Source organism: Nocardia sp. NPDC019323 (genome assembly GCF_044389845.1).
Classification (GTDB): domain Bacteria; phylum Actinomycetota; class Actinomycetes; order Mycobacteriales; family Mycobacteriaceae; genus Nocardia; species Nocardia implantans.
In genome coordinates this window covers 272987-330657 of sequence record NZ_JBIRYN010000006.1, presented here as the reverse complement: position 1 = coordinate 330657, position 57671 = coordinate 272987, and the positions used below count along the sequence as shown (strand labels likewise).

Here is a 57671-nt window from a genome sequence, read left to right as displayed (position 1 = left end):
ACGACGCGGCCGTGGCCAGGGCACACGAGGCCGACCCCGCGCTCGACGGCGACGCGCTGCGCGAACTGGGCCGAGCGGCGGGCGTCGACGCGCTGCTCGCCGGCGACTTGTTCGACCCGCCGTGGTCCGCGCAGGAGAGCGCCAGCGCGCGCAGCGCGCACGGCCGGGACTGGGACGCCGCCCAGCGCCATGAGCGCTCGGCCGGTGAATACCGTCCCGGCACCGCAGCGGCCGCGCGCGACGCCCAGGAACTCGTGCGCAGGCACGCGGCCCACACCAGGGAGATCGGCCGCATCGACGCGGTGTGGGATGAGCTGGTACGCAAGCTCGGCGGCCTCGATCAGAACGTGCTCGATCGAGGCGCACCGGCGCAGGGTCGGCCGGATGTGCGCGAGCTCGCGCGCTGGCGGAGCGGACTCGGCGACGACGAGCCGGCCACGTTCGACGCACAGCTGCGGGTCCTCGGCGAACTCGCCGCCGACCGCGGGCGCGCGGTGGCGGCGCTGGACGAGGTCGCCGTCGAGCTGGCGGCGCGGGTCGGGCACGACCTGATGGACCGGCAGGTTCGCGAGGCCGGTGGCAGCTGGATCACCGACCGCGTGGCGTGGCTGCCGGGACGGCCGCCGAAGGTGTTCGTCGCGGAGACCGGCGACCGGTTCACCCGGGTGACCGGCGAGGAGGCGCCCGGCACGTCGCTGCGCCACACCCTGGCGGTGGAGGACGTCGTCGCCGACCGGGTCTGGGTGGACGTCGACGACTCCGGCGCGGTGTGGTTGCGGCGCGAGCAGACCTCCCCGTCCGCGGTCTGGTCCGAGGCCGACGGCCACTGGATGCGTGAGCGGAACGAGGAGCGGTCCGGCGCGGAGCGCGGCGTCACGGCCGACGAACCGGCGGGGACGAACCGGCCGGCCGATCGGCTCGACCGCGTGATGCGCGAGCTGGACGGCGACAACCTGCGCGTCTACCAGAACATGCGCGGCGAGCGGGTGCGCGGCGACGGCAATTCCCTCGGCCGGTGGGCCATGAGTACCGTCGACCGGCTCGGCGTCGATATCCGGTTCACCTTCGACGACCCGCCTGCCGCTCGTGACGGCAGGCAGCTGTTGCGGTCCGGCAGCGGCTACGTTCCCTCCGCCGACAGCATTGTGCTGCACCTGAATTCCTCGACGCCCGAGCTCGCCGAAGCGTGGGTGCACGCCGCCGCCATGGCGGAGCAGACGCGAACGGGCGGCGGGCCGCTGGAGCGGCTCACGCTGTCGCGCGACGAATACGTCGGCGTCATGCTCGACCGCCAGGCCGAAGCGCACGCGAGGGCTTTCGAATTCACCCGGGTGCGCGACGAACGCGCGAAGTACCAGAGCGAGCGGGATCGTCCCGCCGACGAGCCGCGCGCCGTCGGGCACGACGACCGGCTGCGCGAGGTGTTCGACGCGGCCCGCGACAAGGCACGCAGGGTGGCCGCGCGGGCGTATCGCGGCAACTCCTCGGTGCGGCCGTCGATGCTCGACGCCGCGGCGTTCCGCGCGGCGGTGCGCGAGGTGCGCGCCGCGCTGGTCGAGCGCGGACCGCTGATCGACGGCGTCGACTACGCCACCCATTACGCCGCGGAATGGGACCGGGCCAACGGATTCACCGCAGCCGATCCGGACCACACTCCCGAACCGCACAGGGCGGACTCGCCCGAGTTGCGGCGGATGCGCACCGGTGACTTCGCCGTCGAGATCGAAACCCTCCGCGTGCTGCGGGAATCGGGTCGGTTCGTGCCCGTCGGCCCGGCCGAGACCGCCTACACCCAGGCCTACGACCGCGCCTATCGGAAGGCGTCGCACGCCGGCGACGGCGTGCCGCCCGAGCGCCGCGCGCTGGACGCCGGGCTGGCGGCGCTGCGCAAGTACGTCGACAAGGTGGGGTTGCCCGAGGCCGAGATCGTAATGGAAGTCGCCCGTTGCGCCGCGGACAACCACGGCCGCTATCAGCCGTGGCCGATGGCCGAGGCCCCGGCGCGCTCCGCGCGGGACGCCACCGCCGACTTCGACGACCTCGGCGCGGCGCGCCGCGCGATCGCCGCCCGGCTCGACCAGGAGCCCACCGGTGTCCGCCTGACCGAGCGCATCGCGCTGGTCACCGACCAGTGGGGCAAGCCGAGGCTGGTCGTCGTGGCGAAACACGGCGGGCACGTCGACGCGCTGCGCGAGTTGGCCGTCCGGAACACCGCCTACGCCGACGTGCTGTGGAGCGGAACGCACAGCCTCGAATACCAGCTGGTGTCCCCGGGCGAGGAGGACGGGAGCACCCGCTGGCTGCCCGCGGGCATCGCCGAGGGGCCGTATCGGGCACCGGACCGTCACGAGACGATGGAACAGTTCCTGGCGCACTATCTGCGCTATCGCCAAGCCGGCCGGACCCGTCTCGGCTTCGAAGCGTGGCTGCGCCAGCTCGGCCCGGAGATGTTCCACACCAAGCAGGACCAGCGGTCGGCGGACGCGCACGAGGCTTACGAGGGCCGGGAGAACAAGGGCACGCTGCGGCACGACGCGCTGAAGCACTTCCGCGCCGAGCCGGAGGTCGGTGAACCCCATCCCGCGGTGGTCGCGCACCGGCTGGCCACCAGGAAGGTGCCGCTGCCCGAGCCGGGCAGCGGGCCCGAATTGTCTTGGCCGCGCACCACTTTGGAGGCGGTACGGATCGCGGACTACTCGTTCGGCGTCATCCTCGAGGCCGACGGTAACGGTGGGTGGCGCGTGCCCGCACCGAGCGGCGACGGCGGCCTGCAAGACGCTCTGGCCATGCTGTTCCACGGCATGTCCGACAGCAGTGACAAGAAGCTGGCCAAGCGGATCGCCCGGCTGCTCGACGACGGCGGCTCCGATCTGATCCGGCGCGAACCCCGCGGCGCGCTGCGGCGCATGGCGGATCGGCTGTCGTTCGGGTCGCGCGACGGCCGTGACGATGCCGCGCCGGCGATCGATGCGCGCGAAACCGACCACAGTCCGCCGCAGTTCGATCCGCCGCGTCCGCCCGACCCCGATGCGGGCCGCCGCGCCGAGGCCGACCGGCGGCGGGCGGTGCTGGACCGGCTGGCCGCCGCGAACCACGAGGCGGTGCGCGAACGCGACGCCGCACGCGCTGCGGACGATCCGGAGCGGCTCGCCAGAACCGAGGAGCGCGTCGATCGGCTGGACCGGGCCATGGCGACCGCCCTGGAACGCGACGCCCTGCTGCGCGCCGACGCCAGGCCGATCACCGATCGCGTCGGCGTCCTCGTGGGCGAGCCGCCGATGGTGCTGGTGGTGAATCTCGGCGGGGCCGATCCCGTTCGCGAGCTGGCCGACGTCGCCGCACGGTATCCGGAGGTAGCGGACGCGCTCGCCCACGGCGCGCGGCCCCGCGAGCTGCGGGTGGACCCGGGCGGGACCATCCGGGTCGTGCCGATCACTCCGCGCGCCGACGCGACTGCCGGAGAGTCGGGGCGGACCGCGACCGGGCGGCGACCCGGTGGACAGGGCGAGCCCGGCGAACCCGAAACCGCGCATCTCGGCTCCGGTGACGCCGAAACCGAGCCCGGTCCCGGCGACCGTGCTGCTGACGCCACGAAGCTCGGTCCGAGCGCCGCCGAGGGCGATACCGCCCAGCCCTCGTCGGGCGATGGCGGTGCCGAAAAGCCGCCGGCCGCAGGACCTTCCGCGGATGATCCCGGTGACGAGCCCGGCCCGCCATCGGACTGGTACTTCCGGATGCGGATCGAGCAGGCCGACTGGGAGGCGGACACGGCCGCCGATCACGCCGCATGGTTGCGCGAGCTGGCCGACGCCGACCCGGACGATCGGTGGGCGCGACTGCGCGCCGAACAGGCGGAATGGAACGCGCGCATGGCCGCCGACCGTGCGGCGTGGCTGCGTTTGGAGCAGGCGGAGAACGAGGCATGGTCCGCCGCCCTCGAAGCGGACCGATCACGACGCGCGGCCGACGCCGATCCGGACGATTCATGGGCGGAGTTCCGCGCGCAGCAGGCGGAATGGAACGCCCGGATGGCCGAGGACCGGGCGCGGTGGTTGCGCAGGCTCTACGCGCCGATCGGAGCCGAGCCACACGCCGACGCGGCCACCCCGGACTCGGGGTCGTCGGCACGGCCCGACCCCGCGCCGCCGTCCGCTGCCACCTCGCAGGCGGGCACACCGCCGTTGAGTGCGGAGCCGCCGTCCGCCGCCACTCCGGAGGGGGGCACACCACGGTCAGGTGGGCAGCCGTCACCCGCTGCCACTCCGGGGGCGCGCCCACCACGGTTCGGCGCGGACGAATCGCCCGCCAACGGAGCCGACGCCGATCCACGCGCTCGGATGTCACCCGAGACCAGGGCGGAATACCAACGGCGCACAGAGGAACTCGAGCGGGCACGGACTCGCCGGGACGACCTGCGCGCGCGGCGCGACGAGCTGGCGGGGCGGCTGCCGATCGACGACGCCGACGACTGGGCGGCCCTGCGCCCCGGACCTGACGGCCTGGACCGCACGCTGGAGGACCTGCGCGGGCGGACCATGCCGGTCGACGAGATGCGCGAACGTCTCGCCCGGATCGATGAGCTGGAACAGATCGCACGTGATTTCGCCGACGCCGACGCGGAAACCACGCGTCTCGAAGCGGAACTCGCGGATCTCGATCTGTCCACCACCCCGGTGGGCGAATACGACCGGCTGGTCCAGCAGCGCCAGACACTGACCCGCGAACGCGAGTTCTGGCGGGCCAAACGTGATGGCCGGGCCGCGCGCTGCGAATCGTGGAACGACAGCGTCGTCCTTGACGAGTCGGCGTTGCGCGGGGATCAGCTGGAGACCACCGTCCTGCGGCTGTACGAGGCCGCGAACGTCCGGACGGTCGACGACATCGGCGGCCCCGACGAAGCGCCGCACACCGACCGGCTCACGCCGGAGCCGCTGGAACTCGACCATCGCAGGCGGACGATCGAGAAGCTCGCCGCGGCCGCCGAGCTGGTCAACCGGCTCGACGAGCGGATCCGGCAGGTGGATCAGCGGCTCGACCAATTGCGCGGGGCAGGGGTCGGTGCGCAACGGTCCCGGCCGCAGGATGTGATCGACGCGCTGGAAGGACTGGCCCAGCAGCGGGCCGACGCGCTGCACGCGGTGCGGCCGCTGCGGCACGAGCGCGACGACCTCGCCGCCCGCCTGGGCCTGCTGGACCAGGACGGACGAGTCGAGCAGGCGGCCTGTGAACCGCAGCGGCTGGACCGGACCGTGGCCGACCTGCGCGCGGGGGTGCCAGACGGGCTCGCCGACGGCACGCTCTCCGACGAGGATGCCACCGCTCGCCGCCGGGACATCGACGCGCTCGAGGCCGTGGCGCGCCAGGTGAACGACGCGCACAACGAGATCGGCCGCATCCAGGACGACATGGCCAGGGTGGCGGGCGCGTACCGCGACCTCGTCGAACGCATGGGCGGCCGGATGGTGACCGACCGGGTCGGGATCATCGAGGGCGAGCGACCGCGCGTCATCGTATTCGGTCCCCGGCCCGACCCGGCCGCGCCGCGCGCCGATCACGACGCCGCTCTGACCGACGCCCTGCGCCGCAGTTCCGAAGTGGCGCAGGCGATCGTGCGTCCGGAGACCACGGTCGACTACCGGCACGTGCTCGCCGACCGCGAGGACAACGTGCGGACCCAGGACATGGATCCGCCCGAGATCGAACGGTTGAGCACCGGGTGGATCGGCGGCCGTCGCCTGGACATCACGTCCTGGCGCGACGCCGACGGCGTCTGGCACCGCGTCGACCCGACCCGTCCGGACTGGGAATTCGGGCGCGACCGCGGCGAACTGCCGAAGAAGTACTCGCCGAAGGAACTGCCGGACGGCGTGAGCGGATGGGCGATGGAGGACGTCGTCAACGACATCACCCTCCCGACCGACGACGTCCCGCCGGGCATGATCCCGGAAAGCACCCTTCCGGTGCATATGCCGCAGGCCCCTTCGCGGTACGACACCTCGGGCGTCGACGAGAACGACGTGTTCACCCAGCATTGGGGCGGCGATTCGTACAACGTCGTGCGCCTGCTGCTGATGGCGGCGCAGGTGCCGAAGCATCCGGCGGTGAAGGCGTGGATCCAGCGTCATCCGGAGATCGGCGAATGGGTGCGGGCGCGGCCGTGGCTGCGGCATGTGCCGCCGTTCGGCACGGTGTTCCGCAACTACGAATGGTTCGCCCCGCCGCAACGCAACATCCAGCCGATGCACCGGCCCTGGGACACGGCCGATCATGTGCCGCCGGGTGACCGGGTCGACATCCCCGAGGGCTTGCAGCGCGAGTGGGACCGCGACGTCGCCGCATGGCAGCGGGTCCAGGACTGGGCCGACGCGGAATACGAGCGGTTCCTGGCCGACGACACCGATCTCGACCGCGTCGCCGACGGCATCGACCGGCACCGGCGCGCCGAGCGGGAAACCCGGGCGCGCGAGGTGGTGGACGCTGCCGCGCGGCTGGTCCGGCGGCAACCCGGCATCGATCCGCTCGGCGACGTCGACGCCCAGCTCGGGCGCATCCACGGCGACATCGACCGAATCGCAGGCGAACTCGCGGACCGGTTCGCCACCGACGACCCCGGCGCGATCCGCGACACGATGGAGGACATCCGCGAACTGCTCGCGACCGGCGGCGATCCCGACCAGATCGTGGCCGCCCTCGCCGAGCACATGCGCGACGACGTTCCCGCTTTCACACGCGCGGACCTGGCGCGCATCAAGAACCACCTGATGGTCGACGAGCACCGAGTACGCGACCACAGCGACCCGCACGGCCGGTACGTGCACACGCGGATGGATCGCCTCGCCGATGTCGCCGAAGCGTGGCATCGCCTGATGAACGGTGCTCCGCTCCCGCAGGACTTCGTGCTGCTGAACGACATGCTGGCCGAGGCTCGATTCCTGGACGACAATCCGGGCGCGAGCTGGCAGCAGGCCAACGCGCACGCCATCGCGCTGGGCTACCACTGGGATGCCGACCGCCCGCCGCTGACCGATTGGCGCGCGGACATCCCGTACGCTCCCGCTCCGCTTCCACCGAACCCGGGCTATTTGCCGCCCGCGCCGGGTGCGATGCCGTCGCGGCCCCATGATCCCGCTGGAGGTCCCGGAGGCGGCGATCGGCCCACCGGCAGCGAGCTGTCGCGTCCGCGAGAAGAAGACTCGCGGGCGCCGAAGACCGACGGTGGCGCGCAGAAGCCCCCGGAAGGCCCACCCGCCCCCGCACGTCCGGCCGAGCCCGACGACTCGGGCGGCGGCGAACGGGAACAGTCCGCGGCGCGCTCTCGTCAGCAGGCCGACCCGGACCATTCCCCGTCCTCCGCCGCGCGGGACGACGCGCACCGAGCCCTTGCCGAACTCGATGAACTGCACCGCCGAATCGACCAGCAGCTCGACGACCTGTTGCGCCGCGCGGGTGCGGACCTCGACCGGATCGAGCAGCGCGCGCTCGACCGCCTGGCCGAAATCGAAGCCGGGCTCGCCGAACGGTTCGATCAGCCGGCCGCTCGGCCGGACGAGGGCGTTCCGCCCGCCCACGAGGTCACCCCGCCCACGGCTCGCCCCGGCGCGGATCACCCGGCGGATGCGGCACTGAGGCGCATCCGAGCGGAATTCGACGACGCGGCCCGCCGCACCGACGAACGATTCGACGAACTGCTTCGCGACACCTTCACCCAACTCGACGGCATCGCCGCCGACCTCGACCGGCGTTTCGACGCCGCCGTAGCCAGGCTCGACCGGCTCGCCGCCGGAGACGGCGACGCGGTACACCCGGCTCCGGAGTCCCAGGCGCTGGACGAACTGCACGGACGCCTGATGGCCGAGCTGGAGGAAATCCATCGCCGCGCCTTGGACCGACTCGCCGACCTCGAACGCGAGCTGGACGCAGTCGCCACCGGCCCCGTCCGGCCGGAAACACCGCCCCTGCCCAGGGCATCCACCTCGCCGGGCGCAGACCCGAATCCGCGTGATCACCAGACCACACGAGCGACGCCCACACCGGGCGAGTCCACCACTCGGTCCGCCGAACATGCTGCGGCGAAACGGGAGCTGGCCGACGCGCAGGCCGATCTCGCGGCCGCTCGCCGCGGCCTGCCGGTGAACGACGAAGATCTGACGCGGGCCGGCTTGGACGAAGCGCTCGAGAATCTGCGCGGGCGCACGTCGCGGGTGGAAGAGCAGGGCCCGTGGCAGGACCGGGTCGCGGAGTTGGAGCGTGCCGCGCGGCGAGTGTTCGACGCCGAAGACGAACTGGCGCGGACCGAAGTCGCCCGTGCGCAGGCCCCTCGGGTCGCCGAAGGCGCTTCGACGCTGGAAACACCCGGCCGCCGGAACGCTTCGCGTGGAAACGAAGCCGACGAACCGGCGGGGGCCGAAGTCGCCCGTGCGCAGGCCCCCCGAGTTGCCGAGACCGGTTCGATGTCGGAAGATCCGGGCGCGCTTCCGGTTTCGACGGGAGCCGAGACAGACGAGCCGGTGTGTGCCGACGCCGACCTCGAACGCGCGGGCACGCAGCTACCGGACGGGGCCGATCGCGCAGGCGCGGGCGGCGAGCCGCCATCCGGGCCGCCGACCCCGCCCGCGAACGCCGAGCCACCCGCCGACGGCCCCTCGGACAGTGCTCGTCGCATGGGCAACCCGGTCCGCGACGTGCTCGAATTCCTTCGCGAACAGCGTGATTGGCCGAACCAGCGCGACGCCGAACCGCTCACCGAGGCCGAGACCGAGCACGTTCGCCTGCTCGCCGAGGCACTCGGTCTCGACGAGAGGTTCACCGCGCTACGCGATCCGCTGGCCGCCTTGGCCGAGCTCGCCGAAATCGCCAGGGCACGCGGCTTCCTCGACGACTCCGACGCCCCGCGCATGCGTTACCCGGACGATTTCGGACCGCTGACCAGCGCGGAACGCTACGGTGACGAGCAGTTCTGGCTGGCCGAGGCACCCGAAGACGACCTGCGCGCGGTCCAGGACGATCTGCGCCGCGCGGGCCTGCCGATCGAGGAACCACGGCCACCGCAATTGCCCGCCGCTCCCACGAGCCCGGATGCCCAGCCACCCGCCGACCCGGCCCGCTCGGCCGCCGCTGACCCGATCCGCCCGGCTGCGGCTGACCCGATCCGTCCGGCTGCGGCTGACCCGATCCGTCCGGCTGCGGCTGACCCGGCGCGTCCGGCTGCGGCTGACCCGATCCGTCCGGCTGCGGCTGACCCGGCCCGCCTGTCCGCGCAGCGGGACACGGCGGCCCGTGCACTGTCCGACGCACACGCCGAACTCGCTGATGCGCGGCGTGGCCTGCCGGTGAACGACGAGGATCTGACGCGGACCGCGTTGGACGATGCGCTCGACGGCCTGCGTGACCGCACGTTGCGAGTGGACGAGCAGCAGCCGTGGCAGGACCGGATCACGCGTCTCGAGGATGCGGCGCGACGTGTGTTCGCCGCCGAGGACGAACTCGCGCGGGCCGAAGACGCGGTGCGCGAGGCTGATCATGCGGCCCGGCCTCGCCCAGAGGCCGCCGAGCGTCCGACCGCGCAGCGGGATGCGGCGGCACGGGAACTGGCGGCCGCCCGGGCCGATCTGGCGGTGGCCCGCCGCGGGTTGCCGGTCGACGACGCGGATCTGACGCCGGACGCGCTGGACGATGCGCTCGACGGTCTGCGCGGGCGCACGTTGCGGGTGGAAGAGCAGCGCCCATGGCAGGAGCGGGTCGCGGAGCTGGAGCGTGCCGCCCGCCGCGTGTTCGATGCGGAAGCGCGAGTCGCCCGGGTGGACGATGCCCTCGCGCGGCCCGCCGAGCCGCACCCGGATGCGAGTCCGGTGCGTGCCGGAGACGCGCACGCCCCCGAGTCGCCCTCCCGTGCCCCGCGCCCGGAACCGATCGATCGGACTCGCGACCGGCTCGCACGCCGATTCGGCCTCGACGAGGACGATCTGTCCCCGGAACACCTCGGCGCGACCATCACCGACCTGCGCTACCGAAACCTGTTGCGCGCGGGCCTGGTCGAGGCGCTGGCGGCGGCCACCGAGCGGGCGCACGGCACGCACCATCCGGACCTGCGCGCGCAGGTGCGGGAGACCCGTGACGCTTGGGCACGGCGGCTCCGCATCGATCCCGCCGATCTGGATCGCGATCCGGCCGGGACAGTCGCGCAGGCCCGCGCCGCGGTGCGCCGCGACGCGCAAGCCATCGCCGACCTCGCCGACGCCGTCCGAGCCGCGCGCGGGCAGACCGGCGCCGAACCGCTCCAGCCGGGCGAGACCCGCCGGTACACCCTCGAGGTCGATGGCGAGCGGGTGCCCGCGCGGCTGGTGGCCGACGAGAACGGCGGTTGGCGGGTCGAGACGCCCGAACGTCTCGGCGCGCCCGAACCGGCGGACGCCAGTGTGCGGGCACCGCGGCAACCGGAGCGGCCGAAGTCGCGGCTGCGCCGCCTGTGGGAGGCGTTGACGGGGGGATACGTCGGCGAGAGCCCGAAATACCCCTCCGGCTCCGGCATCGACAGCGCGGGTCAGTCGTTGCTCGCCCACGAAGCGGGGCTGCCGCTCACCAAGCACTACGACCCGACTCCCGCGCCCGGCGACGAATACGAGGTGATGCAGACCAAGTTCAGTCCGGTCCGCATCCTCAAGGAAGCCGTCACCATGTGGCGGAAGCGGGAGCTCGTTCCGTTCCTGAAGCGCCTGACCTCCCGGGTGGCGAGCCCGGCCGCCGAGTACGGCATACCGGTCGCCCGCGACGGCGCGGAGTACCGATACTGGCTGGAGGAGGCCGATCCCGAGCTGGTGCGCCGGGAACTCGGGGTGGAACTCGAGGAGCTGAAGCGACAGGCCGAGCATGCCGCCCGAGCGATCCCCGCGCCGGAGCCGCCCGACGGCGAGAGGCCCGACGCCACGCCGCGCCCGTCCGAGCGCCCCGGCGAGGAACTGCAGGCGAGCACCGGTGAACTCGCGGACTGGCTGCACGAATTGTCCGAGGCGACGGTCCGGCGGCACGAATTGGCCGACGCCTTGACGGCCGCGGCCGACGCGCTCGGCGTCGACCTCGGTGAGCCGACCCCGGAGAACGTTCGCCGTGCCGTCGATCTGCTGCGGTATCAGCAGGTCCGCCGGATCGGCGCGCTCACCGGTCTCGCCGAGGCGTCCCGCCGGTACAACGCCGAGCACGAGCGGATCCCCTACAGCGACGAGGTCGGCTTCTTCGACGCCAACCCGATGAACCGCTTCCTCGGTGAGGTGGTGCGCGCCTTCGGCGGCAACCCCACCCTGCTGGACTGGCAGGGCGTGAACAACGGCGGCGAGCCGAGCCGCGAGTGGGGCGACCTCTACGACACCGATCAGCCGGGACAGGATCAGGGCCTGCGCGCGTTCTTCGAGAACGCGCTGCGCCGCGACCAGATCAAGGACGAACGCTCGGTCTGGGCGCAGCTGCTCGGCGCCGATCTGCACGCGCTGGACGCGAATCGGCTCGCGAACGCACTCGCCGAGGAGATGGACCGGATCCGCGAGCACGCCCGCGGCCTGACGACCTTCCACGCCGACGCCGAGGAGTTCTTGCGGGCCGACGCCGCGGCCGACGAGCTCACCGGCCTGATCGGTGACATGGCCGGGCGGGACTGGGTGCTCGCGCGGGGCGGTGCGCTGCTGGAGGACGGCGCCGGGCTCGGCCTGGTCCCCGGCGAGCCCGGTGGGCCGATGCGGTTGGTGGTCGTGGACGGAAGGCTGGGCCACGATCGCGTCATCGCCGACGCGCTCGCGGAGTACCCGAGGCTCGCGCAGGCCGTCAACGAAGGCATCGTCGAGGTCCACTACCTGGTCACCGACGTGCACCCGGACCGGATCGCGCTCGTCGACGGCGGTGCAACGCGGGTTCGGCACTTCAGCGGCGAGGTCGAGGGACGCGGCCTCGACGTCACCGTTGTGAACGACGGCGACGGTTGGCGCGTCGTGCCGGACGCCCCCGCCGACGCGCTTCCCGCCGCGGAAGCGTCGGAGCCGTTGTCACGGCGCGAGATCGACGCCGCCATCGGCGAACTGGCCGAGCGCCTCGGCATCGCCGAAGCGGAGCTGGACTTCCCGGACCTGCTCGCCGAACGGCTCGCGGCGCTGCGCGACGAGAACGCCATTCGCGCCGGCCAGATCGAGGCGATCATCGACTACGCGCGCACCGCATGGGACATCGACACCTACCACGAGGTCGGCGACGCCCGGCATGTGCTGGCCCACCGGCTCGGCCTGGACGCGGCGGACATGACACCGCAGCGGCTCGCCGAGGCCATGGCCGACCCGGATATCCGCAATGCCCTGCGGCAGCAGCGGGCCGAGGCGCTAATCAAATACGCGAAGCTGTTGCGTGGCATCGACCAAGCCGCGATCGATGCGGCCAACGACCGCCTGGTCCGGCGTCTGGACGCCTTGCCGGGAACGGTGCGCATCACCGGCCTCGGGCAGCTGGGCGAAGTGATCGCCAACCTGTCGCATCGGCCGAACCTGCACCCCGACCTGGTCGGCGCGCTCACCGACTATGCCGACGCTCTCGCCGCGGTCGATGTGTTCGACCCGCGTGCCCACGGCGACCAAGCGCTCGATCCCCGCGTGTCGGATGTCGAGTTCCCCGTGCACGACAAGGCCGTTCGCCACCTGCTGGAAGTCATCGGCGATGCCGTCCACCTCACCGAGGCGCCTGGTCGGCTCGGCATGCTGGACGGCGCGACCAGCATTCCGCCCGGTCCCGACCGCGGGGCCAGCCGGGACTTCGCGCGTCTGGTCGGCGTCGACCTGACCGACGCAGGCCCGGAACGGTGGGCCGAGGTCTACGAGGTCTACCGCGACGGCAAACTCGACCAGCACGAGCGGCTGACCCCCGCCCAGCTCGCCCGGGTGCAGGCCGAGCTGCGCGCCGAGGTGGTCGGGCGCGCCGACGACATCGCTGCCCTGACCGACCTCATCCAGCGCGCCGCCCGCGCCGATGCGGAACGCCAGTCCGCACAGCGTACGGCGGCGGCTCGCGAACTGGCCGCCGCCCGAGCCGCCCTCGCTGACGCTCGCCGCGGTCTTCCGGTGAACGACGAGGACCTGACGCGGGATGCGTTGGATGATGCGCTCGATGGTCTGCGTGGGCGGACGATGCGGGTGGATGAGCAAGGGCCGTGGCAGGACCGTGTCGCGGAGTTGGAGCGCGCGGCACTGCGCGTGTTCGACGCCGATTCGGAACTGGCTCGCCTGGACGCCGCGCTCGATCAGGGCAACCGGGCTGCCGAGGCGCGCTCGAGCGATCAGGCGCCGCAGAGGGATGCACGAGACGAGCGGACGCGGCTTTCCGCACAGCGTGACGCGGCGGCACAGAGGTCGACGGAGGCCAGAGCCCAGCTCGCGCAGGCCCGCCGTGGACTGCCCGTGGACGACGCGGACCTGACGCCGGAGGCCATGGACGATGCGCTCGAGCGCCTGCGCTCGCGGACGATGCGAGTGGACGAGCAGCAGCAGTGGCAGCACCGGATCACCGACCTCGAGCAGGCCGCCCGCCGTGTATTCGACGCCGCCGCGGAAGTGGCCCGACTCGACGACGCCTTGGCGCGAACCATCCAGCCCGCCGAGCCGCGGACGAATTCGCCAGCAGAACCGCTTCCGGGTGCAGTCGAGAACTTTGTCCGTGTCGAGGCCGATGCGGAGCGGACCCGCTTGTCCGCGCGGCGTGATGCGGCGGAGCGGGAGTTGGCGGACGCGCAGGCTGATCTCGCGGGTGCCCGCCGTGGATTGCCGGTGAATGACGAGGATCTGACGCGGGATGCGTTGGATGATGCGCTCGATGGTCTGCGTGGGCGCACGTTGCGGGTGGATGAGCAGGAGCCATGGCAGGACCGGGTTGCGGAGTTGGAGCGTGCGGCCCGGCGTGTGTTGGATGCCGAGGACGAGCTCGCGCGGGCGGAAGACGCTGTGCGCCAGTTCCGTTCGGAGCGATCCGCGCACCGTTCTCCCCAGGCGGGCGGGTCCGGTTCGCCGACGGTCCGCGGTGGGGGTGAGCCGTCGCGCCGGGAGCGTGACGGCGGCCAGGATTCGTCGAACGGCGGAACTCGCGTACCTCGCGACGGTGACGAGGAGCCGTCGGGCGATGCCCGGTCGAACCGCGACGGTGGTTCGGAGCCGCCCGAGGGCTCGTCGGGCTCGGCTCCGGCGCGTCCCCGTTGGTTGCCGCCGGACTGGGCGCTGCGCTCGCATATTCCGCATCCGCCGAAGGACTACGAGTCCGAGATGCCGGGTCCGTTCCTGAACGAAGTGGAGCCGTGGCCCGTCCCGATGCCGCAGCCGCAAACGCCGACGCCGACGCAGCCGCCGACGCAGCCGCCGACGCAGCCGGTCACGCCCACGCCACCGGTGTCGCCGACACCACCGGTGTCCCCGGCACCACCGTTCATGCCGATACTCCCGGTCCCGCCGACGTCCCCGGTGCCGCCGGTCTCGCCGACGCCCCCGGTGCCCCCGGTCCCGCCGACGTCCCCGGTGCCGCCGGTCTCGCCGACGTTCCCGGTCCCGCCGTTCCCGCCGACGCTGCCGGTCCCGCCGACGCCTACGGACCGGCCGACGCCTTCGGAGCCGCCGACGCCTTCGGAACCGCCCACGCAGTCTCCGTACCCGCCCACGCCTTCGGAACCCCCTACACAATCTCCGTACCCGCCGTCGCCTCCTACCCGGCCCGGCCCGCCGACACCTGGCGAGCCGACGCCTCCGTACCCGCCGACCCCGCCCGGACCACTACCCCCATACCCGTCGGCCCCACCCTCGTACCCGTCGATGCCGACTCCGGGACCGTCGACACCCTCGTATCCGGGACCGTCCACACCGCCGTATCCGCCCACGTCACCGAGTTGGCCGGACAACACGACCGGGCCGGGCCACCCCGACGGCACTGTCCCCCCTGGCATGCCCATGCCTCCGATGCCGCCCGGCATGCCGATGGGACCAGCGACGAACGGCAGACGGACCGATGGCCGCGGACCGCGGGGCAACGGGCACCGCGCCCAGGACTCCGGACGCGGTATCTTCGTCCGCCCGTTCGCGGGCTTCGGTGTGCCCGCCGAGTTCGACCCGGGCACCGGCGCGCTGCGCGCCAACCCGTCCGAGGCGGCCACGCCCAGCGGCGTCTACGGTGAGCTCGGTGGAGTCTCGGTGGTGTTCTATCGGCACGACGGCAGGCTGGCCCTGCGTGTCGGTGATCGCACGGTCGAACTCGACGGGCCCGTCGGGGTCGAATGGGGCACGGTGGGGTGGCGCACCACCCGGTTCGCGGTGTCCGTCGGCGGTGCCGTCTTCTGCGAGCTGACCTATCGCTCGCTGCCGGAGGAAATGGACATCGGTGCGCTGATCCGAGCCGTGGTCGACGACCCCGCGCGCCGCGCCGCGATCTTCGCCGGATGACCGCAAGCCGACGATGCGACAAGGTAACCATCGACGTGAGGAGCAATCATGCGGATCGACCATCCGACCGATGACGAACTGCGGGAGAATTTCGACGAGATGCTCCGCTCCGTGCTGACCGGCGGCGGCATCCGCACGGAGACCGGCCTCGACATGAAGACCGAGGACGCCCTGTGGGCGATCGCCCGAGCGTATCCCGAGGTGCCGGACGCGCTGGTCGACGCGGCCCGCTCGGCGTTCGCGGGCCAGCTCGACGGCTCCAACGCCCGCGAGCGCAAGGAGGCGCTGGCCCGCAAGATCGAGGAGATCAATCGTCGCCGGTCGGCCCGGTGAGCGCCGATGTCACGACCTAAGGTGGGCACATGACCGAGTGGCGCGCGTTGACCGACGGCGAGATCGTCGACCTGGCCACAGCCTTGCGGTCGCTCGACGATCCCCAGCCGATGGACGCGATACCGCGGCTGGCCGAGACGTTCGGCTGGAAAGTACTGACCGCTCACCCGGACCGGGCGATGCTGGACGCCGGTTTCGGGATGGCCAGCGGCAAGATCCACGGCCGGGACGGCCTGATCGTGGACATCAAACTGCGCGTCACCGATTTCGCCCCGGACGACGCGGACGGAAGGGCCCGGTCGAGAGACGCGTTCGCGGCGATGGTCGCGGCGCTCACCGGCGCGCTCGGCGAACCGACCGCCAGGGTCCCCGGCGCCACCGCCGAGGTCCGGTGGGCGGGTCCGGAAACCACGCTGGTGGTGGCGGACCTGGGCCGCTCGGTCCAGCTGTCCCGCACCGCCAATTCCTGGCTCGAACTGCACGATCAGGCCATCGAGCTGGAGGGGCAGGAGCAGAGTTGACCGGGTGGGGAGACTTCGCCGCCGGTTTGGCCGCGGAACTGGCCGCGCTGCGCGCCGGTTCCATTGTGAAGCTGGTGGAGTCCGATGCCGGACCGCGACGGCGATACGCCCAGTTCCTCCAGCTCGACGATGCGCTGTCGGCCGAACTGGTCGACGACGAGTGGCTCGACCCCGCCTTGCAAGCCGGCGCCGAGCGACGCGCGCTGATCGCCGGATCGGGTTGGCACGAACGCGATGCGAGCCACAGCAATTGGTGGATCGAGCTCGCTTGGCCGAGTCCGACCACCGAATACCGGCGGCTGGCCGACATGGTCGTCACCGGGTTGCGCGACGGGTTCGGCATCGCCGCCCCCACCGCCTTGGCCTATGCGGCGTGGAACGAACGTTCGGCGAACCGCAAGCTGGACCTGCCGCTGCTGGGCCTGCGGCAGGAACCGTGACGAGCGCCGCGTGCGAACCGGCGCCGTGCGAATGAACGACAACAGGCATCGTGGCGTGCACGCCCGCTCCGATGCGGTGGACGAGGGGATTTCCACGACGTGACCAGATCAGGCGGCCCGGCCACCGGCGACGAACGAGGTGTCGCCGAGACACCGACCGGCAGCGCGGCGCACGGGGCCGAAGCGGCAGCTCAGCAGCCAGCGCAGGAGCCCGATGTCGGCTTCACCTTGTCCGAAGCGGCGCCGGTCGAGGATGTCGCCGAGCGCGCCAAGACGCTCATGCACCAGGTCGCCCGCGAGCTCGCCGCGGGCGGCCCGGCGGGCTGGCAGCGGGTCGACGCGGTGTTCGCGCTGACGGTGGCCGCGGAGATCGCGCTGGCCGTCTACTCCGACGATCAGGAGCGCACCGCACGGGTGACTCCCGATCCCGAGGTCGTGGCGCTGGTCCGGGAGCATCGGCAGCTGGCGGCGGGGCTCGAGGACGGACCGTGGTGGCGTTTGCTCTTCACGCTGACCAGCGATGGCCGGATGGAGGTCGACTACGACTACGGCGACGAGCCGTTCCCGGACGACCAGCTGTTCCCGCCGGAGGTCTACCTCGCGGATCTGGCGGCTTTTCCCCGGGATTCGCTGCCGGTCTGGCTCGGCGCCTACCTCGGACACGGTGATCGTCAGGCGCGGCCGCCGCGGGTGGCGGCGGCACAGGCGCGGGCGGACCGAGAGGCGGGCGTGCGCGCCGTCGCGTCCGAGGACGAGTTGCCGCCGTTCCCGCTCATGGCCGCCCGCTGGGCCGTGCTCGCCGCGGCGTTCGTCGCGGCCGAATCACCCTGGGGACCACGGTTGTTGCCCTCCGTGAGCTGGTTCGAGGGAGCCAAGCGAAGCGGTTGTTCGCTGTACGCGCTGCCGGGCGGGCGTGCCGTGCTCTCCGGCGGGGTGTGGAACGCCCCGGAACTGGCCGCGGCCTACAACGACGGCGTCCGGCTGCCCGACCTGTACGCGGGCGCGCCGGAATGGGTGGCGGGGCAGGTGCTGAACCACCGCTGCACCAGCGGTCTGCTGACGTTCTGCTACTGGTGGGAGAACGGCCGCTGGTACCGCGGTGAGTCACCGGCGCCGGCCCGGTTCGCCGAGGCGATGCCGGGCGTGTGGAGTTCGGAGACCGTCGTGGACATCGTCGGCGGCCTGCTCGGCGACGACGCGAACGAGCGGCGCGCGGCCGTCGGCGCGCTGGTGTCCGCGGCGGAAACCGGTGGCGTCACGCGGGACGCGCTCGCCGGTGTCTTCGACGACGAACGATTCGACGTGGACGGCGCCTTCTTCCAGCTCACCATGGCCGGGGTGACCATGACCGCGCCGGAGCCGATGTCGCGGGCGGACGCGCTCGCCCGGGTGGAGCGGTTCCTCCGGGACAGCGGCGCCGACCTCGCGAACTATCCGCTGGACGACCTGCGCGCCGACCGGATCAGCGTCGGCTGGATGGTGTACCTCCCGGTCGAGCCGGGTGAGATCGCGATCGGCCGGGCGATCTACTACGTCGCCGACGACGGTGTGCTGGAACGGTCTTCGTCCTCGGTGGCGCCGTCGGTCTACCAAGCGGAGTTCGAGCGGCGGTTCCGGGACCGGCACGGCCCGGTCGGCGCGTCCTGACCTCCGCTTTCCTGCTGTGCCGCAGCGTAATCCGGCTGGCTCAGGGCGTGGCGGGAGCCACCGGGATTCGGGGCTGTACATGCGTAGGCAACCCGACTCACCATAGAATCGTTGGTGCGTCGTAAGACAATATTCGGCTTGCCGTAAGAACCGGCTGCCAGATTGACCTGTGGCGCACAGCCTTCGCGGCACGCCAGCGATGAGGAGGGTCGTCAGCGTATGAGTTGCCGGGCGCAGGAGCGTGATCCCGTACGCGGGGGCGAACGGGTCACCGCGCCGTGGCGCGCTCATCGTCGACGCCCACGTCGGGGAGGTATGCAGTTGTGCGGGTCGGAGTCATGGGCTCCGGGATCGGACTGCGGCATCGTATCTCGCCTGGCCGCATGTGCTCACTCGGCGCTCTTCCCAGCGGTGACAACACCGGCGGGGAGCTTCCGAATCGGAGGGACGGAAGGAGCGTGGCATGTCTGAGCAGCCGAATCCATGGAGCGGCCTGTCGCGCGAGGCGCAGAACGGCACCTTGGAGCTGCGCCCGGGAGCGCTCGAAGCTCTGATCAACGCGGCGAACGGCGTCCGCGTCCGCATCGCGTCGGTCAAGAAGGAACTGTCGAAGATCGATTCCCTTCCGCCGTTCGCCGATCTGTTGCTCTCGGCCGAGGCGCTCGCCTCCCGCTTCTCGGAAAAGGGAAAAGAGCTGGGCAGCATTCTGGACGACCACATCACCATCCTCGATGATCTGACCGATACTTTCTTCGCGGCGGCCAGGCACTACCGGGGTACCGAGGAGGACAACCGGGTCGATTTCGCCACGCTCGAGCGCCGAGTGAGTGAACACAAAGGGATCACCGAAAATCTCTCGAAGCGTTGGGATCCGGCCGGTTTGACCACGGCGGGCGACGGCAGCGGCAACACTTACGCGCATCCGGACTGGAACGAGGTCGGCAAACGCAAGCCCGAGGAAAACCACGGATTGCCGGCCGGTCTGGCCGACCCCGGCGAGGTGAAATTCGAGCCCCGGGGTGTGCATGCGGATGACCCGGAGAACTTCACCTATTCCCAGTACCAGACGATCATTTCCTCGATCACCGGCGGCAGTCCGAGTATGCCGATCAAGGTCGCGCAAGCCGCGTCGGATTGGCGGTGGCTGGCCGGGGAATTGAAGGAAACGTTCGACATCCTCACCAATCAGATGACGACCAGCAGGGCGAGCTGGACCAGTCCGAACAACAATGGGGGCGCCGACCGGGCCCGCCAAGCGATCACCGCCTATGGCGCCGGAACCGATCAGCTGAATACGAATATGAAGCTCATCGGCGACAGCCTGGAATACGTGTCGGAATGGCTGTACACCACCGGAGTGCTGCTCCAGCAGGGTGACGACTATCCGCCCGCACGAACTACGGGCGAGACCGACGAGGCCTACCGGCAGCGGAAGGAAGAAGCCGCGGTTCGCAATTACGTGCGAGCGATGCAAGCGGCGTATGTTCCCGGCGTAGAGGAGACCGACAAGGTCATCGCGGTGCTGCCGGATCCGATTCCGCCGACCACCGGCCAGGTGCCGGGACCAGGGCCTGGCCCCGGCGGTCCCGGACCGGGCGCCGCGCCGGGGCCGGGAACCAGCCCTGCGCAATTACGGGCGATGCAGAACGCCCAGCGGCAGGCCGAACAGCAGCGCAAAGCGTTGGAAGACGCACAGCGTCAGGCGCAACTGGACGCCCAGCGTCGCGCCGCTGAACAGCAGCAACAGCAACAGCGCCAGCAGCAACAGCAGCAACAGCAGGCCGCGCAGCAAGCCGCCCAGCAGGCCGCGCAGCAGCTGGCGCAACAGGCGCAGCAGGCCGCTCAGCAGATCGCGCAACAGGCGCAGCAGATCGGTCAGCAGGCGGCAAGCGCCGCGCAACAGGCGGCCCAGCAAGCCGCGCAGCAGGCCGCGCTGGCCGGCTTGCCCGGGATGCCGAATCTGTCCGACGCGACGAAGAAACTCGAGTCGGCGCTGGCGAAGGGCGCGGGCGGCCCCGGTGGTTCGGGCGGTCCCGGCGCACCGAAATCGGCGGCGAACCAGAACTTGGAGAAGGCGTCGAAGTTGTTCCCGCGGGCAGCGTCGAACGCCGTCACCGCGACCGCCACCGGGCGCGCCGGTCTCGCGGCGGGCCAGGGCATGATGGGCGGCCCCGGCATGCCGATGGGCGGCCCCGGCGCCGCCCAGGGCGGACAGCAGAAGGAGCACAAGCGCGCCGACTATCTCGATTCCACCGAGCATCTGGAAGAGGCGCTGGGTGAGGCGCCCGTGGTAGCGAAACCGGTTGTCGAGCAATGAACGACACGTGGGAGTTCTCCGGTCTCGAATTCGCCGCGGCCTGGCACGCGGCGAAGGAGAGCCTGCCCGACCCGTTCTTCTACCTCAGCGGCACGACCTACTACGACGACGCGCGCAGGCAGAAAGACGAAGCGTGGCAGCGCATCCGAACCCGATGGGGCCGTGCGCTGGAGGAGTTGATGGACGTGCTCATGGTTCCCGACATCCGGCTGGTGATCCGTGGGATCGACGGCAGGGACGCGCGGAATCCGAAGGGTAAGATCCGCATGCTCGCCAGCCGGAAGGGCGACCGGGCGTTCCTGGTGACCCAGAAACCGGGAGCGGAACGGCCGACGGGGGGATTCACCGTCGCCGAACACGACGCGCTGTCGCTCGGCCACGCCGTGGCGGCCGCGCTGCCGAAGGTCGATGCCGGGCGCGGGCGCGCCTTCGATCTCATCGAGCCCGACGGCGACGGCCTCGACCACTCCTATGGCCGATCCCTGGTGCACGACGTCGAAGACCGCGCGGCGAGCCGCAGCGAGTCCTTCGATCGCGCGCCCGCCGCCACGGTGGGCACCATCGTGGTGGAGCAGGGGCATTCGCGCTTCGGTCCGCGCGGTATCGCCCGAGTGGATCTGGCCTGGCGCGATCTGGTCGACGACGGGCGCTATGCGATCGTGCCGGGCAATCCGCCGACGGTCGTCGCGGCGGACGTGCGGCGGCTGACCGAATTGATCAACGCGCGGATCGCCGAAGTCGTCCAAACCATCAAAGACGAGCGGATGTGATCGACGTATGCGCGATGCCATTTCGACCGGAGGAGGTATCGGATGACCACGCCGGGCCCGATCGAAGAATTCCCGACGGAATTCGTGGCCACTTCGCTCACCGGCTCGATTTCCGTGCGCACCACCGAAACGGGTCTGCCGCTGGGGATCAAGGTCGACGCCGATCAATTGCGCCGCGACCCGGAAGCACTGGCGGGCGAGGTGCTGCGATTGTGCAGACAGGCGGCGAACCGCGCGGGTCTGGCGCGGCGGGCGCAATTGCGGCAACTGGGATTCACCGCGGAGATGCTGGCGCTGACCGGACTGCCCACCGAACAGCAGGTGGCGACGCAGGAGCTCATCGACGAGCAGGAGTACGACACCGAACCGCAGAGCTGGCTGCGATCGGTCTGAGCGGCAGTGGAATTCGTGAGGTCGGCATGGTCGAAACAATGGACGAGCTCATCGCTCGGGTGCGCAATCAGCTCTACCGGCTCACCGATCTCCATGACGCCGTGAACGGGATCCGGGTAGCCGAGACATCGCCCGACGGCGCGGTGACCGCGGAAGTGGACGGTAACGCCGCGTTGGTCGGACTGAGCTTTTCCGCCGCGTTGTCGAAACTTTCGCCGGAGGAGTTCGAGAAAACGGTCGTCGATACCGCGCGAGCGGCCGCGCACAAGGCTTTTGCGCAACGCGGCGCGCTTATCACCGCATTCAATGAGGAGGCCACCGGGTAGTCACCGGATGTTAACCACTATGGGATCGCGATAAGCGGTCCGCGCTGGGTAGAGTTGAATACGAAACGTCGGGGGATGTTTCGGGATTGGACGATGATCATGAGTCACATTGAAGTAGTCCCGGATGCGCTGCGTGTGTACGGAAGCGAATCGGCGGCCATGGCCGCCGGAGTGGGAGCGATCGCCGCGACCGACCAAGCCGCGACGGTCGCCGCGGTGGTCCCGGTGTTCGGCCTGATCGGCCAGGAGTTCCTCGTCTCGTACGCCTTCGCCCAGGCCAATCACCTGTCGTCGGTGGCGCAGCTCGCCGCCGTGCACGCGGGCACCGCGCTGACGGCACATCAGGCCGCCGCCACCTACGAGGGCACGGACACCGCCTCGGGCGCGGCCATCGGAGCGATCCGCGCGCGGTCATGACCACGCCGGGAGCCGTTCCGCCGCCTGGCGCCGATCCGCTGGATCCCACGGTCCTGGAATTGCTGCGGGGCAGCGCTCTCGCGCCCATGCTCGACCTGCCGGTGAACGATGTCCTGCGCAGCATGGGATTACCGAATCTGCCGGAGCTGCCCGCCTTCGTGCACCTGCCGGAGCTGCCGCCGCTGCCGACGATCGATCTGGGCGCGCTCATGCGCCCGCTGACCGATCTCGCCTCCGCGTTCGGCACCGGTCAGCTCGCCGCGCCCGCGCCGGCGCAGGCCGGTGCTCCCGCCGCGGGGCAGGCTCCCCCGGTGGACCCGACTCAGTTGTTGCAGAACGTGTCCACCGTGATGCAGACGGTGATGCAGGTCGGTTCCTCCCTGGTGCAGACCCTGATGTCGGTATGGCAGGGCATGGCCGCGATGGAGGCCGCGAAGAAGGCCGGCGAGGCGCAGACCGACGCGGGTGAGCTGGCGGCGCAGAGCACGCAGGAGAAGGCGGTGCTCGGCAACGCGGCGGGCAGCGTCTTCACCGGCGCCGGCTTGATGGCGGCGGTGCTGGCGAAGTTCTCCACCACCATGGCCTTCGCGCCCCTGCTGGCGGCCTCGCCGGGGGGACAGGGCTTCCTGGTCGCCTCCGCGATCGAGGCGACCACCGAGGCGCTGGCGATCACGGCCAAGACGAAAGCCGAGCTGGTCGGTCACAGCGCGAGCATGACGCAGGCAGGTCAGAAGGTCCCGATCACGAACGCGCCTACGGGCGTGAAGTCGGCCGAACAGCTCACCCAGTTGATGAGCATGATCACGCCGCTGATCAGCACGGCCGGTCAGGTGGCGCAGTCGCTCGGACAGTTGGCGGCGGCCAATCCTTCGCTGCTGGCGCCGAAATCGATCAGCGCGCCCGGCGCGCACGAAGCCGAGGACGCACCCGGGGAGGGCAAGGAAGGCGAGCACGCCGGTGGCGCGGGCGGTGCCGGTGGCATCGGCGGTGGCTTCCCCGGCGCGATCGCCGCGGCCGCCGCACCGCTGAACCCGTGGCCGGGGACCCGCGTGGCCGGTGGATCGCTCGGCAACATCGGCGCCGCCACCGCCGCCGGTACCGGAGCGGGAACGTCGTCCGCCACCGTCGCGGGAACCACCGCGGCGGGGACCGGAACCGGGACGGGATATGTGCCGATGGGCGGTGCGGGCATGGCAAGCGCGGGCCTGGCCCGCGACGGCGAATCGACCACCGACGCGCTGCGCGGCCAGATGGTCACCGGCCAGCACGGCGACGAAGTGGTCGGCCGGATCGAAGGGGTCTCGCTGCCGGTGGTCGGCGCGGCCGACACGACATCGGAACCACCGCCGGACAAGGAACTCACGCTCTGACGCGAGTGCCGAGCAGTACACAGGAGGGTCTTATGAGTGACGGGCGGGGTCAGATGTACGACAGCGTGCGTTTCGACTCGGTCACGGCGGCCAAGGCGTCATCCGGGCTGGACGCGCTGGCCGACCGGTTGGCGTCGGATCTGCGCGCCACCGAGGAGGCGCTGACCGTCGTGCCCGCCGGGGCCGACGAGGTCTCCGGCCGAGCCGCGCGGACCGCGAACGACGTCGCGTCGTCGTATCTGGCCGGCGCGCAGGCGGGCGTGCACGAACTGCGCAAGCTGGCGGCCACCTTGCGGCTGCAGTCGAACCGGTTCGACGGCATGGAATCGGCGAATACGGCGGATTTCGACACCACGGGCGGCCGGTCGGCCTGACCGTCGTCGCGCAACCGAAAGGTCCTCCGCAGCAATGATCGAACCACCGCAGCCAGGTTTCACCGGCGTGGTGTGGACCGCGCGCCCACCCGAGCGGCTCGCGCGCGATCTCACCACCGGGCCGGGCGCCGTGCCGATGGCCGAAGCCGTCGCCGCGTGGTCGCGCCTGGCCGCGTCGTTCGGCGCCGCTGTGGCCGAGTACGAGAAGGTTCTCGCGGACGTGCGCGGAGCCTGGCAGTCGGGGCGCAGCGACGAGGTGCTGCGACAGATCTCGACGCTGCGGGACTGGCTGGTCGACGCCGCCGCCGCTGCGGCGGCCAACGCCGCGCGATTCCAGGCCCAGGTCACCGCTTACGAGATCGCCCGGTTGGCCATGCCCGATACCGCCGACCTGGAAAACCTGCAGCAGCTACAGCGGATGCTGGAGTCGATGGGCGGGATGCTCGGTGGGCCGATCCGCGCGATCGCCGCCGAGACGGATGCCGACCAGGACGCGGCGAAGGCCGTGGCCTCGCGGGTCATGCGGAACTACGAGCTGGCCACCGAGCCGCTGGCCCTGCCGTGGCAGCACCAGGAGCCGCCCGTGGTGGCGCCGGAGCAGGCGCTGGCCGCCGAACAGGCCGAGGCGGCACAGTCGGCCGCGGTGCCGCGCGGTGCCGCGCCGATCGGTGCGCTGCCGATCGGGACGGCGCCCATCCCGGCGATGCCGCGAGTGCGCACCGCCTATCAGGCGCCGGTGTACGCGCAGTCGGCCACAGCCGCCGACGTCGTTCCGCGCACGACGCAGGCCACCACGGTGAACACGGGCGGCCAACCGGCTCCGCTCGTTCCAGGGGCATTGGGGCAGGCCGGGTCCGCACCGGATGCGGCGCGATTCCCGCGCGCCAGCCTGCCGACGGAGACCAGCGATCAGATCGGTTTCGAGGGCGGCATCCAGGCCGCGCCCGCGGTGCTCGGCGGCGCCGAACCCGCGGCTGTCGCGCAGACGGAGACCAGTCCAGAGCCGGGAGGTGCGCCGTGACGTCACTGACGAACGACGCGCTGCTCGTCGTCGCCGAGCGGCTCGGTGTGCAGACCTTGCCGCTGGTGCTTTCGGTGGCGCCGCAACAGGACTCGATCGAGGAATATCGCGCCGCACGGGAGCGCGCGCTGTCCGGCCTGGTCGGCGCGGGCCTGCTCGACGCAGAAGGCGAAGTCGAATCCGGCCTGGCCGCAGCTCTGTTGGTGCTGGCGCAGCCGGATCGCGAGCTCGTCGCCCGTGTCTACGCCGAGGACGGCGCCCGCCGCTTCTGCCTGGCGCGCCGGGGCGAGCAGCACGCGCTCGCCGTGCGCTCGGGCGACAGCTTCGAGGTGCGATCCCTCTGGGCCGACGGCTCGGACGCGTCACTGGCTCGCCCACTGCTGGCCGCGCTCGGACCGTGCGAACCCGCGCAGATCACCGGATTCAGCGCACCCGCTGGCGAACTGGCCGACCGGATGGACGCGGCCGAAGGCTCCGGTGATTTCGCCGACGCGGTGTACGCCCTCGGCGTCGGTGAGCGTGACGCCGCCGTGCTCGGACTCGCCTTCGGCTCCTGCCGTGCCTACGCCGAGATCGTGGCCTACGCCCATCAGGACGGGCTGACCAGCAGGGCGCCCGGCGCGGTGGTGGTGTACGACACCGGCCGCGGCCGCATCGTCGTCGCCCCCATGGTCGCGCCGGATCAGCAGATCTGGTCGACGGTCACGACGGGCACCGACCACCGGGTGACTCAGGCGGTCGCCACATTGCTGGAAGGGCTGCCCGGGGGGAGGTGGCTGCCTCAGTAGCTGTCGAGTCGCAAGAAAACTCGGTTGCCACATTGCTCGGTGAGATCGTCCGGATCTCCGCACCAACAACACTTCTGACGGAAGGACCACACGAAATGGCTTACACAACTCTCGGCGACGGCTCGGGGAACACCTACGGTGTCGAAGAGGGCGGCATCGACAGCGTTGTCAGCCGCATGGAGGACTCGATCTCGACGCTGCGCACCTCGATCAACCAGATCGACGAGTCGGTGCAGGCCGTCGCGCGCGGCTGGCAGGGTGACGCCCACCGCGAGTTCAACACCGCCGCCGCCGAATGGCACGACGAGGTCACCGCGCTCAACGGCAAGCTCGACCGGCTCTCGCAGGCCGTGACCTCCGGCAAGAACACCATCGTCGGCTCCGACCAGGCGGGTCTGGCCTGACCGCTGGACGGTGCTGCCGTCCGGCCGGATCCCAATCTCTCAGCAGAAGGAAGACAACAATGACCATCAAGTACAACTCCCCGGCCATCACCGAGATGGTCAGTGACCTCAACCAGTACGGCTCCAACATGAAGGCGCAGATCGACGAGCTCAACGGCGCCGCGGCGTCGTTCCGGGAGAACCTGCAGGGTGAGCAGGCGGTCGCGAACTTCAACAAGGCGCACAACGACCTGACCACCGAGCTGGAGGACACGCTGCAGAAGCTGGACAACCTCGGCGTCAAGGTCGAGAACGCGCTGAACCGCGCGATCGAGGCCGACGGCAAGGTCGGCGACGGTTTCGCCTCCTTCTGAGCGCGCGAAGCGCCGAACGGCGGCCGGCTGGAACGGTAAGGGTTCCAGCCGGCCGCTTCGTGCGGTCAGCGGGCCGCGAGCGACTCGCCGATGTAGTGCATCTCGTCCGGTGTGGTGACCATCAGTACGGTCGCGCTGCGCGCGGCGGTGCGCACCGTGATCCGGTTCGGCGCCTGCGGATCCTGCACCAGCGTGACGTCGGCGTCGACCGACCTGCCGGGATCGTCCGGCCGCCGCACGTGCACGATCGTCGCGCCGCCCGCGTGCGCGATCGGCGGGAGACCGTCGAACACCAGCACCGTCGTGCTCGGATAGGGAGCGGCGGGCGTCGGCGGGGGAGCGGGCGGGTGGTAGCTGGCGCCCGCGGCCCGCGGAGCGATCGAGAGGACCTGCGGCGCACCGAGATTCGCCACCATGGTGTGCCATGCCTCGGGCCGGGCGGTGTGCACGATGGCATGGGCGCCCAGCGCGGTGGCGCGCAGGATCACCTGCTGAGCCAGATCCAGATTGCCGATCACTTCCAGGTGCCTGGTGCCCTCGCCGATCAGCGGCACCGCGATGCCCTGCCCGCGCTCGTCGGCGCCGATGAGCTGGCCGCAGCCCGCTGTCGGCACCGCGAACTCGGCCAGCGCGGCCAGGGTGCCGCGATAGGCGATGTCGCTGCCCCAGCGGCCCGCGTAGCCGATGGGCAGGGTGTCCAACAGGATTCGCAGCTGGTTGCCGATCAGCTCGCGCAAACCGGGCAGCGGTGGTTCCTCGGGCGGCGCGACGGTGTCGAAGCGGACGACGGCGTTGAGCACCACGGTGTCGGCGAAATCGGTGTGCCGGTCGTGGCGGCCCGTTCCCGGCCGCAGGCGCAACGTCACCGTGGTGGACAAGCTGGGCACCGCCCAGATGCCGGCCAGTCCGCGCGGGCCGATCATGTCGGCCGCGATCTGGTACTGGGTGAGGTAACGGCCTTGGTACTCCAGCGTTTTCGGTGACTCGGCGAGCTGGTCGACATCGAAGCCGTGGGTGAGTTGACGCACCGCGGCGTTCATCTCGGTGGCGGTCAGCACGGAAACGGCGATGTCGTGCGCGGCCAGCCGGTTGGCGACCCGGCGGGTGGCGATGATCGCGGTGCGCAGCGCGCCGCTGCCACCGCCGCCGCGCTTGTCCACCGCCTCGGCGTTGGCCAGCGGATCCATCCGCAGCACCAGCCAGCAGGTGCGGTGCGCGATGGCGGGCAGCGGGCCGAGGATGCGGTCGTAGAGTTGCGCGGCCACGCCGGTGCCCGCGGTGCGCGCGCCGGTGCTCACCACGTCGATGCCCGCCAGGGTCAGATCGAATTGATCGAGGCAGCGGGCGATCTCGGGCAGCGGAAGCAGTTGATCGGTGCTGAGCGAGCCACGATCCAGCAGCGTCAGCGTGTCCGGCGGCGGATCGATCCTGAGCATGGTGAGCAGCAGGTCGCCGTCCCAGCGCACCCCGTAGGCGCCGCCCTCGGCCAGCGGCACGTCGAGCGCGGGCGCCTGCGACAGGCGTTCGGCCGGGCGCAATCCCGGGCGCCTGCGTGCGATCGCGCTACCGATGCGCTCGGCCGGCGTGTGTCCACCGACCGGCACCAGACCGGCCAGCGCGACCACCGCGCCCGCGGCGATCGCGCCACGGATCGAATCGCCGACGGCGAGAACGATCCACGCGACGGCGGCGGCCGATATCGACACTGGCACGACCACGCGCAGCGGAAAAATGCGAAACAACCAGAATTCCGGATCGCGCAGTGTGTCGTAGTCCGATCGGCGTTGATTTCTCGGCGGCGCATCCATTATTTCACTATTGGTTGCCTCGCCGTTCATCGTTTCGTTCACCGTTGTTCGTCCCCGCTTCGTTTCGTGACGGCCGCCGTCGATCGGGTCGTGATTCCATCGGTTCAGGGCCGTCGGTGAATTACGGTACCGTGTCGAAGAGAATGGTGATCGATAGCTCGATGGAGACCATGTGCCGGCACAGCTGACCACCCGCGCCCAGGTCAACGGATACCGATTCCTGTTGCGCAGGCTCGATCACGCGCTGGTCCGCCGCGACGTGCGCATGTTGCACGATCCGATGCGTTCGCAGATCCGCTCCTTGCTCGTCGGCGCGGTGCTCGGTGTGCTCGTGGTGGCGGGCGCCGCGATCCTGGCCTTCCTGCGTCCGCAGGGCGCGATCGGCGACGCCGTGATCGTCTCGGGAAAGCAGAGCGGCGCGTTGTACGTGGTGGTGCAGGGCCAGGACGGCGGCAAGACGCTGCATCCGGTGCTGAATCTGGCGTCGGCGCGGTTGATCACGGGCGCCGACGCGGAGCCGCACGCGGTGAAGGACGACAAGCTCAACGATCTGCCGCGCGGGCCGCTGCTCGGCATTCCGGGAGCGCCGAGCGCGCTGCCCGGCTCCGCGCAGGGCAGCAAGTCGGAGTGGTCGCTGTGCGAGACCATCGCGCTGTCCGAAGGCGGTAGCGCCGCCTCGTCCTCCGGCGGCACGACGACGGTGATCGCGGGCCACCCCGCGCTCGCGGACCGGATCCGGACCGCGAATCACGACGAGGCCCTGCTCGTGCGGCGCGACAACAAGACCTACCTGGTCTACGACGGCAAGCGCGCCGAGGTGGACCCGGCCAACTCGGTGATGGCCAGGGCGCTGGACCTGCGCGCCCAGCGGCCGCGTCCGGTCGGCACCGGTCTGCTCGGCGCGACGACGCAGGTGCCGGCGCTGACGCCGCCGCAGATCCCACGGGCTGGCGAGCGCGGGCCGGGCCCGCTGTCGGAGATCCCGGTGGGCGGCGTCATCTCGGTGTCCGGCGTGGGCCCCGACGGCGGTTCCGCGCTGTATGTCGTGCTCGCCGACGGTTTGCAGCCGATATCGCCGTTCACCGCGCAGGTGATCAGGTACGCCGACTCGCACGGCATGCGCGAGATCGCGACCATGCCGCCCGACGTGCTGGACCGGGTTCCGGTGGTCCGGCAATTGCCGGTCGACGACTTCCCGGTGCGCACCCCGCGAATCCTGCCCGCCGAGGACGCGCCCGTGGCCTGCGTGGCCTGGGCGAAGTCGCCGGGCGCCGCTCCAGGGCCGAGCGAGGACAACGCGGGCGACGGCCCCGGTGAGCGAGCCGCGGTCAGCCTGCTGGTCGGCACTCGCCTGCCGATCGCGGAGTCCGCGAAACCCGTCGAGGTGTCCACCTCCGACGGCGTCGGCGACCGGGTCGACGCGGCCTACATCCCCCCGGGCTCAGGGGAATTCGTGCAGGTTACCGGGATGGAGCCGGGCAGCCCGCGCCGCGACAGCCTGTTCTACGTCGCCGACACCGGCGTCCGCTACGGCATTCCGGACGCGGCCACCGCGAACGTGCTCGGACTCGGCGGCTCTGCGCGCCTCGCGCCGTGGGCGATCATCGGCCAGCTGGTCCCCGGTCCCACGCTGTCGGCGCGCGAAGCGCTGGTCAGCCACGATTCGCTGCCCACGAAATGAGCCGCGGCGGACCGGTCGCGCGGTCCGCCCTCGGACTCAGTCCGTCCAGCCGACGTTCAGCGAGGTGAGCAAGCCGGCCAAGGCCAGCTCCATGTCCGACGCCTCGATGCGGCGCAGCACCGCCTCATCGATGTCGGTCAGGTCCAGCGATTCGTCGTTGGCCAGGCGGTATTCGCGCTCCTCCTCGGCCGCCTCGATCACGTTGCGGACGAACCGTCCGTTGCCCGCGAGATCGACGCCGCGGCGCGGCTGACCGCTCTGGTCGGTGCTCTGCATCGCGTACAGGCGTTCGCAGGCCCGGACCAGCTGCTCGAGCGCTCCTTCGGACAGGTCGGAATCGCGTTTGCGGGCGATCACCTGGCCGATCTGCCCCAGCTCGTCGGGCGTGTAGGACGGGAATTGCAAGCGCTTCGAAAAACGGGAGGCCAGGCCGTCGTTGGCGGCGAGCAACCGATCGATCTCGCCGTCGTAGCCGGCGATGATCACCACGAGGCGATCACGGTCGTTCTCCATGCGCGCCAGCAGCGTGTCCACCGCTTCACGGCCGAACGCGTCGCCGCCTTGCAGGCCGGTCTGGATCAGCGTGTACGCCTCGTCGATGAACAGCACACCGTCCATCGCGGTGTCGATCAGCTTCTCGGTCTTGATCGCGGTGCCGCCAAGATTCTGGCTGACGAAGTCGACGCGCTTGGCCTCGACCACCTTGTCGGTCTTCAACAGGCCGACGCCGCAATAGATCTTCGCGACCACTCTGGCGATGGTGGTCTTACCGGTGCCGGGCGGCCCGGTGAAGGCCAGATGCTGGCCGCGCGGCTGGCTCGCCAAGCCCTTCTCGGCCCGGATCTTCGCCAGCTGCGCCGACGACTGCAGCTTCGCCACCTGGGTTTTCACCGAGGCGAGACCGATCTGCGAGTCCAGTTCGGCACGAGCCTCGACCAGGATCTTCTTCGCCCGGTCCTGGCTCTCGGCCTGCGCCATCTGCTCCATCGACGGCGAGGACGCCGGGTCCCACTTGTCGGTCCGCGCGTCGATCACCTCGCGGCTGGTGACGGTGATCCGATAGGTGCGGTCGCGCATCGCGGCCGCGTTCGCCTCGAAATCCGGCGCCTGCGAGTACACCTTCTCGAACAGGGCTTGGGCTTCGCCCTCGTTGCCCGACTCCCGCAGGCACAAGCCGCGACAGAACATCGCGGTCGACCGGGCCGCCGGGATCGGGCCCGCCTCGGCCTGCTGCATCCGCCGGATGGCCTCGCCGAACAAGCCGAGCTGGGCACACGCGGTGCCGACCATCACGTGCGCGCCCGCCGCCAGGTACGGATCCTCCCACTCCGCCGATCCCGCCAGCACCGCCATCACATCGGGCCAGCGCTGAGTGTTGTAGTGCAGCACGCCACGGACATACGCGCAGATGCGGTCGTCGATCTCGCCCTCGGGGTTGCTCAGTTGCCCGCGGCGGAACGTGTCGAGCTCGTCGAGCACTCGCTCGGCCTCGTCGTACTCCTTGTCGGCGATCAGATGCGCCGCCCAGGCCAGCGTGATCTCGGTGTGGTTGGCCAGCGGATAGTCGATGTACAGACCGGGAAGGAACCGGCCCGCGAGTTCGCGCGGACGCAACCCGAGCCTGCGCTGCTCGCGGTAGAGCGTGCTCGCGCTGGTCTTGTACAGGTTGAACAGAACGTCCTTGGTGAGCTCGCCCGCGGCGGCGCGGCCGAGCCACGCGTCGCACATCGTGGGATCCCACTCCGTGGCGCGCTGAAAAGCCAGTTTCGCGTAGTCGAGATCACGTGCGGATTCTTGCCCCTCGATGGACAATCCGAGCGACAGGATTCCGGCATCGAATGCGCGTTGTGCTTGGCGGTTGCCGGTCATTGCTGTCGAACCCCGAAATCTTCGTTTCTCGTAGTAGAGACGTTCATCTGGATACCAGACTACCGATCGCGCGCGGCCCGGTTCGTCCGTTACATTAGGTTCAGCTGCCGGGAGGTCGCAACGCAAGAGTCGGCTATGTGTGAGTGTGCTCGACGAGTGGTGAAGTCGGGTACTCAGGACAGGTTCCAGCAAATGGTGTCGATGCGAGAATCATTGTTCCGGATGAGGGCGGGGGAAGGTTGCCGTTGATCGAGTCGGCGAGCGGCACACGTGCCACCGAACCCGTATTGAGTCGTGTTTCGGTCATCGGTGGAAACACTCAGATCGATGTCGGATTGCCTGCCACCGTGCCGATCGCCACATTCATCGGCGATCTGGTGGCGCTCATCGAATCGCGCGATCCGGAGCGTCCCGAGGCCGAGGAGGACGCGGCGCCGCTGGACGCGCGGCACTGGACGCTGGCCAGGCTCGGACGCGAGGCGATCGCGCCGAGCCGCACGCTCACCGAGGCCGAGGTCTACGACGGCGAGCTGCTGGTGCTGCGGTCGGTCGCCGCGAAGGAAGCGCCCGCGCTGTTCGACGACGTCATCGACGCGGTATCACGGTTGACCGCGGAGGAATTCCGGAGCTGGTCGGGAGTGGCCGCCCGCTGGATGGGCCTGGTCGTCTCGGCGCTCACCGTGCTGGTCACGCTGGCCGTGCTGGTGGTCTCCCGCGCGAACGGCGATCCGATCGCGCCTGCTCTCGCCCTGCTCGGTTGTGGCACAGCGGCTTTCGTCGCGGCGGGCATCGCCGCGCACCGATACTCCGACCCGGTGACCGCGACCTGGCTGTCACTGGACGGACTGCTGGTGCTGTTCGGCGGCGCCGCGCTGCTGGTCCCCGGCACGCTCGGCAGTCCCCATCTGCTGCTGGGCAGCTCGGTGCTGCTGATCGCGGCGCTGCTCGGTTACCGGATCACCGGCGCGGGCGCGACGCTGTTCTCCTGTGCCGCCGCGCTCGCCGTGATCGCGGGTGTCGCCGCGGCGATCCATCTGATCTGGCATCCGGGTCTGCCGAAGCTGTCGGCCGGTCTGCTGGTGGCGGGCATCGCGATCATCTCGGCGGTGCCGCGGCTGGCGGCCGTGCTTGCGCGGCTGCCCATTCCGCCGGTCCCCACCGCGGGCGGCGCGATCGACCCGGCCGACCACGAACCGCGACCGACCATCGAGGGCATCGGCGCCATCGGCGCCAGCGCGCTGCCCTCCGCGGCGGGACTCGGGCTGCGCGCCCGCACGGCCAACCGTTTCCAGTCCGGACTGATCGCGGCCTGCACCGCGAGCGCGGTCGTCGGCGCGTTCGGCGTGGCGGATCCGCTGGGTTCGCCGCGCTGGCAAGGGGTCACGCTGGCGGTCGTGACCGCGATCATCCTCGCGCTGCGCGGCCGCTCGTTCGCCGATCTGGTCCAGGCCGCGACGCTGATCGGCGGCGGCTGCCTGACATCGGTCGCACTGACCGCCGGATTCGCCGTCGGCGATTCGGACCACACCTTGCTCGCGGCCGGCATCCTGCTCGCGTTCGCGACCGGTGTGGTCGGGTTCGGGGTGATCGGCCCTCACATCGAGGTCACCCCGGTGACCAGGCGGATGATCGAGATCTTCGAGTACTTGCTGATCGTGTCGGTGATCCCCCTGGTGTTGTGGGTGATGAACATCTACTCGATGGCCCGGAACATATGACCGGCAGCGCATCCCGCCGCAGCGTCATGCAAATGGCCTGCGCGGCTACGGTTGTCGGTGCCGCGATCGCCGGGCCGTGGCCCGCCGCCCGGGCGATCACCCCGCCCGGGATCGACCCCGGCGCACTCGGCGTCGCACAGGCTTTGAGCGTGCGGCCCGCGCCGCTGGAACCGACCGAACAGCGCGCCGTGTGCGCCGAACCCCTGCTCACCGGCGCGCCGCCCAGCGAGCCCCCGATGGCGCAGCGGGTATTGGATCTGCCATCCGCATGGCAGTTCAGCCGCGGTGCGGGGCAGAAGGTGGCCGTCATCGATACGGGGGTCAATCCGCACCCGCGGCTGCGGTCCTTGCAACCGGGCGGCGATTTCGTCTCCGACAGCGACGGAACGGTCGACTGCGACGGCCACGGCACCCTGGTCGCCGGGATCATCGCGGCCCAGCCGAGCCCCGGCGACGCCTTCGCGGGCATCGCGCCCGACGCGGACCTGCTCACCATCCGGCAGCTGAGCTTGGCCTACGAGCCGAAAGACCGTGCGGGGCGTGGTGATCCGCCGGGCAAGATCAGCAGCGACGGTTACGGCAGCGTGCTCACGCTGGCGGCGGCGGTGGTCCGCGCCGTCGATCTCGGCGCCACCGTCATCAACATCTCCGAAGTCGCCTGCACCGCGGCCGGATCGGACACCGCGGACGCCTCGCTCGGCGCGGCGGTGAAGTACGCCTACGACCGCAATGTCGTCGTGGTCGCGGCGGCGGGCAACTTGCAACCCGACGGCGCCTGCTCGAAACAGAACGAAGGGTCGGGCTGGGGCTCGGTGGCCACGGTCGCGAGCCCGGCCTGGTTCACGCCCTATGTGCTGTCGGTGGGCTCGGTGGACTCGACCGGCCAGGTGTCGGAGCTGTCGCTGCACGGCCCATGGGTGGGCGTCGCCGCGATCGGCCGCAATATCGTTTCGCTGGACAGCAAGCCGGGCGCGACCGGGCTGGTGGACGGCGTCCAGACCACCGACGGCATCAGGGCCGTTGAAGGCACCAGCTTCGCGGCGCCCTATGTGGCCGGGCTGGCCGCGCTGGTGCGCGCACGCTTCCCCGAACTCACCGCCCAGCAGGTGATGGACCGCATCGTCCGCACGGCGCACGGACCGGGCACCGGCCGCGACGACCGGATCGGGCACGGCCTGATCGATCCGCTCGCCGCGCTGACCGCGCAACTGCCGGACAAACCCGTGAGCGCCGACGCCGACGCCGCCCGAGCCGTCGCAGCGCCGGCGCGTCCGCCCGGCCCGGACCCTCGGCCGCGCCGGATCGCCGTGCTCGGCTCCATCGTGTGCCTGGCCGGTCTGGCCATCGGTGTGGCCGTGGCGTTCCCGTTCCGCCGGACCAGGCAGGACCTGAACGCGGAATTCGATCCGTAGCGCGGGCGCAGCTCGACCGCTCGCCGCCGACCGAACGAAGGAATCATGGCTACCGAAGGCTTTGTGCGCCGCCCCCGCATCGCACCGCCCCGGGCACCCGGTGGCGAGGTGGCGCTTACCGCACCGCCGGAGATCGCGCGCGCACTGCCCGCGCCGCTGATGATGAAGCTGATGCCGATCGTCATGGTGGTCGCGGTGGTCGGCATGATCGCCATGATGGCGATGATGGGCCGCAACCTGCTGGCCAATCCGTTCATGATGATGTTCCCGATGATGATGCTCATGTCGATGGTCGGCATGATGGCCGGGTTCCGGGGCGGCGGGCCCAAACGCGCGGTGGAACTGAACGAGGAACGCAAGGACTACTTCCGCTATCTCGACCAGGTCCGCAAGGAAGTGCGCCGCACCGGCGGCAAGCAACTGGAGACGCTGCGCTGGAGTCATCCCGAACCCGCCGACCTGCCGTCCCTGATCGGGACCAGGCGGATGTGGGAGCGCAGGCCCAACGACCCCGACTTCGGGCACGTGCGCGTCGGGGTCGGCAGCCACCGGCTGGCCACCAAGTTGGCGCGCCCTGAGACGGGGCCGCTGGAGGATCTGGAACCGGTGTCCACCGTGGCACTGCGCCGATTCGTGCGGACCCATTCGGTGGTGCACCGCCTGCCGACCGCCGTGTCGTTGCGCGCGTTCCCCGCGATCAACATCGGCGGTCCGGCCGATGAGGCGCGCATGCTGGTGCGGGCGATGCTGATGGAGCTGGCGGTGTTCCACGGTCCCGACCACCTCGCCATCGCGATCGTCTGCTCCGACCCGGACGGCCCGGCCTGGTCCTGGGCGAAATGGCTGCCGCAGCTGCAACATCCGACCCAGCGCGACGGCATGGGTTCGGCGCGCATGATGTACCACTCGCTCGGTGAGCTGGAGACGGCGCTGGCGGCCGAGCTGCTCGAGCGCGGCCGGTTCATGCGCAACCCACAGCCGACCCAGGGGCGACTGCACCTGGTGGTCGTCATCGACGACGGCTACGTGAGCGGAAGCGAACGGCTGGTCAGCGAATCGGGTCTGGACTCGGTGACGGTGCTCGACCTCACCGCGCCGGAGGGCGGGCTCGCGGCCCGGCGCGGACTGCAACTGGTCGTCGCCGACGGTGAGGTGGCCGCGCGCAGCGCCGCCGGGGTGGAGAAGTTCGCCACCGCCGACGAGGTGAGCACGGCCGAGTCCGAGTCCTTCGCCCGCGCACTGGCCAGATACCGGCTGGCGACCGCGGCCCAGATCGTCAGTCTCGGCGAGGGGACCACGGCCGATCCCGGACTCATGGCGCTGCTGAAGATTCCGGACGCGGCCCAGATCGATCCGGCGCGGGTGTGGCGTCCGCGCACCGGCCGCGAGCGGCTGCGGGTGCCGATCGGCATCACTCCCGACGGCACCCCGGTGGAGATCGACATCAAGGAGTCGGCGGAGAACGGCATGGGCCCGCACGGCCTGTGCATCGGCGCCACCGGCTCCGGAAAATCCGAATTCCTTCGCACGCTGGTGCTCTCGCTGGTCACCACGCATTCCCCGGACGCGCTGAACCTGGTGCTCGTCGACTTCAAGGGCGGCGCGACCTTCCTCGGCCTCGATTCGCTGCCGCACGTCGCCGCGGTGATCACCAACCTGGAAGAGGAACTGTCGCTGGTCGATCGCATGAAGGACGCGCTCGCCGGCGAGATGAACCGCCGCCAGGAATTGCTGCGTTCGGCGGGCAACTACGCCAACGTCACCGACTACGAGAAGGCGCGCGCCGCCGGCGTGCCGCTCGACCCGCTGCCCGCGCTGTTCATCGTGGTCGACGAGTTCTCCGAACTGCTGTCGCAGAAGCCGGATTTCGCGGAGCTGTTCGTGATGATCGGCCGCCTCGGCCGGTCGCTGCACGTGCACCTGCTGCTGGCCTCGCAGCGCCTGGAGGAGAACAAGCTGCGCGGCCTGGAATCGCACCTGTCCTACCGGATCGGCCTGCGCACGTTCTCGGCGAACGAGTCACGCGCGGTGCTCGGCATCACCGACGCCTACCACCTGCCCAGCGTGCCCGGCTCGGGATACCTGAAGAGCGACGCGTCGGATCCGTTGCGGTTCAACGCCAGTTACGTGTCCGGTCCGTACGTCGCGCCGCAGGGCACGGTGACCGGCGAGGACGGCAGCCCGGTCGCGGGCCGGCGGCCCGCGTTGTTCACCGCCGCTCCGGTGGAGATGCCGGAGGCGATCGAAGCCGGCGTCGAAGCGGAGCCGGTCGCGCCGTCGAACCCGCTGCTGGAGCTGCCGCCGCCACCGTCGGCCGTCGGGGCCGCGCCCGGCGCCGACGAGGGCATCCCGGACACGTTGCTCGACGTGGTGGTCAAGCGGCTCACCGGGCACGGCCGCCCGGCCCACGAGGTGTGGTTGCCGCCCCTGGACGAATCCCCGACGGTGGACATGCTGCTGCCGGACCCCGACTGGCGGTCGCCGGTCAACCGGCACGGCCAGCTGTGGATGCCGATCGGCGTCATCGACAAGCCCTACGAGCAGCGCCGCGATGTGCTCACCATCAATCTGGCCGGCGCCCAGGGCAATGTCGCCGTCGTCGGCGGCCCGCAGTCGGGCAAATCGACGACCCTGCGCACCATCATCATGGCGACCGCGGCCACCCACACCCCCGAACAGGCGCAGTTCTACTGCCTCGACTTCGGTGGCGGAAGCATGGCCGGGTTGTCCGGCGTCCCGCACGTCGGTTCGGTGGCCGGTCGTCTCGACGGCGACCGGGTGCGCCGCACGGTCGCCGAACTCACCACGCTGATGCGTCAGCGCGAGGAGCGCTTCGCCGCGCTCGGCATCGAGTCGATGGCCGAATTCCGGCGGCGCAAGTTCGGCGACGGCCGCCGCGTCCAGGACGGCGCGGCCGGATCCGCCGATCCGCTGGCCGACGACAAGTTCGGCGACGTGTTCCTGGTGATCGACGGCTGGGCCGCGATCCGCGAGGAGTTCGACATGCTGGAGCCGCAGATCAACGCCATCGCGGCCCAGGGTCTGTCGTTCGGCATCCACCTGATGATCGGCGCCGCGCGCTGGGCCGAGATCCGCCCGGTGGTCAAGGACCAGATCGGCACCCGCATCGAGCTGCGGCTCGGCGATCCGTCCGACTCGGAGATGGGCAGGCGCACCGCCCACCAGGTCCCGGTCGGACGTCCCGGCCGCGGTCTGACCGCCGACCAGTTGCACATGCTGATCGCCCTGCCGCGCTTGGATTCCGACTCCGACCCGGGCAGCCTGGCCGACGGTGTCGCGCAAGCGCGGGCCGGACTCGAACAGCAGTACCCGGACCGCCGCGCGCCCGAAGTGCGCATGCTGCCGCTGCGGTTCTCCAGGGACGAGTTGCTGGCCTCGGCGAAGGCGGAAGGCGTCGAGCTCGGCCCCACCAGGGTCGTCGTCGGGCTCGGCGAGTCCGAATTGCAGCCGCTGGTGCTGGACTTCGGCGTCGAACCGCACTTCATGGCATTCGCGGACGTGGAATGCGGCAAGACCACCCTGTTGCGCAACATCGTGATGGGCGTGGTGGAGCAGTCGACCACCGAGCAGGCCCGGATCATCATGGTGGATTACCGCCGGACCATGCTGGGCGTGGTGGAGGGCGACCACCTGGCCGGGTATTCCACGTCGTCGCAGACCTGCGGCCCGATGATCCAGGAGGTGGCCGGGTATCTGGCCAAACGGATTCCCGGCTCGGACATCACGCCGCAGCAACTGCGCGAACGCAGCTGGTGGAGCGGTCCGGAGATCTACATCGTGGTCGACGACTACGACATGGTCGCCGCGGGCACCGGCATGAACCCGTTCGCGCCGCTGCTGGAATTCCTGCCGCAGGCGCGCGACATCGGCATGCATTTCGTGGTCACCCGCCGCAGCGGCGGTGTGTCCCGCGCGCTGTACGACCCGATTCTGGGCACCATGAAGAACCTCTCGGTGGAGACGTTGATCATGAGCGGGTCGCGGGACGAGGGCAAACTGATCGGTGACGTGCGGCCGAGCAAGCTGCCGCCAGGACGCGGAACGCTGGTCTCGCGCAGCAGGGGAATCGAGATGGTGCACATCGCGCATCTGCCGCCGATCTGAGCGGCGCGCCGTCGCGCGGTGGACGCCTCCGTCGTGCGTGCGTGCGCGGGAGGTCGCCGGTGGTGTGCGGGGGCGCCGCGCATCGGGACGTGCCACCGCCATCGCGAGCGCCCGAGTACCGGCGCTCAGTTGTTCGGCGGCGGGCGCAAGAGCGCCGACGTGCTCACCCGCCCGGCTGCGGTCACCCGGACGGGAAGGGCGGGATCCCAGGTGTCGGCTCTCCGCTCGAACAGCGCACGCGAAGGTCCGAGCGCGAGTGGTCCCCCCGCGACACGCACCAAACGGAATCCCGCCGAACGGTAATAGGCGTGCAGGTCGGTATTGGTGGTCCACGCGTCGAGCCGGACCCAGGCGCGGCCCTGCGAGCGGGCGAGCGTTCCCGCGTGCGCGAGCATGTAATGGCCGACGCGCTGGCCCGCGAATCGCAGGTCCACGATCATGTAATGGACGATCACCGCGTCGTCGAGTTCCCATCGCGACCACAGACCGTCGTCGGCGCGGTCGTTGACCGTGATGGTCCCCGCCGGTTCCCCCGCGACCTCGGCGATCCAGGTCTCGCCCGCGTCCAGCGCGCGTCCGACGGCGCGGGCGAAGATCTCGATGGGCAGGCCGCGTCCCGCGACCGTCCACTGGTCGGAGCCGCGCGCGGTGAGCCACGCCGTGCGCTGCACGCGCAGGCGGCAGATCATGCCCAGATCGCCCCATGTCGCCTGGCGCAGCGCGATCGTCATGGATTACGCCCGGCCGGACCCGTGCGAATCGGCAAGCGTGTTCCGGATGACCGCGGTGCCTTCGGCGTCGCCGAGTTCGTAGGCGAGCCGATTGCCGGTGGCGAGCGAACGTTGCCGCGTGGCACGGGTGACGCGCTCGTGGGTGGCGCCGATCCGCAGGTGGTCGAGCAGGATGGTGCCGGTGGCGACGCCGAGCACCAAGGCTTCCTCCGCATTGGCCGGCCGCGCGACGAGCGTGTCGCGGTGCGCGGTCTCGGCATGGCCCCGGTCGGCGAGACGGCGGGTGGTGCCCTCCGGAATGTCGTGCGGCGAGTCGATTCCCGTCGCCTCGGCCAGGTCACGGGGATAGAAACTGACCTCCCACGACCACGGCTCGTGGTCGAGATACTGGACCACCGTCCTGGCCAGCACCCACGAATCCGGCGGTACACCCAGCCAAGACGCGACCTCGGGGCTGGCGGGCTCCATCTTCGCGCTGAACTCCTTCGACGGCTCCCGGTGCGCGGCCCGCGCGATCTCCTCGAAGATGTCGTGCGGGGTCTGCGGCCGGTCGGGGCGGATGGAATCGGTGACCACCGATTCCAGAATCTCTTGGTTTCGAACGATCGTCCCGCGGGAAGTAGCTGTATAGACGAGATTTTCGGCCACCAGCACCTGGATCGCGTTGCGGGCCGTGGTTATCGAGACCTGCATTTGATCGGCAAGTTCCGAGTGACTGGGCAATCGATCGCCCGGTTTCCACTTGGCTGCGCGGATCTCCTCGCGGAGGAGGTCTGCGATCCGGTGATACGTCGGACCGTCCGCCATCTTGCTCCTCGGTTGGTCATGCAGGTAACGAAGTGTACTCTTCGTGACTCCCTACGGCCCGGTAACGCTTGACAGGTGCCTTCAGAGGTTTATTGTAATGAAGTCCTGATCCGGTGTTGTGCGGCGATGACGGCGAGGCAACGTGGCAGGTTCGGATTCAACGGTCGTAATGACCCTCCCCGGCACATCGAGGTGTGCCGATCCTTCGGTGCGCTCTTCGGCACCGGGATTGCTTCCCACGTCCGACCTATTGGTCCGGGCGTGTCGCGGACACCGCGTGGTCGGTGGTCCGCTCTTGTGGTTCGCTCGTGATCTGGCAGTGCTACATGAGCGCCGCTTGGTCGGCCGCGGTGGTTCGGTGGACACCTCTGTGGCGGTGGTCCGCGAAATCGAGCGTCGCAGAATCGAATTGGTGATGGCCATCGACGACTGGGTGATGCGGAACGTGCCGCAGCATCGGCTCGGCGCCACCTTGCACACCGAAACGGTGGGCGCGGTGATCGATCGCCTCGCCGAGTCGTCGGTGCGCGCACACCACGCGTTGATGACTCTCAACGCGCACGACGAGTTGCTGCACAACGCGTGGCATCATCTCGCCGAACTCGCGGACGCCTACGACGATCTGGTGCGCGATGTCATGGCGGGCAGACGGCGTCTGCCCGAGTGGTGAGCGGCTGATCCGTTCGCCCTTTGCCCGCCGGGCCACGGCCCGGCGGGTGTCACGGGCGATAGCGACGGTGATCGGTGGCGAAATCGTCGGCGACGGTCGCGGCCAGTTCGACGTAGGCCCGCTTGGTCTGCTTGTGCAGCCGGTGCAAATCGATTTCGGCGCCCTCGGACATGTGCGCGTCGAACGGGATGATGTGCACGGCGCGGCACCGGGACAGGAAGTACTCCCGTAGCTGCTGGATACCGACATTCGGCGATCCGGCCCGCGGGGAGTTGATCACCACCACAGCGTTGCGCACCAAATGGTCGTGGCCGTGCAGGGACAGCCAGTCCAATGTCGCTGCGGCACTGCGGGCTCCGTCGATCGCGGGGGAGGAGATCAGTACCAGCGAGTGCGCCAGGTCGAGCACACCGGACATGGCCGAATGCATGAGTCCGGTGCCGCAGTCGGTGAGGATGATGTTGTAGAACCGCTGCAGGATCCGGGCGACCGCGCGGTACTCATCTTCGCTGAACGCCTCCGACGCGGCCGGATCGCGTTCGCTGGCCAGCACTTCCAGACGGCTGGTCGCCTGCGAGGTGTGCCTGCGCACATCGGAATAGCGCTGGATGGTCGAATCGAGGAGCAGGTCGCGCACGGTGGACCTGGTCTGCAGCGGCACCCGCTGCGACAGCGTGCCGAAGTCGGGATTGGCGTCCACCGCGATCACCCGATCGCCGCGGATGGAGGCGAAGGTGGAGCCGAGACCCATGGTGGTGGTGGTCTTCCCGACGCCGCCCTTGAGCGACAGCACCGCGATCCGGTAGTCGCCGCGGACGGGCTGCCTGATCCGCGCGACCAGCTCCTGCAGCCTGCGTTCCTCCGCGGACATACCGGGGTTGATCGCGCCGCCGGACACGTGGTGCACCGCCTTGCGCCATCCGGTACCCGGCGCCTTCTTGGCCCGGCGCAGTGGCACGTTGTCCAGCGAAGGCTGCTGGAAGGGTGCGCCTTGCTGCTGGAGTGGGGCGCCTTGCTGTTGGAGCGGGGCGCCTTGCTGTTGGAGCGGGGCGCCTTGCTGTTGGAGCGGGGCGCCTTGCTGCTGGGCGGGCGGCTGTGCATAACCCGGCGGCGTGCCCCACTGGGGGGCTGTTTGCCCGGTGATCTGGTGCGGTGGCACGGAATGCGGTGCTGCCGACGCGGATTCCGGGGCGGAGGTATTGCGCCACTGGTCGGCGGGGGCCTGTGGCGGGGTGCCCGGCGCCTGCGCACCCGCGAATTGCATTGGCGAGACTGCGGTTACGTCGCTTGCGTCATGGGGAAGCTGCTGGGTGCCCTCCGCGACGTAGGGCGTTTCGGGTCGTGGCGGGGGGACGGGCTGCTGGTCGAAGCCGGGCGCTTGTCCGACCGGCGCCTGCGAAGCCGACGGTTCGTTCGGTTCCGCGGACAGCCGGTGTCGTCCGCCACCTGCGCCGAGTCCCGCCGCCGGGCCTATCTCGGTCGCGCTGGTCCAGTTCGGTGCGTGTGCGCTGGAATCACCTTGCGCGCGAGCGACATCGACCGAACGGGCGGCGTTCGGCCGCACGGGGGTCTCCGGCGTGCGAGCGGAAGCCGGTGGAGCGCCGGTCGCGGCGGCGCTGTGCGGAGCGGGCGGCGCGGCGAGCCCACCTTGCCCGGCATGCGGGGCGGAGGGGGCCGGTTCCGTGACGCCGTAATCCGCGGGCGGTTGGTGATCGGCGGGCGTATGAGTTTCCGGCGCCCGGTCTGCCGGTGCGGCGGTCTCCTGAGAGGTGGGCGGGAGTCCCGGACGGTCCGGCCGGCGTTGCTCCGGCGCACTGTGACCGAGCCAGGGCGGCGGGCCGTCCGCGCCGCGCGGCGGCAGGCGCTGCTCGTCCGGAGCGGCTGGGGATGAACCGGATCCGCCGGTGTGCGGCGGGTCGGGCAGCGGTGGGAGTCGGCGCGGCGCGTCGGTCGCGGACGCCTCGGTCTGCTCGGGCCGGGGTGCGGCGAGCCAAGGTGGCGGACCGTCAGGAGTCACCGCAGGGGGAACAGCCGAGACGGTCTGCGGGGCTTGCAGCGGATGCTTCGCTGTGGGTGGTGTGTGTTCGGCCTCGCTTGACGGCGTGAGGTAGCTGGTGCCCTGCCCGAACTCCGTACCTGCCGTTGTGGCTGGTGCATGAACCGCTGCCGCGCCCGCCCCGACAGGGGTGTTCTCGCTGTGCGGTTCGTCCGAACTCGCACCGCTTGATCGCACTCCAGCGCCGGGTTCCGCTCCCTGGCTCCCGGCCTCCCGGACCGGGTTCGGTCCAGCAGAAGCCGCGCTCCCACCCCCGGGCGCCGATAGCCCATCGCCGTACTGCCGTGTCTGCTTGTCGGCTGCAACCCCGGATTGCGCTCCCTGCGGCTCGCCGGAATGTTCCCCGCTCGACAGCGCGGCCGACTCCCGTGCCGAAGAATCCGCGCCGGCCGGTGCCCCGCTCGCGGTCGAGACCTCGCTTGATGGGGGTTGGGTGCCGGTTGTCGTCGGCAGGGGTGCGTTGTGCCGTGCCGTGTGGTCCGGGTCGGTCGGCGCCCCGCTGGCGGCGCTCGGTGCTTCGCTTGTGGTGGGGGCGTCACCTGTTGTGGGTTGGGTGCCGGTTGTCGTCGGCAGGGGTGCGTTGTGCCATGCCGTGTGGTCCAGGCCGGTCGGTACTCCACCTGTGGTCGCGCTACCGGTCGGCCCGGCAGTGCCCGTGGTGGGCGGTGTGCCGGTCGGTGCCGATGCCTGTGCGCTGTGCGAACCCGGCTGCTCGGTACCGGTCGGCGCAGCGGCCACGCCGGTGGTGAGCTCGGACGGGGGAGCGGGTTGGGTGGCCTTCGGCGTCTGCGAGTACCCGCTCTGCCGCGTCGCGTGATCCTGGGTGGACGGAGGCGCTGCGGAGTGCCCGCCGACGGTCGGCGGAACCGGCGCATCGCCGGTGGGGGCTTCCGGACGCGCGCCGGTCGGCCACGGCTGCTGCGGACCGTGCGGTGGGAGTTCGCCGGGAGCCGTCGGTGAGTGCCCGCTCTGCCGTGCCGCATGGTCCGTCGGAGGCGGGGGCACGGCGGGGTATCCGCCGTGGAGCGCCTGCGCGGACATGTCGGCGGCGGTCGGAGTTTCCGGCTGTTCGCCGGTCGGCCGCGTCTGTTGCGAACCGTGCGCCGGGAGTCCGCCGGGCGGCGTCGGCGAGTGCCCGCTCTGCCATGCCGCCTGGTCCGTCGGAGACGTGGGCGCGGCAGGGTATCCGCCGTGGAGCGCCTGCGCGGACACTTCGGCGGCGGTCGGAGTTAACGGCTGTTCGCCGGTCGGCCGCGTCTGCGGACCGTGTGATGGGAGTTCGCCGGGCGGCGTCGGTGAGTGCCCGCCTGTCCAAGCCGCATGGTCCGTCGGAGACGGGGGCACGGCGGGGTCGGGTGACTGCACCGAGGTGTCGCCGCTGGTCGGAGTCGTGGTCGTCCAGGGGTTGGGCGACCCGGCACCCGGCTGAGCCGCCTCGTTGCCAGTCGGTCCGCGGCCCGCTCCCTGGCCGGGCGGAGCCGCGTTCGGCCACAGGCTCGGCGCCACGGCTGAGAGGGCGGCGTCGAGCCGAGGGTTGCCGGTGGACGGCCATCCGCCGAGTTGCGGACTGAGCGGAGGCCGGCCGCCGGCCTGTCCGGGTGCGCTCTGGCCGTGTGACGGCCGGGCGTGCTCGCCGTTCCGCGTCGCGGCGGGCCGTTCCTCGGCCGATTGCCGGGGCGGCGGTGGCGGGAGGTCGGGCCTGTCCGCCGGCTGGTCGTTCGGCACGGGCGGGTTCGCGGACCTGCTGCCCAGCGGCTGGAAACCGGGCGACGGCCGCGACGGGTTGCGGGTGGGCAGGCTGTGCTGCGGAGTGTTGCCGCGCTCGGGCGGCGCTTGCCACGAGTTGTCCTGGGCCGGTGGGGTGCGGTCGTGGCCGGGCTGCTGCCAGGATTCCTGCGGCTGCTGCCAGGACTCCTGCGGCGGCCGGACCGGTGCGGGCTCGTCCGGGACCGGTGCGGGCGCGCGGCCCGCCTCGACGTGCCGCTGGTCCTCCTCCGCCGGGCCTTCCTGCTTGTCGCGGCGCCAGCCCTTGCGGCGCTTCTCCGGCCGCGCGGCCTCCGGGCGCTCCGCCTCGGGCGCGCGGTTCTTGAAACGGCCGCGCCTGCGGCTGGGGGTCTCTTCGATGAGGTCGTCGTGCGGAAGGTTCTGCACCGGCGCTTCGTAGCCGCTCTGGCTGACATCGCTCTCCGACAACCACGGCGGCAGCATCGGCAGGCCGTCATTGCTACGGCTCACGACTGCGCCTCGCCGCCACTCGGCGCGCCGATCCGCTCGCCGCGCTCAGCCACGACTCGCCTCGCTGCCGCTCGGCTCGGTCGCGGCCAGGGGCGCCCCGCCGGTGACTCGCTCGCTACGCTTACTCACGGCCTCGCCTCCCTGCCGCTCGCTTCGGCCGCGACCGAGAGCGCCTCCGCCGGTGGCTCGCACGCTGCGCCGGCTCACGCGTCTCCCTCGATCTGCTGGACCCAAATACCCGAACAGCGGCCAGTTTACGCGACAACCCGGCGCCGTCGTGGCACCGCGTCCGAGGCCCGCCACCAGTGGGAAGGCGGCTGCGAAACCCCAGGCGACACCGGTATACAGGGAGGCATTTTTGCTCGATCCGGAACGGGTCGGTAAGCTGGAGCGGCGGTGCACCTACGCGCCGCCTGTTTGTGTGCGAGCGGTCCGCTCCAGCGGCCCGGTCCCATTCGAGCAGAACCAGGCAAACAAACCAGGTTGAGCGTAACCGGGATCGCGGAGGACATGGCGAAGAAAGACGGGGCCATCGAGGTCGAGGGTCGAGTTGTCGAACCGCTGCCCAATGCGATGTTCCGGATCGAGCTCGAGAACGGGCACAAGGTTCTCGCGCACATCAGCGGGAAGATGCGGCAGCACTACATTCGCATCCTCCCCGAGGACCGTGTGGTCGTCGAGCTCTCGCCCTACGACCTGTCGCGCGGCCGGATCGTCTACCGCTACAAGTGATCGCGCCCGCGCGATCGGAGTCGGTTGCGAACCGGCGGTCCCGGCGTGAGCCGGGGCGGAGTCGAAGGACTCACACCAGAACTTCCCCAGTCGCCGACTGGGGAAAAACTGTGTTCACACCCCTGTGAACCACAACAGATTGGACGGACGTGAAGGTTCAGCCGAGCGTCAAGAAGATCTGCGAGAAGTGCAAGGTGATCCGCCGTCACGGCCGGGTCATGGTGATCTGCGACAACCTGCGCCACAAGCAGCGCCAGGGCTGAGCGGAGGCGAGGGCCACCTCGCACCACCCGCCCGAGGCTTGCCGACGGCGCCGCTCGACGCGACACCAGCCAAGCACCGAACCGCAGTTCGGATTGGCAAGAAGAACTCCCAGCACCAGCCGCACGCTGCGGAAATCCAGGGTTCGCCCTGGGGCGTGCGCGCCTACCACCGGTTCGGAGGCCGGTGCCCCACCAAGACGAGGGGACGGACAGGGAGCAGACCTCCGCAACGATTAAGGAAGCTGCCAGATGGCACGTCTCATGGGCGTCGACCTCCCGCGCGAGAAGCGCATGGAGATCGCACTGACCTACATTTTCGGCATTGGCCGTACCCGCTCCAAGGAGATCCTCGAGGCCACCGGCGTCAGCCCGGACCTGCGTTCGAAGGATCTCAGCGACGATGATCTGACGAAGCTGCGTGACTACATCGAGGCTTCGGAGTTCAAGGTCGAGGGTGACCTGCGCCGCGAGGTGCAGGCCGATATTCGCCGCAAGATCGAGATCGGCTGCTACCAGGGCCTGCGCCACCGTCGTGGCCTGCCCGTGCGTGGCCAGCGCACCAAGACCAACGCGCGCACCCGCAAGGGCCCGAAGCGCACCGTCGCCGGCAAGAAGAAGTAGGGATAACCGATGCCTCCGAAGAGTCGGGCCGCGGGCCCGAAGAAGAGCCAGAAGTCGCGTCGCAGGGACAAGAAGAACGTCCCGCACGGCAACGCGCACATCAAGAGCACGTTCAACAACACGATCGTGTCGATCACCGACCCGAACGGCAACGTCATCTCCTGGGCGTCGTCGGGTCACGTCGGCTTCAAGGGCTCGCGCAAGTCGACCCCGTTCGCCGCGCAGCTCGCCGCCGAGAACGCCGCCCGCAAGGCGCAGGAGCACGGCGTCAAGAAGGTCGACGTGTTCGTGAAGGGCCCTGGTTCGGGCCGCGAGACCGCGATCCGCTCGCTGCAGGCCGCAGGCCTCGAGGTGGGCACGATCTCCGATGTCACCCCGCAGCCGCACAACGGCTGCCGTCCGCCCAAGCGGCGTCGCGTCTAGCGGGAAAGGAATAACGAACAATGGCTCGTTACACAGGCCCTATCACCCGCAAGTCGCGTCGTCTGCGCGTCGACCTGGTCGGCGGCGACCAGGCGTTCGAGCGTCGCCCCTACCCGCCCGGCCAGCACGGCCGCGCGCGGATCAAGGAGAGCGAGTACCTGCTCCAGCTGCAGGAGAAGCAGAAGGCCCGCTTCACCTACGGCATCATGGAGAAGCAGTTCAGCCGGTACTACAAGGAGGCCAACCGCCTCAAGGGCAAGACCGGTGACAACCTGCTGCGTCTGCTCGAGACCCGCCTGGACAACGTGGTGTACCGCGCCGGTCTGGCCCGCACCCGCCGGCAGGCTCGCCAGCTGGTCAGCCACGGCCACTTCCTGGTGAACAACAAGAAGGTGGACGTTCCCAGCTTCCAGGTCACCCAGTACGACATCATCGATGTCAAGGAGAAGTCGCTGGGCACCCTGCCGTTCCAGGTGGCGCGCGAGACCATCGGCGACCGTCCGGTTCCGGGCTGGTTGCAGGTGCTCCCCGGCCGGCTGCGGATCCTGGTCCACCAGTTGCCCGAGCGCGCCCAGATCGATGTGCCGCTGCAGGAACAGCTGATCGTCGAGTACTACTCGAAGTAACACTCGACGAGCCGTCCTTGGCTACCTCGGACGGCAAGCGCGCATGTGCCGCTGGTGCGTGGCCGCTCCCCATGGGCGGCCACGCGCAACCCCTGAGACGAGGCGTCAAATAGCGGGCGCCCAAAAAGGAGGATGATCCTAATGCTGATTTCACAGCGTCCGACGCTGACCGAAGAGGTCGTCGCCGAGAATCGCTCGAAGTTCACCATCGAACCGCTCGAGCCTGGCTTCGGTTACACCCTCGGCAACTCGCTGCGGCGTACCCTGCTGTCCTCGATTCCGGGGGCGGCGGTCACGAGCATCCGCATCGACGGCGTCCTGCACGAGTTCACCACCGTTCCCGGCGTGAAGGAGGATGTCACCGACATCATCCTGAACCTCAAGGGCCTGGTCGTCTCGTCCGAGGAGGACGAGCCGGTCACGATGTACGTGCGCAAGCAGGGCCCCGGCACCGTCACCGCCGGTGACATCGTGCCGCCCAGCGGCGTGGTGGTGCACAACCCGGACATGCACATCGCGACCCTGAACGACAAGGGCAAGCTGGAGATCGAGCTCGTCGTCGAGCGCGGTCGCGGCTACGTCCCCGCCGTGCAGAACAAGGCGTCCGGCGCGGAAATCGGCCGGATCCCGGTGGATTCGATCTACTCGCCGGTGCTGAAGGTGACCTACAAGGTCGAGGCGACTCGCGTCGAGCAGCGCACCGACTTCGACCGGCTCATCCTGGACGTGGAGACCAAGAACTCCATCAGCGCGCGGGACGCGCTCGCCTCGGCGGGCAAGACCCTGGTCGAGCTCTTCGGCCTGGCCCGCGAGCTGAACGTCGAAGCGGAAGGCATCGAGATCGGCCCCTCGCCGGCCGAGGCGGACCACATCGCCTCGTTCGGTCTGCCGATCGAGGACCTGGACCTCACCGTCCGGTCCTACAACTGCCTCAAGCGCGAGGGTGTGCACACCGTGGGCGAGCTGGTCGCCCGCACCGAGTCGGATCTGCTGGACATTCGCAACTTCGGCCAGAAGTCCATCGACGAGGTCAAGGTCAAGCTGCACGCTCTCGGCCTCTCGCTCAAGGACAGCCCCGCGTCGTTCGACCCGTCCAGCGTGGTCGGCTACGACGCGAGCACCGGCACGTGGAGCGACAGCGGCACGTTCAGCGACACCGACGGCGGCGAGCAGGACTACGCCGAGACCGAACAGCTCTAGGCCGCCGGGGTAGGCGCCCCGGCCCGGCCCGAAGACACAGGAGAACACCACAATGCCCAAGCCCAAGAAGGGTGCCCGCTTCGGCGGGTCGGCGTCGCACCAGAAGGCGATCTTCGCCAATCTGGCCACGGCGCTCTTCGAGCACGGCCGGATCACCACCACCGAGGCCAAGGCCAAGGCCGTGCGTCCCTACGCGGAGAAGCTGATCACCAAGGCGAAGGCAGGCACCCTTGCCGACCGCCGCGAGGTGCTGAAGGTGATCCGCAACAAGGACGTCGTGCACGAGCTCTTCGCTCAGATCGGCCCGTCCTTCGAGGGGCGCGAGGGTGGCTACACCCGCATCACCAAGACGCTGCCGCGTAAGGGTGACAACGCGCCGATGGCGATCATCGAGCTGGTCCGGGAGAAGACCGTGACCAACGAGGCCGATCGCGCTCGCCGGGTGGCCGCGTCGAAGAAGGCGGAGGAGGCCCCGGCCGCCGAGGTCGTCGAGGAGGAGGCCACCGCCGAGACCGCCGAGGCCGAGGCTCCGGTCGCCGACGAGGCCGCCGAGGACAAGAAGGACGCCTGAGGCTGAGCGTCGGACTTCGCGGACGAGCCCGCCACCCGCACTGGGTCGGCGGGCTCGTTCGTTTCTACCGGAGGATCATGTGACCGTGGAGGAATCGGTGGGATCGTCGTCGGACCGGCCGCACGCGGACGCGCCGGCCGTGGCAGCGGCCGAACCGCCACGCACCCGGGTCCGGTTGGACATCGCCTACGACGGCACGGATTTCATCGGCTGGGCGCGTCAACCCGGCCTGCGCACCGTGCAGGGGGTGCTGGAGGACGCGCTGAGCAAGGTGTTCCGCGAGCCGATCCAGCTGACCGTGGCCGGTCGTACGGACGCGGGCGTGCACGCCGAGGGGCAGGTCGCGCATTTCGACACCTCCGGCGAACTGGACGGCGGAAAACTCGTGCACCGGATGGCGCGATTCCTTCCGAAGGACGTGCGAATCAAGCGGGCGCGCCCGGCCGCGCCCGAGTTCGACGCCCGGTTCTCCGCCATCCGCCGTCATTACGCCTATAGGTTGACCACCGCGCCGTACGGGGCGGAGCCGCTACTGGCCCGCAGCGTGGTCGCCTGCCGGTCCGGCGTCGACGTCGACGCCATGCGTGCGGCGTCGCGAAAGCTGCTGGGTCTGCACAACTTCGCCGCGTTCTGCCGCCGCAGAGAGGGCGCGACGACGGTGCGGGAGTTGCAGCGTTTCGACTGGGAGCGCGAGGGCGACCTGCTGATCGCCTACGTAAGCGCCGATGCGTTCTGCTGGTCGATGGTCCGCAGCCTGGTCGGCGCGGTCCTCGCCGTCGGCGAAGGGCGGCGGACGACGGAATGGGTCGCCGACCTGTTGCGGGAGACCGAGCGCTCCAGTTCGGTCACCGTCGCTCCCGCACATGGTTTGAGTCTGATCGGCGTCGACTATCCGGCGGATGAGGATCTCGCCGCCCGCAACGCGCAGACGCGGGAGACGCGGACGGTTCCGGTCCCTGGCGGAGGTTGCTGCGGCGACTGAGGGTACGGACTACCCGCACCCTGCGCGGGTGCGGGTAGCGTGCGCGGTCACTTCGATTGCCGCGGGTACTGCTGCTGCGACTGCTGACTCTGCTCCTGTTGCGTCGGCGACATCGTCTCGGACCGGTTCGTTTGCGCCTCGATGGTCCTCGGTTCCTGCGACGCCCCGGTGATCTGGATGCGGCGCGGCTTCGCGCGCTCGGCGATCGGGATCGTCACCGACAGCACGCCGTTGTTGTAGGTCGCGCTGATGTTCTCCACGTCGACGTTCTCGCCGAGGGACATCTGGCGCATGAAGGTGCCCGCGAAGCGTTCCGAGGCGATCCACTGCACGCCTTCTTCGCTAGGCACGGTGCGCTGCGCCCGCAGGGTGAGCGTGCCGTTGTCGACGCTGACGTCGATCGAGCCGGGATCGACGCCGGGCAGGTCCGCGTTCAGGACGTAGTGATCTCCCGCTTTGAACAGATCCATCGGCATGAATCGCGGTGCGCGACCGGTTCCGGCTCTCTCCCCGAGCAATTGACGGGCGACGGTGTCGATGTCATGGAATGGATCGAATCGAAGCACAGCAATCACCTCCATTTCCCCTAGTGGTGGCGCGGGCCAGGCGGCGGGCGCCGATAGCTGTGCAATAGCCACAGTAGCCCTCGGTAATCAGCAGGGCATCGACTCGACCGACCGGGCGCGCGGAGCCGGAATAGCCGTCTCCGGGCGTGTGTTGGGTCGGGACATGGCATTCGACAGTCTCGGACGGTTCGGAGTGTGGCGGGCGTACAACGGGTTCAGCCCGCAAGACGCACGGGAATTGGAGCAGCTGGGGTACGGCGCGCTCTGGTTGGGGGCCTCGCCTCCCGCGGATCTGGCGACGGTCGAACCGCTGCTCGATGCGACCGAGACCATCACCGTAGCCACCAGCATCGTGAACATCTGGGCGTCGCCGGCGAAGGAAGCCGCCGACTCGTTCCATCGAATCGAGGCCCGCTTCCCCGGCCGCTTCCTGCTCGGCATCGGCGCCGGACACCCGGAGCACACCGGTGAATACCGCAAGCCGTACGACGCGCTGGTGGAGTATCTCGACGAGCTCGACGCCGCGGGAGTGCCCGTAGAACGGCGCGCGGTGGCCGCGCTCGGGCCGCGCGTGCTGAAGCTGGCCGCCGAGCGGTCGCTGGGCGCGTTGCCCTACTTCGTGCCCGCTGCGCATACCGGGAAGGCGCGCGAGATCGTCGGCCCGGACGCTCTGCTGGCGACCGAGCACAAGGTGGTGCTGACCGACGACACCCGCACCGCGCACGCCGTCGCGGATCAGACGGTCGCGTTCTACGTCGGCCTCACCAACTACGCGTCGAACCTGCGCCGATTCGGTTTCACCGACGCCGACCTCACCGTGCCGCCGAGCGAGGCGCTGTTCGATGCCGTCATCGCGCACGGCACGCCGGAGCGGATCGCCGCGCAGCTGTCCGCGCACGCCGACGCGGGCGCCGACCACGTCGCGGTGCAGATCCTCGGCGACAACTACCTGCCCGCGTTGCGCACCCTGGCCCCGCTGCTGACGGCGCGATCCTGACCACCCATGTTCTTCTCCGGCCCCCGGCGCAGCGTCGGGGGCCGGTTCGCGTTTCCGGGTGATCGTCCTAAGGGACTGTTAGGAAGCCGCGAGAGCCATTCCGCGCTCGTGTGACTGCCGACACACTGATCTGCGACGACGTGATGAGGCGTCGGAGAAGGAGATGTTGTGACTACGACACAGCCCGTCGGCGAGCGCCGGGTGGTCGCGAACGTGCTGCGCGGATCCATCGGCAACCTCGTCGAGTGGTACGACTGGTACGTCTACGCCGCGTTCAGCGTGTACTTCGCCAAGACGTTCTTCCCCAAGGACGATCCCACCGCGCAGCTTTTGTCCACCGCCGCCGTGTTCGCGGTCGGCTTCCTGATGCGCCCGATCGGCGGCTGGGCGCTGGGCCGCTACGCCGACCGGTTCGGCAGGCGCTCGGCGCTGACCTTGTCGGTGACGGTGATGGCGGCCGGATCGCTGATGATCGCGGCGACGCCGGGCTATCAGACCATCGGCCTGGCCGCGCCCGCCCTGCTGCTGGTGGCCCGGCTGCTGCAAGGTCTGTCGGTGGGCGGTGAGTACGCCACCAGTGCGACGTATCTGTCCGAGGTGGCCTCGGCGGGCAGGCGCGGGTTCTACTCGAGCTTCCAATACGTGACGCTGGTGGCCGGCCAGCTCGTCGCGCTCGGGGTGCAGATCGTGCTGCAACAGTTCCTCGACGCCGACCAGATGAACGCCTGGGGCTGGCGGATTCCGTTCGTGATCGGCGCGGCGGGCGCCCTGATCGTGATGTGGTTGCGGCGCGGCATGGACGAGTCCGAGCAGTTCCGCGCCGAATCCGGGCAGCAAGCGGCGAAGGGCGCGCCCACCGCCGCGGCCCGATCGCGTGGCTCGTTGCGCATCCTGTTGCAGTACCCGCGCGAATGCCTGCTGGTCGTCGGCTTGACGCTGGGCGGAACGGTCGCGTTCTACACCTACACGACCTACATGCAGAAGTTCATGATCAACACCTCCGGCATCTCCAAGTCGACCGTGGCGTGGATCAACTTCATCGCGCTGTTGGTCTTCGTGGTGCTGCAACCGCTGGCGGGCGCGCTGTCGGACCGGGTGGGCCGGCGCAAGCTGCTGATCTTCTTCGGCGTGGCAGGCACCTTGCTGACCGTGCCGATCATGACGGTGCTCGCGCACACCACCGATCCGGTCGCCGCGTGGGGCCTGATGATGGCGGCGCTGGTGATCATCACCGGATACACCTCGATCAACGCGATCGTGAAGGCAGAGCTGTTCCCGACGCGAATCCGCGCGCTCGGCGTGGGGCTGCCCTATGCGCTGACCGTCGCCATCTTCGGCGGCACCGCCGAGACGATCGCGCTGGCGCTGAAGAAGGGCGGCCACGAGTCGCTGTACTTCTGGTACGTCGCGGGCTGCATCGCGGTCTCGCTGATCACCTACTACTTCATGCGGGAGACCTCGGCCTCGTCGGCGATCGACGCGGCCGAGCCCACCGCGAGCGCCGACACCGGGCCCGGCGCCGCGGCCGAGCCGGGACGGCCGATGGTCACCGTGCGTGACTGACCGACCGGCACACGCGCCGGTCCGCCCACTGTGGGAGGATCGGCGCGTGCGGCTTGCGGTGGTCGAGGACGACGACGGCGTGGGAGACGCGCTGGTCGAGGCGCTCAACGCCCGCGGTTACCGCGCCGAACGCAAGTGCCGCGGCGCGGATCTGCTGATCGCGCATCGCGACTACGACGCGGTGATCCTCGACCTCGGACTGCCCGACGGCGACGGTCTGCAGGTGCTGCGCAGGCTGCGCGAGGTGAGTTCGGTTCCGGTGCTGATCCTGACCGCGCGCAGCGACGAACGCTCGATCGTGCGCGGTCTGCGCGGCGGCGCCGACGACTATCTGGTGAAGCCACCGCGCATCGCGGAACTCGTCGCGCGGTTGGAGACGGTCACCAGGCGCGCGGCCGCGGCGGCGCGGCCGGAGCGATCGGTGGTCGTCACCGGTGACGTGCGGGTCGATCTCGGCGCGCGCGTGGTGGAGGTGGCAGGCGAGCCGGTGTCGCTGACGCAGAAGGAATTCGAACTGGTCGAGGCGCTGGTGGAACGGCCGGGGGCCGCGGTGAGCCGTCAGCAGTTGATGGATCGCATCTGGGGTGACGCCTTCGTCGCGGTCTCGCGTTCGCTGGACGTGCACATGACCGGCTTGCGGGCGAAGCTCGGCAGGCCCGGCCTGATCACCACCATCCGCGGGTACGGGTACCGGTGGGGGCAATGAGCGCGGCCCGGCGGGCCGGAGGTGCGTCGTGCGGCGTCGCTTGCTGGTCGCGCTGACGCTGTTCGCGGCCATCGCGGTGCTGGGGTTCGCGGTGCCGCTGTCGCTGACCGTCGCCACCAGCCGCACCCAGCAGTTGGTGCTCGCGCGCTCCGGGGACGCCGATCGTTTCGCCACCCTCGCCGACGACGCGGTCACCGCGGGGGACTACCGCGCGCTGGCCGACGAGGTGCAGCGCTATCACGAGCTGTACGGGGAGAACGTGCTCGTGGTCGACGCCAAGGGCGCGACGGCGGTGAACGCGGGCGCGGACGTCGATCATCCCGCCATCGAGGCGGCGGTGGCGGCCGCGCGCCGCAACCAGCGTCCGCACGCGGTGGACAAGCTGACGCCGTGGGGCGCGCCGACCATGCTGGTGGCGCGGCCGGTCGGCACCGGAGTGCAGGTGAACGGAGCCGTGGTGATCGAGGCGTCGACGGCCCGCGCCCGCGCTGACATCGGGCGGGCCTGGCTGGTGATCGTGCTCGGCGGCGCGGTCGCGATGGCAGTGTTCGTGCTGCTCGCCGTGACGATCGGCCGCTGGGTGCTGCGGCCGCTCGCGGCGCTGTCGCACGGTGTGGCCGAGTTGACCGCGACGTTGCCCAAGCCGCGCGCCGACACCGTCGCGCCGGTGTCGATCGCGGGCCGCTACGGCGGACCGCCGGAGATGCGGGCGCTGGCGGAGTCCTTCGACGCCATGGCGCTGGCCGTGGCCGATTCGGCGGACGCGCAACGTCAGCTGGTCGCCGACACCGCGCACGCGATGCGCAATCCGCTGGCCGCTCTGACCATCCGCCTCGATTCCCTGGAATCCGCGATCCCGGCCGGCGCGGCGGAGACCTTCCGCAGCGCGGGCGCCGAGGTCGAGCGGCTCACCGCGCTGCTCGACGGACTGCTCAGCCTGGCTGTCGCCGAGACGCCCGCGGCCTTCGACGTCGCCCGCACCGCCGAGGACGACAACCAGTGCGACGCCGCGCAGGTGGTCGCCGACCGTTTCGACGCCTGGTACTCGGCGTTCGAGGCGGCCGGACAGCAATTGCGGATGGCGCCCGTGGCCGGGCACGCCGAGGTCGCGGTCCCGGCGGAGGTGCTCGCGCAGATTCTGGACGTGCCGCTGAGCAACGCGACGCGCTACGCGGGCGCGGGCGCGCACGTCGATCTGGTCGTCGCGACCGAGCCGGGCTGGGTCACCGTGGCCGTCCGCGATGACGGCAGCGGTGTTCCCACCGCCGAACTCGACAAGCTGACCACCCGCTTCTTCCGGGGTTCGGCTGCGCGGGCCGGTGGCTCCGGGCTCGGTTTGCCGATCGCCGCGGCGTTGGCTCAGGCACGCGGCGGCGCGCTCACCGTGGCGGCGGTGCGTCCGCACGGTCTGGCGGTCTCGGTGCGCCTGCCAGCGGCGGAGGCACTCTGATGGGCAGGCAGCCGATCGTCGGGCGCGGCATGGGCCGGCGCGGTTTCCTAGCCTTGGCCGTGGCGGCGGGTATCGCGGGTTGTGGGCCGGGCGGCGGGGGCGCCACCGTGCGACTGGCGTCCGGCGAGGTCGGCGGCTTCTATCACGCCTTCGCGGGACTGCTCGGCCTGGCCGCCGCCGATACCGCGGACGTGCGGATCGAGCGGGTGATCACCTCGGGTTCACAGGACAACCTGGCGTTGCTGGCGCGCGGCGCGGTCGATGCCGCGCTGGCACTCGCGGATTCGGTGCGCGACAGCGCGGGCGAGGTGTTCGCGCTGGGCCGGGTGTACGAGAACTACCTGCAGTTGGTCGTGCGCGCGGACAGTCCGATCGGTTCGGTCGCGGATCTGCGCGGAACGCGGGTGAGCCTGGGCGCGCAGGGATCGGGCGCGGCGTTGACCGGCGAGCGCATACTGCGCGTCGCGGGGCTCGACCCGAGCGCCGACGTCACGATCACCCATCGTCCCTTGGCGCAGGCGGTGGCCGCCCTGACCGCGGGCGAGGCGGATGCGCTGTTGTGGGCGGGCGGCGTGCCGACGGCGCGGCTCGCGATTCCGAGCCGGATGCGCCTGGTGGACATGGGTGAACTGGCCGCGCCGATGCGGGAGCGCTTCGGGCCGGTGTACGACCGGGTCGCGATACCCGCCGACGCCTATCCGGGCGGGGTCTCGGTGCACACCATCGGGGTGGCGAACCTGCTGCTCGCCGCGGGCAGCATGTCCGAGGAGGTGGCCGCCGCCATCGTGGAACTACTCGTGTGGCATGCCGACGCGCTGGTGCCCACCGAGGCGGCGGGCACCCAGTTCCTCGACGGCCGTTCGCTGATCAGCACCGGCCCGATTCCGCTGCATCCCGGCGCGGCCGCGGTCTATCGCCGCTGGCACGGATAGGTGGTCAGGA

The 57671-nt window shown here is 70.5% G+C and carries 41 protein-coding genes and 1 pseudogene (2 of these 42 running past the window's edge); 35 read left to right on the top strand and 7 right to left on the bottom strand.

Features of this window, described 5'->3' with window-relative positions; genetic code table 11:
• The 16 genes from ACH49X_RS23580 to ACH49X_RS23505 form a co-directional block, all read left to right on the top strand.
• Window positions 1–15443 carry the final stretch of a hypothetical protein gene (locus tag ACH49X_RS23580; RefSeq protein ID WP_357207665.1) on the top strand. 19588 nt of this gene lie to the left of the window's left edge, so the window shows 15443 of its 35031 coding nt (coding positions 19589–35031); its start codon lies beyond the left edge, outside the window; it ends in the stop codon at window positions 15441–15443.
• Between the two features lie 48 nt (window positions 15444–15491).
• Window positions 15492–15776 carry a hypothetical protein gene (locus ACH49X_RS23575; protein ID WP_195080393.1) on the top strand — a complete coding sequence of 95 codons (285 nt, stop codon included), beginning with the start codon at window positions 15492–15494 and terminating at the stop codon, window positions 15774–15776.
• Between the two features lie 29 nt (window positions 15777–15805).
• On the top strand, window positions 15806–16297 hold the full coding sequence (locus tag ACH49X_RS23570; RefSeq protein WP_357106628.1) for a DUF6301 family protein: 492 nt from the start codon (window positions 15806–15808) through the stop codon (window positions 16295–16297).
• The gene (locus ACH49X_RS23565; protein ID WP_357207662.1) at window positions 16294–16737 is read left to right on the top strand and encodes a TY-Chap domain-containing protein; all 444 of its coding nucleotides are present in this window, start codon (window positions 16294–16296) and stop codon (window positions 16735–16737) included. The genes ACH49X_RS23570 and ACH49X_RS23565 overlap by 4 nt, the downstream gene beginning before the upstream one ends.
• A gap of 99 nt (window positions 16738–16836) precedes the next feature.
• The gene (locus ACH49X_RS23560) at window positions 16837–18384 is read left to right on the top strand and encodes a hypothetical protein (protein WP_357207660.1); all 1548 of its coding nucleotides are present in this window, start codon (window positions 16837–16839) and stop codon (window positions 18382–18384) included.
• Between the two features lie 463 nt (window positions 18385–18847).
• Window positions 18848–20701 (top strand): hypothetical protein, encoded by a 1854-nt coding sequence (locus ACH49X_RS23555; RefSeq protein WP_357207657.1) that lies wholly within the window; start codon window positions 18848–18850, stop codon window positions 20699–20701.
• Window positions 20698–21471 (top strand): ESX secretion-associated protein EspG, encoded by a 774-nt coding sequence (locus ACH49X_RS23550; protein WP_357106619.1) that lies wholly within the window; start codon window positions 20698–20700, stop codon window positions 21469–21471. Before ACH49X_RS23555 ends, ACH49X_RS23550 begins: the two co-directional genes overlap by 4 nt.
• Before the next feature lie 42 nt (window positions 21472–21513).
• A complete protein-coding gene (locus ACH49X_RS23545; RefSeq protein WP_357106616.1) occupies window positions 21514–21864 on the top strand; it encodes a hypothetical protein in 351 nt (116 codons plus the stop codon).
• Between the two features lie 38 nt (window positions 21865–21902).
• Window positions 21903–22190 (top strand): YbaB/EbfC family nucleoid-associated protein, encoded by a 288-nt coding sequence (locus tag ACH49X_RS23540; protein ID WP_357106613.1) that lies wholly within the window; start codon window positions 21903–21905, stop codon window positions 22188–22190.
• Window positions 22191–22289: 99 nt separating this feature from the next.
• Window positions 22290–22607: a type VII secretion target gene (locus ACH49X_RS23535; protein ID WP_195080400.1), complete on the top strand. Its 318-nt coding sequence runs from the start codon at window positions 22290–22292 to the stop codon at window positions 22605–22607.
• Window positions 22604–23977 carry a hypothetical protein gene (locus ACH49X_RS23530; RefSeq protein WP_195080401.1) on the top strand — a complete coding sequence of 458 codons (1374 nt, stop codon included), beginning with the start codon at window positions 22604–22606 and terminating at the stop codon, window positions 23975–23977. The genes ACH49X_RS23535 and ACH49X_RS23530 overlap by 4 nt, the downstream gene beginning before the upstream one ends.
• Window positions 23978–24009: 32 nt before the next feature.
• A complete protein-coding gene (locus ACH49X_RS23525; protein WP_323124512.1) occupies window positions 24010–24351 on the top strand; it encodes a PE family protein in 342 nt (113 codons plus the stop codon).
• Between the two features lie 34 nt (window positions 24352–24385).
• Window positions 24386–25372, top strand: a complete 987-nt coding sequence (locus ACH49X_RS23520; RefSeq protein ID WP_195080402.1) for a PPE domain-containing protein — start codon at window positions 24386–24388, stop codon at window positions 25370–25372.
• On the top strand, window positions 25369–26160 hold the full coding sequence (locus tag ACH49X_RS23515) for an ESX secretion-associated protein EspG (protein WP_195080403.1): 792 nt from the start codon (window positions 25369–25371) through the stop codon (window positions 26158–26160). Before ACH49X_RS23520 ends, ACH49X_RS23515 begins: the two co-directional genes overlap by 4 nt.
• 95 nt (window positions 26161–26255) lie before the next feature.
• Window positions 26256–26564 (top strand): WXG100 family type VII secretion target, encoded by a 309-nt coding sequence (locus tag ACH49X_RS23510; RefSeq protein WP_195080404.1) that lies wholly within the window; start codon window positions 26256–26258, stop codon window positions 26562–26564.
• A gap of 59 nt (window positions 26565–26623) precedes the next feature.
• Window positions 26624–26917, top strand: coding sequence for a WXG100 family type VII secretion target (locus tag ACH49X_RS23505; protein WP_195080405.1), 294 nt, complete (start codon window positions 26624–26626; stop codon window positions 26915–26917).
• Window positions 26918–26982: 65 nt separating this feature from the next.
• Here the strand turns inward: ACH49X_RS23505 and eccE are convergent, their stop codons facing one another.
• Window positions 26983–28767, bottom strand: a complete 1785-nt coding sequence (gene eccE, locus ACH49X_RS23500) for a type VII secretion protein EccE (protein ID WP_323124511.1) — start codon at window positions 28765–28767, stop codon at window positions 26983–26985.
• Window positions 28768–28897: 130 nt separating this feature from the next.
• Here eccE and eccB point away from each other — a divergent pair, with 130 nt between their 5' ends.
• Entirely contained in the window at window positions 28898–30406 is a 1509-nt protein-coding gene (gene eccB, locus ACH49X_RS23495; RefSeq protein WP_195080406.1) for a type VII secretion protein EccB, read from the top strand.
• 36 nt (window positions 30407–30442) lie between these two features.
• Here the strand turns inward: eccB and eccA are convergent, their stop codons facing one another.
• The gene (gene eccA, locus ACH49X_RS23490; protein WP_357207746.1) at window positions 30443–32275 is read right to left on the bottom strand and encodes a type VII secretion AAA-ATPase EccA; all 1833 of its coding nucleotides are present in this window, start codon (window positions 32273–32275) and stop codon (window positions 30443–30445) included.
• Window positions 32276–32514: 239 nt separating this feature from the next.
• Between eccA and eccD the strand changes: the two genes are divergently transcribed.
• Genes eccD through eccCa form a run of 3 tightly spaced genes read left to right on the top strand, consistent with a single transcriptional unit; the run spans window position 32515 to window position 39530 of the window.
• Window positions 32515–33993, top strand: a complete 1479-nt coding sequence (gene eccD, locus ACH49X_RS23485) for a type VII secretion integral membrane protein EccD (protein WP_323124510.1) — start codon at window positions 32515–32517, stop codon at window positions 33991–33993.
• Between the two features lie 32 nt (window positions 33994–34025).
• Window positions 34026–35405 (top strand): type VII secretion-associated serine protease mycosin, encoded by a 1380-nt coding sequence (gene mycP, locus ACH49X_RS23480; protein WP_195080625.1) that lies wholly within the window; start codon window positions 34026–34028, stop codon window positions 35403–35405.
• Window positions 35406–35450: 45 nt separating this feature from the next.
• Entirely contained in the window at window positions 35451–39530 is a 4080-nt protein-coding gene (gene eccCa / locus ACH49X_RS23475; RefSeq protein WP_357207651.1) for a type VII secretion protein EccCa, read from the top strand.
• Window positions 39531–39655: 125 nt separating this feature from the next.
• On the opposite strand, the gene ACH49X_RS23470 is transcribed toward eccCa, so the two are convergent.
• Both ACH49X_RS23470 and ACH49X_RS23465 read right to left on the bottom strand, forming a co-directional pair.
• Entirely contained in the window at window positions 39656–40261 is a 606-nt protein-coding gene (locus ACH49X_RS23470; RefSeq protein ID WP_195080409.1) for a GNAT family N-acetyltransferase, read from the bottom strand.
• A 3-nt stretch (window positions 40262–40264) separates the two neighbouring features.
• Window positions 40265–41068, bottom strand: coding sequence for a GntR family transcriptional regulator (locus tag ACH49X_RS23465; protein WP_195080410.1), 804 nt, complete (start codon window positions 41066–41068; stop codon window positions 40265–40267).
• 358 nt (window positions 41069–41426) lie between these two features.
• On the opposite strand from ACH49X_RS23465, the gene ACH49X_RS23460 reads away from it, so the two are divergent.
• On the top strand, window positions 41427–41738 hold the full coding sequence (locus tag ACH49X_RS23460) for a DUF4254 domain-containing protein (RefSeq protein ID WP_323124508.1): 312 nt from the start codon (window positions 41427–41429) through the stop codon (window positions 41736–41738).
• A 49-nt stretch (window positions 41739–41787) separates the two neighbouring features.
• Here the strand turns inward: ACH49X_RS23460 and ACH49X_RS23455 are convergent, their stop codons facing one another.
• On the bottom strand, window positions 41788–42609 hold the full coding sequence (locus tag ACH49X_RS23455) for a MinD/ParA family protein (RefSeq protein WP_397070896.1): 822 nt from the start codon (window positions 42607–42609) through the stop codon (window positions 41788–41790).
• An 80-nt stretch (window positions 42610–42689) separates the two neighbouring features.
• Between ACH49X_RS23455 and ACH49X_RS23450 the strand changes: the two genes are divergently transcribed.
• The 9 genes from ACH49X_RS23450 (at window position 42690) to truA (ending at window position 51447) form a co-directional block, all read left to right on the top strand.
• The gene (locus tag ACH49X_RS23450; protein WP_357207743.1) at window positions 42690–42881 is read left to right on the top strand and encodes a hypothetical protein; all 192 of its coding nucleotides are present in this window, start codon (window positions 42690–42692) and stop codon (window positions 42879–42881) included.
• A 3658-nt stretch (window positions 42882–46539) separates the two neighbouring features.
• Window positions 46540–46761 carry a translation initiation factor IF-1 gene (gene infA, locus ACH49X_RS23445; RefSeq protein ID WP_003418601.1) on the top strand — a complete coding sequence of 74 codons (222 nt, stop codon included), beginning with the start codon at window positions 46540–46542 and terminating at the stop codon, window positions 46759–46761.
• A gap of 149 nt (window positions 46762–46910) precedes the next feature.
• Complete coding sequence (rpmJ, locus tag ACH49X_RS23440) at window positions 46911–47024, top strand: 50S ribosomal protein L36 (RefSeq protein WP_011207363.1); 114 nt, start codon at window positions 46911–46913, stop codon at window positions 47022–47024.
• 249 nt (window positions 47025–47273) lie between these two features.
• A complete protein-coding gene (gene rpsM, locus ACH49X_RS23435) occupies window positions 47274–47645 on the top strand; it encodes a 30S ribosomal protein S13 (RefSeq protein ID WP_039795645.1) in 372 nt (123 codons plus the stop codon).
• A 9-nt stretch (window positions 47646–47654) separates the two neighbouring features.
• Window positions 47655–48068 (top strand): 30S ribosomal protein S11, encoded by a 414-nt coding sequence (gene rpsK / locus ACH49X_RS23430; protein ID WP_195080412.1) that lies wholly within the window; start codon window positions 47655–47657, stop codon window positions 48066–48068.
• 20 nt (window positions 48069–48088) lie between these two features.
• Window positions 48089–48694: a 30S ribosomal protein S4 gene (gene rpsD, locus ACH49X_RS23425; RefSeq protein WP_067803832.1), complete on the top strand. Its 606-nt coding sequence runs from the start codon at window positions 48089–48091 to the stop codon at window positions 48692–48694.
• Window positions 48695–48835: 141 nt separating this feature from the next.
• On the top strand, window positions 48836–49894 hold the full coding sequence (locus ACH49X_RS23420; RefSeq protein WP_039796155.1) for a DNA-directed RNA polymerase subunit alpha: 1059 nt from the start codon (window positions 48836–48838) through the stop codon (window positions 49892–49894).
• A 52-nt stretch (window positions 49895–49946) separates the two neighbouring features.
• On the top strand, window positions 49947–50465 hold the full coding sequence (gene rplQ / locus ACH49X_RS23415; RefSeq protein WP_195080413.1) for a 50S ribosomal protein L17: 519 nt from the start codon (window positions 49947–49949) through the stop codon (window positions 50463–50465).
• 139 nt (window positions 50466–50604) lie between these two features.
• Window positions 50605–51447, top strand: coding sequence for a tRNA pseudouridine(38-40) synthase TruA (gene truA, locus ACH49X_RS23410; protein WP_195080627.1), 843 nt, complete (start codon window positions 50605–50607; stop codon window positions 51445–51447).
• Between the two features lie 134 nt (window positions 51448–51581).
• On the opposite strand, the pseudogene ACH49X_RS23405 reads toward truA, so the two are convergent.
• Window positions 51582–52013 (bottom strand): annotated as a pseudogene (locus tag ACH49X_RS23405) (Hsp20/alpha crystallin family protein); the annotation flags it as partial.
• Between the two features lie 163 nt (window positions 52014–52176).
• On the opposite strand from ACH49X_RS23405, the gene ACH49X_RS23400 reads away from it, so the two are divergent.
• The 5 genes from ACH49X_RS23400 to ACH49X_RS23380 all read left to right on the top strand — a co-directional run bounded on the left by ACH49X_RS23400 (window position 52177) and on the right by ACH49X_RS23380 (window position 57661).
• A complete protein-coding gene (locus ACH49X_RS23400; RefSeq protein WP_195080414.1) occupies window positions 52177–53010 on the top strand; it encodes an LLM class F420-dependent oxidoreductase in 834 nt (277 codons plus the stop codon).
• Window positions 53011–53178: 168 nt separating this feature from the next.
• Window positions 53179–54573 carry an MFS transporter gene (locus tag ACH49X_RS23395; protein WP_357207648.1) on the top strand — a complete coding sequence of 465 codons (1395 nt, stop codon included), beginning with the start codon at window positions 53179–53181 and terminating at the stop codon, window positions 54571–54573.
• 46 nt (window positions 54574–54619) lie between these two features.
• The gene (locus ACH49X_RS23390; RefSeq protein WP_357207645.1) at window positions 54620–55279 is read left to right on the top strand and encodes a response regulator transcription factor; all 660 of its coding nucleotides are present in this window, start codon (window positions 54620–54622) and stop codon (window positions 55277–55279) included.
• A 28-nt stretch (window positions 55280–55307) separates the two neighbouring features.
• The gene (locus tag ACH49X_RS23385; protein ID WP_357207643.1) at window positions 55308–56729 is read left to right on the top strand and encodes a HAMP domain-containing sensor histidine kinase; all 1422 of its coding nucleotides are present in this window, start codon (window positions 55308–55310) and stop codon (window positions 56727–56729) included.
• A complete protein-coding gene (locus tag ACH49X_RS23380; RefSeq protein ID WP_195080418.1) occupies window positions 56729–57661 on the top strand; it encodes a TAXI family TRAP transporter solute-binding subunit in 933 nt (310 codons plus the stop codon). The genes ACH49X_RS23385 and ACH49X_RS23380 overlap by 1 nt, the downstream gene beginning before the upstream one ends.
• 4 nt (window positions 57662–57665) lie before the next feature.
• Here ACH49X_RS23380 and ACH49X_RS23375 read toward each other — a convergent pair whose 3' ends face one another.
• Window positions 57666–57671: the end of a metal-sensitive transcriptional regulator gene (locus ACH49X_RS23375; RefSeq protein WP_195080419.1), read on the bottom strand. Its footprint extends 318 nt past the window's final position; the window shows 6 of its 324 coding nt (coding positions 319–324); its start codon lies beyond the right edge, outside the window; its stop codon occupies window positions 57666–57668.

Bases quoted from the DNA above. Each gene is read 5' to 3' on its own strand.
- ACH49X_RS23570 (WP_357106628.1), top strand. From the start codon at position 15,806: ATGACCGAGTGGCGCGCGTTGACCGACGGCGAGATCGTCGACCTGGCC.
- ACH49X_RS23510 (WP_195080404.1), top strand. From the start codon at position 26,256: ATGGCTTACACAACTCTCGGCGACGGCTCGGGGAACACCTACGGTGTC.
- ACH49X_RS23545 (WP_357106616.1), top strand. From the start codon at position 21,514: ATGACCACGCCGGGCCCGATCGAAGAATTCCCGACGGAATTCGTGGCC.
- ACH49X_RS23380 (WP_195080418.1), top strand. From the start codon at position 56,729: ATGGGCAGGCAGCCGATCGTCGGGCGCGGCATGGGCCGGCGCGGTTTC.
- rpsD (WP_067803832.1), top strand. From the start codon at position 48,089: ATGGCTCGTTACACAGGCCCTATCACCCGCAAGTCGCGTCGTCTGCGC.
- ACH49X_RS23465 (WP_195080410.1), bottom strand. From the start codon at position 41,068: ATGGCGGACGGTCCGACGTATCACCGGATCGCAGACCTCCTCCGCGAG.
- rpsK (WP_195080412.1), top strand. From the start codon at position 47,655: ATGCCTCCGAAGAGTCGGGCCGCGGGCCCGAAGAAGAGCCAGAAGTCG.
- mycP (WP_195080625.1), top strand. From the start codon at position 34,026: ATGGCCTGCGCGGCTACGGTTGTCGGTGCCGCGATCGCCGGGCCGTGG.
- eccA (WP_357207746.1), bottom strand. From the start codon at position 32,275: ATGACCGGCAACCGCCAAGCACAACGCGCATTCGATGCCGGAATCCTG.
- ACH49X_RS23455 (WP_397070896.1), bottom strand. From the start codon at position 42,609: ATGTCCGCGGAGGAACGCAGGCTGCAGGAGCTGGTCGCGCGGATCAGG.
- ACH49X_RS23535 (WP_195080400.1), top strand. From the start codon at position 22,290: ATGAGTCACATTGAAGTAGTCCCGGATGCGCTGCGTGTGTACGGAAGC.
- ACH49X_RS23400 (WP_195080414.1), top strand. From the start codon at position 52,177: ATGGCATTCGACAGTCTCGGACGGTTCGGAGTGTGGCGGGCGTACAAC.
- ACH49X_RS23555 (WP_357207657.1), top strand. From the start codon at position 18,848: ATGTCTGAGCAGCCGAATCCATGGAGCGGCCTGTCGCGCGAGGCGCAG.
- ACH49X_RS23550 (WP_357106619.1), top strand. From the start codon at position 20,698: ATGAACGACACGTGGGAGTTCTCCGGTCTCGAATTCGCCGCGGCCTGG.
- ACH49X_RS23525 (WP_323124512.1), top strand. From the start codon at position 24,010: ATGAGTGACGGGCGGGGTCAGATGTACGACAGCGTGCGTTTCGACTCG.
- ACH49X_RS23505 (WP_195080405.1), top strand. From the start codon at position 26,624: ATGACCATCAAGTACAACTCCCCGGCCATCACCGAGATGGTCAGTGAC.
- rpsM (WP_039795645.1), top strand. From the start codon at position 47,274: ATGGCACGTCTCATGGGCGTCGACCTCCCGCGCGAGAAGCGCATGGAG.
- ACH49X_RS23470 (WP_195080409.1), bottom strand. From the start codon at position 40,261: ATGACGATCGCGCTGCGCCAGGCGACATGGGGCGATCTGGGCATGATC.
- rplQ (WP_195080413.1), top strand. From the start codon at position 49,947: ATGCCCAAGCCCAAGAAGGGTGCCCGCTTCGGCGGGTCGGCGTCGCAC.
- ACH49X_RS23530 (WP_195080401.1), top strand. From the start codon at position 22,604: ATGACCACGCCGGGAGCCGTTCCGCCGCCTGGCGCCGATCCGCTGGAT.
- ACH49X_RS23540 (WP_357106613.1), top strand. From the start codon at position 21,903: ATGGACGAGCTCATCGCTCGGGTGCGCAATCAGCTCTACCGGCTCACC.
- ACH49X_RS23520 (WP_195080402.1), top strand. From the start codon at position 24,386: ATGATCGAACCACCGCAGCCAGGTTTCACCGGCGTGGTGTGGACCGCG.
- ACH49X_RS23420 (WP_039796155.1), top strand. From the start codon at position 48,836: ATGCTGATTTCACAGCGTCCGACGCTGACCGAAGAGGTCGTCGCCGAG.
- ACH49X_RS23575 (WP_195080393.1), top strand. From the start codon at position 15,492: ATGCGGATCGACCATCCGACCGATGACGAACTGCGGGAGAATTTCGAC.
- infA (WP_003418601.1), top strand. From the start codon at position 46,540: ATGGCGAAGAAAGACGGGGCCATCGAGGTCGAGGGTCGAGTTGTCGAA.
- eccCa (WP_357207651.1), top strand. From the start codon at position 35,451: ATGGCTACCGAAGGCTTTGTGCGCCGCCCCCGCATCGCACCGCCCCGG.